This window comes from Bradyrhizobium sp. SRL28 (assembly GCF_018596315.1).
In the GTDB taxonomy this organism is placed as follows: domain Bacteria; phylum Pseudomonadota; class Alphaproteobacteria; order Rhizobiales; family Xanthobacteraceae; genus Bradyrhizobium.
Genome location: NZ_JAHEAG010000003.1, coordinates 616903 through 672376, shown reverse-complemented (window position 1 = coordinate 672376; position 55474 = coordinate 616903). Strand labels below are relative to the sequence as shown.

Here is a 55474-nt window from a genome sequence, read left to right as displayed (position 1 = left end):
TATCCGCATCCGCGCGCGGCGCAATGCGCGTCAGCCGGCTACTGGCGGCCATGCTGCCAGTGCGAGGTCACATCCGCGCCTGATTTGTTGAGATGGACATGCTGATCGACGTGGTCGACCCACGACATCGGAATGAAGTGATGATGCTGGCCATCAGGCGAACTCTGTTTGGTCAGCTTGATCTTGTCGGTTCCTTCCAGATGGTCGACTTTTCCGACCGTCTTCTTGTCCGACGAGATGACGTCCATATGTTCCCGGATCTGTGAAGCAGAAGCCATGTTTCATATCCCTGATTTGGTTGAGGACATAAAACGCGCCGCCGCCGAAATGGTTGCCCGGTCGTTGATCTCGAACCGGTCCCGTTCCGCCAGCGGTTACTTCTCTTCCGCCGCCGTTGAGGTCGCCGGGCCTTCACCCATGATCAGCAGAACGGCGTCTTCATCCTTGGCGCCGTCCCAATGCACCTGCTTGGCGAAATGGGTGACAAAGCTGCCGGCTGGCATCGGCGTCGTGTTGGCGGGATCGAATTTCGGTCCCGAGCCGACCCACCACGTGCCCTGCAGCACGACGATGTAGCGATCGTTGGGGTGGAAGTGCGGACGGCTGAAGTGATTGCCCTTGGTCCATTTGTTGTAGACCATGTAGAAGCCGGGTTTGGTGGGGTCGCCGACCACGACAGCGCTTTGCGCGCCGGCTGCATTGACTGGGCCCCAGGGAATCTGGTCCGGCAATTTGTAGATAACGGCGGCCGGATTGAGTTCCGCAGCGGAGCTGATGCTCAACATGCCGGCGAAAACCAGCGGCGTCATGAGGTATCGCCAGGACAGGGGTATCGCCTTCATGGTCGCCTCCCTTGCAGTCTCGTGAGCTGAGATGCGCTCATCTCTGTTGCCGCGATGCTAGCCGGTCTCGTTCCAGCGGAGCAAGGCCCGCGGGTGCATGCGTGATCGGCGGCAGCGGCAAACGAAATGTCGCACAACGCAGCTGCAGCATGAAAAACGGATTTACGCCGCGCCTCGCGGTGCTACGTTGCGGCCCAACTAAAAGCAGCCATGGGAGGGCTACGTTCATGAAGCGTTTGTCGATACTTGCGGCCGGCCTGTTGATCGGCGCCGCCGCCATTCAATTTTCCAGCGTAGCGTCCGGCCAAAGCGGTGGCTGGGTGACGCTCGTCGACGGCACCAAGATGGGCGACTGGACCGAGGTCGGTAAAGCCAATTGGGCGATGAAGGACGGCACGCTGGTGGCAGACAAGATCACCGAGGGCAAGGATCCCTCCTATCTCGTCAGCAAGGAGTCCTACAAGGATTTCGAGATGAAGGTTGAGTTCTGGGCCGACGATGACGCCAACAGCGGGATTTTCATTCGCTGCGACCAGTCGGCGAAGATCGACGCAAAGATCTGCTACGAGGTCAATATCTTCGACAAGCGGCCCGATCCGACCTACGGCACCGGCGCCATCGTCGATGTGGCGAAGGTCGACCCGATGCCGAAGGCGGGCGGCAAATGGAACACTTACGAGATCACGGCCAAGGGCTCGCAGCTCGTCGTCGTTCTGAACGGCCAGAAGACCGTCGATGTCCAGGATTCAAAACACGCCAGCGGCCCGTTCGCGCTGCAATACGGTGCTGGCGTGATCAAGTGGCGCAAGGTGCAGATCAAGCCGCTGTAGGTTGCAATCTCAGTCGCGAACCGGCGCACCCGTCTTCAGCGGGTGCGCGTTCTTGTGCCACGCCCAGGCGGTACGGATGATCGTGGTCAGATCCGAATGGGTGGGACGGAAGTTCAATGTCGCGCGTGCGGCGGAGGGATCGGCGACCAGATAGGTCGGATCGCCTGATCGCCGCGGCTTGACGACATGCGGGACCTGGCGGCCGGTCTCGGCCGCGATCGCCGCGAGGATTTCGCGCACCGAAAAGCCGTTGCCGGTGCCGAGATTGAAGGCGCCGCCTGAATGTCCCTCGAGCAGCAGCTTGAGCGCCAGCACGTGGGCCGCCGCCAGGTCGGTCACATGGATGTAGTCGCGGATCGCCGTGCCGTCGGGCGTGTCGTAATCGTCGCCGAACACCGCAAAATCCGGCACATGCCCCTGCAGCGCCATCATGGCGCGGGGGATAAGGTGTGTCTCGACCTCGCGCAGCTCGCCGATGCCGCCGCCGGGATCGGCGCCAGCGGCGTTGAAGTAGCGCAGCGCGAATGAGCCGAAGCCATAGGCCGCGCGATAATCCGCCAGCACGCGCTCGACCATCCATTTCGAGGCGCCATAGGGATTGATCGGCGCGCAGGCGTAGTCCTCACGCAGCGCCTTGCTGTCGGCGTTGCCATAGACCGCGCCGGTCGACGAAAACACCAGGCGGTTGCAGCCGGCCTCACGCATCGTCTCCAGAAGCGACAGCGTGCCGGCGAGATTGTTGACGTAGTATTTCTGCGGATCGGCAACGGACTCGCCGACCAGGCTGGAGGCGGCGAAGTGCATGACGGCCACGATGTCATGCTCGGCGAAGGTCCGCGCCAGCGTGGCCTTGTCGGCGATGTCGCCCACCACCAGCGGGCCCGCGGCGAAGCTGCGGTGGCCGGTCGAAAGGTTGTCGTAGGTGATGGGCTGGTAACCCGCAGCGTCCAATGCCCTGCAGCAGTGCGAGCCGATATAGCCGGCACCGCCGGTGACGAGAATGGCTGGACGTCTGCTCATCGATTGTGTTTCCCGCCGATATCAGTCGATCGGCCCCTGTTCAGCAGCAGGTAAAGCGCGCGCGGATTGGTGGTCAAATAGCGCCAGAACAGGCGGCGCGGCTCCAGCCAGATTCGCCAGACCCATTCGAGACCCGCCTGCTGCATCCACAGCGGCGCGCGGACGCGGCTGCCCGACAGGAAATTGAACAGCCCGCCTGACGTCTTGATGACGCCGACATTGGAGAGGTCGGGCGTGAATTCCTCGACGAAGGCCTGCTCATAGGGAACACCGAGCGCGACCCAGAGATAGTCCGGCGCCAGCGCGTTGATCTCGGCGACCTTTGCGCGCATCGCCTCGCCCCGCAGAAAGCCGTGGCAACGGCCGACGATCTTGAGGTCAGGATATTGCTCGCGAACGCTGGCGACCGCGGCGGCGTTCTCCGCCTCGTCCGCGCCCAGCAGGTAGAAGGTGAGGCCGGCTGCCTGCGCCTTGCGGGCAACGACGTGAAACAGGTCAGTCGTCGCGACGCGTTCGGGCAGCGGTGTCTTTGATCTGAATCGCGACACCGTCACCAGCGGCTGGCCGTCGGCATTGATCAGGTCAGCGGCGCGAAACAGCCGGTCGGTCATCGGTTCGGTCGAGCAGCGCGCCAGCACCTCGCCATTGGCCGAGGTCAGATAGAGCGGACGATCGACGCGGCGCTGCGGGAACACCATGTCGATCATGAAGTTCGCGGTCTGCTCGAGATCCAGCACGGCGAGCCGCAGCCCGCCGACTGTGATGCGGGCTACGCCGGCGGTGGCCGCTCTCCCGACGGAATTTACGCGACGCTCACGCATATTGCTTGTCCCGCTGCGGGCTTGCGGCCGTCGGGTTGACTTCGCTGAGGACGACACCGACCAGCTTGCGCTCGGTCCCGCCGAGGGCAGCGATGATGTCTTCCATGCTGTCGTTGATGTCGAGGTGCACCGGGAGGATCGCAACGAGCCCATCGGTCAGGTCGAGCAGCTTGCGTTCGATCGGGCTCCAGGGCATGGCCGGCCCGTCGAGAATCACGAGGTCATAGCCGCCGGCGGAACGGGCCTGCGCAATCGCCTTGCGGATGGCGTCGCCGGCTTTCGCGTCGGTGGCATTGATAGCCGGCAGGATCGAAATTCCGTTGGCGGTCGGAATCGCGCGGGCGGCCTTGACGCCGATGCCGAGCCAGCCGAAACGGCTGGGCTCGCTGTTGGCCAAATGGCTCACCTTGTCCGACAGCGCGCGTTCCCTGCGGTCGGCGTCGATCAACAGCACCTTGGCGCCGTCGCGCGCCGCGGCGAGCGCGATGTTCAGCGCGGCGATGCTGCGGTCCTGATCCGGGCTGGCGCCGATCACGGCCATCACGGGCGGGGTTTCTTCGCCGGCGCGTCTGGCCAGCGCCGCGCGCATCTCGCGCAAGGCAGTGAGGACGGTCATCAGCGGAAAGCCCGCGCGCAGCGTCGGCCAGCCGAGCCGCGTGACGTCGGCGGTGCTATCAGTTGCAAGGATGCCGCCGAGCGTGCGTATCACGTCGGTTTCCTGTAGCCGGACGATCGGAGGCTTTTCGATCAGGTTGACCGCGGGTTGCAGCTGCGGTTGGGTGACGGGCGGCTGCGTCGCGGCCGCAGGTGCAGTCGGTTCCTTCGAGGCCTCCGATGGCCCGCTGTTCTGAGGCTGAGCGGGGTTCGTGCGCGGCGTCAACTGGTTGAGCGCGACGAACCAGCCGGCGGCAGCGAGCCCGCCAAGAACGAAGCCGATCATCGCGAGCAGGCTCATGGCCGGCGGGAAGGTGCGCCGCTGCGGCACGGTGGCCTCGCCGATGATGCGCGCGTTCGAGGTGTTCAGGGTTTCCTGCTCCTCGGTTTCGCGCGATCGCTTCAGGAACGACTGATAGACGTCGCGGCTTGCCTCCACCTCGCGTTCGAGTTCGCGCAGGCGCACCGAAGCCTGACTCATCTGGACGCTCTGGCGCTTCTGGGTTTCCAGCGCCTTGCCCAGCGAAGCCTCATAGTCGCGGGCGCGGATCAGATCATTCCTTGCGGCCAGCGCAAAGCGCTCGACCTCTTCATTGATGGCGCGGCGCAAATCCTGCACTTGCAGTTCGACCTGGCGCAGCGCCGGATGCCGCGGCCCCAGTTCGGCCTGCAGCTCCGCCTGGCGCTTGCGCGCTTCGGCATATTGGGCGCGCAGATTGGCGATGGTTTGCGACTGCAGCGCCTCGGGAATGGCGCCTATATCGGACGATGCCTTGCGGCTGGCCTGGATCTGGTCAAGTTTGGCCTGCGCATCGAGCGTCAGCGCGCGGGCGGCGGCGAGCCGCTGGTTGCTGGAGGAGAGCTGCTGGTCGCTGATCAGCGTGTCCTGGGTGCCGACGAAATTGTTCTGCGCCTTGTAGACCGCGAGCGTATTCTCGGCGTTGCGAAGCCGTTCCTGCAATTCCTTCAACCGGCCGGAAAGGTCGGTGGTCGCGCGCCGGGCGGCGGCGGCCTGCGACTGCTTGGATTCGGCGAGATAGGCTTTCGCGATCGCGTTGGCGAGCATCGCCGCCTTGGCCGGCTCATACGACCAGACGTCGATATCGACGATGAAGGTACGATCGGTCTTCTTGACGTTGATGTGGCGATTGAGCGCTTCCAGCGCGCCCATCTCGATCTGCTTCTGCTGTTCGGCGGTGGGGCGCAGCTCGACCCCGAACAGGCCGAGCAGCGATCCAACAATGCCCTTGGAATCGCCGCCGCCGAACTCCGGGTCCTTTTCCAGATGGGTGTCGCGGATCGCCTGCAGCAGCACATTGTTCGAGGTGATGACGCGTGCCTGGCTCTCCACGACCATCGCGAGGCCGGAAGTATCCTGGGCGCGCGGCGTCAGTTCGCGATCGACCAGCTGCAGTTCGCGGGGATCGACGTAGAGCTGGGCGGAGGCGGTGTATTTCGGCGTCAGGCCTTTGCCGATCGCAACCGCGACGCAGGCGCAGATCAGCGCCGCCGAGGCGATCGCGACCTTCCGTTGCCACAGGAGCTGGGCCAGATCGAGCACGCTGAAGCCCGCCGGCGCGGCTGTCGCCGTTCCGGCCTCGGGCTTTGCCCGGTCTATCGGCTGGTCATAGATAAGCATGAACCCCAGCTTCCATTCGAACCGCCGCACGCATCGGCTGAGGGGCTATTCTTCGGGTTGGGCCATGGGCGCCGAGAAAAAGCGCTGAACAAACGCAACAGGGAAAATTAACCATACTCACCAAAGGACTATTCCCCGAATTGGCAAACAAAGCGTTTAAGCGCGGGCGCATTGCATCGCCTCCGCCATGGTGAGAACCGGAATTTTCCGCCGCGATGCCGCTGCGAGCGCATGCGCGAGCAAAGCGGGCGAACAGCCATTGGGGCTCGGTCGATCGGTGACGTCGTGGCCGCAGAAAATTAACCATCCGTTATTGGTTTGCGCCTCGTCGATCGCCAGCCGGTGGCCGACCTTTGCCCTTGCCTCTGACAACATCGCGTTCATGGTCTCAACGCTTTCGCAGGATCACGTGATAGTCGCCGTGCCGCACGTCGGTCTTGCCGGGGAGGAACGCGTTCATCACGCGCGCGGCGGCATCGACCAGAGCGGCGAACAGAGGCTTGCGCAGCCGCATCTCCGGATAGCGCGGGCTCTCATACTGCTTGCGGTAGATCATTTGCAGGCCGTGCTGCTCGGCGAACGCCTCCAGGTTGGAAAGCGTGACCAGCGGATGGAACAGCGTCGGGAACGGCGCGTGGCCGGGCAGGCCGGCTTTCTTGTCGCCGCGGACATGGCGGTAGAACCAGACATGGAACCAGTGCGGCGAGTATTTGGTGACGACGCCGGACAGCGATCGCGGATTGGGCGCGCCGATCAGGACCATGCCGTTCGGCTTCAGCGCTTCGTAGAAGTTCAGCAGGGCTGCTTCGACATCCGGCACGTGTTCGATCACGTTGTAGCAGATCACCAGATCGAAGCTGTTGGGCTTGAAGCGATAGGTCTGGATGTCGCCGAGGATAGCCCTGTGCGCGTAGTCGTTGTTGCGGATCTGGTCCTCGTCGATGTCGACCACGGTGACGTGGGCGCGATGCAGCACCTTGAGCGGCAGGAAGCTGGTCGAGCCACCGCCGGCTTCGTAGATCGAGAGCTCCCCCGCAGGCAGCGTCGCTTCGAGGATGCCGTGAACGGTCAAGAGGCTCCGCCGTGCCTCGCCGTGCGCCAGCTCGAGCAGCGCCTGCGGATGCTGAATGGCTTCCGAACGGTCGATCGCCGACTGCGTGGGGTCGATCGTGACTGCCTCGTCCATCGATTTCATCCATTCTGACGTTAGGGTTGCCTTGTTCATTTTAGTTTTCCCAATCGACGCACTGAAAAGCTTTCATCAATGCGTGGTCCGTCTTGTGAACCGACGAATCGAACGGCACGCGGTTGGTGCGCTGGTATTTCCAGTTGCTGCCGATCTCGCGAAAATGCCGGAACGAAAAGTTCCTGGTGCAGAAATACGACGCCCACCAGGAGAAGATCGAATGGACATGCCATTGCGCATGCGTGGGGCATCGACCGGGAACCACCGTCCATTTCGGCAGGCACGCGTTGGCGTCGCGTCGCATCACCAGCCTAGAGAACTGGTAGTTCGGCGGCATGAGAATCGAGAAATCGGTGTGCCGATGGGGAGCCTTGCTCACGCTGTCGCGGATGCCGTCATCGATGCCGATGATCCATCGCCCGCGATATCGGACAAGCCCGGTCCATGATTGTTCGGCGGCTTCGAACACCGACTGTCCCGTCTTCGACAGCACCAGCTCGTCGATGTCGGAGTTCATGACGCTCCGGGCATTCTGCAGGAAGCGCCATCTTGCGTGCTCCCAGGCGCCCAACTGGCAGAAATCGGAATCCCAATGGTCCCAGCTGTTCGCGCCCTGCGGACCGTATTTGAAAGGCCACTCCATCACGACCGAGCATTGGATGCCGGGGACCGACTGGAGTGCCGCGCTCAAGGTCGCGCTGTCGTAGGCGCTGGAGCCGTTGTCATAGATGAGAACGGCATCGGCGCCGTGAATGTCGCGGTTGAATCTCACCCAGTCGAGAATCCATTCGATCGGGTTGTCCTTCGACATCGTGAAGATGACGCGGCGATCCCTGAACATTTCCGACCCGTTCGGCGACACCGAGAACGTGAAGCTTCCCAGTTCGCCCAGTGCCTGGATGGGGCCGGCTTGCTCGGGAATGTCCAGCCACAATTGGGCGTGGCGGTCGAGGTGCCTTGTCCGCGCCTTGCAGGTTCCCGCGCCGCTGATGAAGTTCGTCGCCGCGACCTCGCGCGCGAGGTTGAAGAATGGCGGCGCAAACAGGGCAATCCCTGATTGGCTCACCTGCACCGCGTCGTAGAACAGCGTATTGCTGTCGAAGTCGCGATCGAAATTCTCGCGCCGGAATGCGAGCGGGCGCGTCGCCTCGCGCCGCCTGTCGGTGAAGTCCGACAGCGACACCGGGTTGGTTCGGCAAATGACATGTCGATGGTCGGCTGCAACGACCGGACTTTTACTTGCTAGCCGCATCATGGTTCTCGTGTCGACATGCTGGGTAGCCCCGTGGACGGGGCGGTGATGGACGCGGCCGGGAGATTGCGCCGCGCGGCATAGGCGATCGCGGCCTTCCGCAAGCCGGCGATGTCGAAGGCGAAGGCTGCGGCGACGTAGACGAGGCAGCCGGTTGCGGCCAGCACGCCAAACGAGACGATGCTGATCGGAAGCAGAGGTTTCAGGAACGTCAGCACCAGCGCCATGATCGCCGTCGCCGCGACGATGCGCAGGACCTGGAATGCGTTGAAGGGAAGTGGAAATGCCTTCCGCGTGAGATACCAGCCGAAGCCTGCGCCGAAGGCTTCCACGACGACGAGGCTCGCCGCCGCGCCGACCAGGCCAAATCTGGCAAGCAGGACCGGCATGACCAGCAAGTTCGCGATCAGCATCGCGATGCTCTGCGTCGTCATCATGAACGGCGTCTTGGCGAGATGAAAGCTCGCGTGAATGTAGGATTGGGAAATTGACTGAAACAGCCAGGCAAAGGCCAGGATCGGTATGATCTGCGCCGCGGTCTCCCTGAACTCGCTGCCAAGGATCACGCCGGCGATATAGCTGCTCGTCAACGCTACGCCGACGACGGCGGGCAAGACGGCGGCCAGCAGAATTTCGAGGCTGAATTCCAGATGCGGTCGCGCCTTGGAGGCGCCACCGATGGCGTAGGCGCGCACCGCCAGCGGGATCGTTGCGGACGCGATGCTCACCGCCGGGATCAGGATGATCTGCCGGACGAGATCCGCGGACGCGCCGTACTGGCCGGCCGCGTGGTCGCCCAAGAAATGAAACACCAGCATCCGGTCGAGAGCTGCGTGGATCGCAAAGAAGATGCCCGACAGCGTGATCGGAATACCGAAGCCCGCAAACGTCCGCAGATCGGAAATCCTCGGTCCGGCGACAGGGGATTGCAGGATCGTGCTCGCAAACAGCGTCGTCGTGACGAAATAGGTGACGGTCACCATCGCGAGCTGGCACAGTCCGCCGCCGCCCAAAAGCGCCGCGGCCAGACACAGCGTGAACGCCAGGCAGGCGCGAATGATCGACGCCGTCATGAACGCGAACGATTGCAGCCGCGCCTTCAGCAGTTCCTGTCCCAGTTCGAACAGGCCGAGCCCCAGCGCAAAGAAGATTGCCGCGAGATTTCGCTCCAGCGATACCGACGTCGTCAGCGTGGCAACAAGGAGTGCGACGGGCGCGGCGAGGGCGGAGATGAGATAGGCGACGAAGATGGTCTTCCTGACGTCGACCGCGCCGCCTTCCGACTGGAAACGCAGGGCAGAGACGCGAACCCAGGTGAACAGCAGCGCCGAGACGATACCCGCGGTGCTCAGACCGACGACGTAGACGCCATATTCTTCGGGCGAGAGCAGGCGCGTGAACACGACAGCGCTCAGCAGGCCGATAGCGGCCGATACGACGCTCGCAACCGAATAATGGAACGTTTGGCTGAGCATTAAACTTTCGGCAATGGGTTCAGGGTTAACGACACGTTGCAATTCATCTCGACAAATCTGCCGGGAGGCTCGCCGTTATCAGGCGCAATCCTCCCGCAGTGCCCATGGAGCAAGATCGGTGCCGGACCGACGCAATGCGTGCTGCGGTGCGTCGGCGTGGTTAACTTGCCGGTTTTCTGTGCTTTCTTGCGGGGAAGGCACCGGCGCGCGCGGGATCGGACGTTTGCGGTACATCCCGATCTGTCGACCGTGTCCGCATTTGTGACACGCGGATGCCGCTGCAATTCCGCGGTAACCATGGCGGAAGCGCCGTTCGGCTGTGTGCTCGCGGTGGACTCGATATTGCAAAGCCGATCAGCGCAATCGTCGACGCCGTCGGCGATCGGATTTCCGATGACCATTTGGTTAGATTTTCGACGAAAACTCTTTCTGCAAGAAAGCTGGCTCTGAGCCTCCTCTTCGTTTTGGTACAGCAGACCTGTCCGGCCTGTATCCTTTTGCGACGGGAATGACGGAGATCGCTCGCAGGCTGCATACGAGGACAGGCAATGTTTCGAAATGATCCAAGGCCGCGCAAAGCATTCAGCGCGAAGCGCTTGGTGCTGTTTCTGGCGGCTTTCGTGGTGACCGTGCTGCTGCTGGCGCATGTCGACAGCAACGCCGCCTCGCGCGCCGTTTCCACCCAAGCGAAGTTCGCAGGCGCCTTTGTCAATTGGGGTCCGATAGGTCGCGAGCATACGCTGCAGACGTGGGAAAAATGGCTGAAGCAGAAGCCGTCCACGGTGCTGGGCGTCGACTTCTATGGCCAGACGACCTGGGAAGATTTCTCCAGATTGAGCTGGGTTCCTGGCGTCTGGAAGAAGCTCAACCCCGCGCGCAACGTGGTGTGGTCGATCCCGCTGACAATGAAGGGGACGCCTCTCGCCGACGTTGCCGATGGGCTCCACGATGCCGAATTCGAAGCGGCGGCGCGGGCGATTTCGGAGACGCATCCGCAGGCGATCATCCGGCTCGGCTGGGAGATGAATCTGGCTGAGATGGCGTGGTTCGCCAAGGGACATGAAGCCGAATACATCAAGGCATTCCGGCGCGTCGTGGAAATATTCAGGCGCCACTCTACAGGCTTCAAGTTCGACTGGTGCCCGGGGTGGGGGCCGCAGGAAATGCCGGCAGACCTCAGCTATCCCGGCGACGACGTCGTCGACTACATCGGCCTCGACGTCTACGACTTCAAGCATGAGGGCACGCCTGAGGAACGCTGGAACACGTTCTACGTCAAGGCGCCATTCGGTCTGGAATGGCATCGCGACTTTGCGCGTCTGCACGGCAAGCGGATGAGTTACCCCGAATGGGGCGTCGGCAATGCCGGCGACAATCCGTTCTTCATTCAGCAGATGCACGACTGGTTCATGAAGAACGAAGGCAGCATTGCCTACGCCGCCTATTTCGACGTGGATGGCGCCTGGCCCACCCAGATCGACAACGGCCAGTTTCCGAATTCGCAGCGCTTGTTCCGAAAGCTGTTCAGCCGCTGATCTTCAGCGCGGATTAACCCCGTCCATTAACCGTCGTCTGAGTTGGCTGCTTCACGCCTCGCCACCGGACCGAATATTGCACCACTGCGCGCGTAGCGTTCGCCAAGGCCGGATTAATCCGGAGTGAACGACCTTATCGAGACGGAAATGTCCCGGGATTACGCCGGCAATCCCGTTTCGGGACGATGAGACATATTCGTGAACGACCAGAGTTTCATGGCAGAGATTTCGACCAGCGATCTCCGGATGGACGGGCCTGATCCGTCGGTCACGGCTCTGCGCGCGCTGGTGGCAATTTCGCCGGCACTCGATCCTACGATCGAAATCGTCGTTTGCATCCCCTGTTTCCGGCGGCCTCAGTACCTGCGCCGGACACTGGAGTCGCTTGCCGCTCAGCGCACCAGCCGCCGCTTCGCCATCGTCATGGTGGAGAACGATGCGTCGAAGAGCGAGAGCGTCCCGGTTGCCACCGAGTACCTCGCGTCGGGGAAATTCGCAGGACTATGCGTGATCGAGCCGCGGCAAGGCAATTGCCATGCGATCAACGCCGCCTTCGAGACGGCGCTGCAGGTGTTTCCGATGGCAGGCAGCTTGTTGATGATCGACGATGATGAAATCGCATCGCTGGACTGGCTGGAGCAGATGATAGGGACTGCCGACGCGACCGGCGCCGACATCGTCGGTGGACCGGTATTCCCCGAATTCGATGACGCACGAAAACGCGGCTTGCGGCGCCACCCCGCGTTTGCACCGGCCTACGACGCCTCAGGCCCCGTGCCGGTGATCTATGGCTGCGGCAATTGCCTGATCCGGCGCTCGGTGTTCACCCGGTTGGGCATGCCGGCATTCGACCTTCGTTTCAATTTTCTGGGCGGCGGCGACACCGATTTCTTCTACCGCTGCATGAGGCTCAGCTTGCGCTTTCATTGGGTGGCCGAAGCCGTAATCTCAGAGACCGTGCCGCAAAGCCGCACCAGCCTGAAATGGCTGGTGATGCGCGGCCTGCGGATCGGCGCGATCAATTATCACGTCCAGCGCAAGGCGACGCCGACGACCTGGTTGCAGGCAAAGCTGACTGCCAAATTGCTGGCGGCCTTGCCGCTTTCTTTTGTCTATGCCGTGTGCGCGCTCTTGAGCGAGCGTAAAGGGACCATTGCCATGCATCCCGTCGCTGTGGCGATCGGCAGCGCGCTGGCGGCGTTCGGCCTCGAGCCGGAACCCTACAAGGCGTCGAAGATCGTCTCATGAGCCAGATCGTCGACGCATCCGAAATCCGTGAGCTGGCCGCCGGGATCGAGCGCCAGCAGGTGATGGATATCGTTCGCGGCGCGACGTTCGTTGGCACGCTGCTGCTGGGCTGGATATCGCTGCATCCGTTTGAAAGCCTCGGCGATATGCAGATCGGCGACGTCGGCACTGGAAACGAGCTGGCGACTTATGCCGTTTTCGGGGCCTTGAGCGTGCTGACGGTTGCGCTTGCCATGCGAAATGACGTGCGGGGACTGGCGACCTTGTTGTCGTCGGCGTTTGTCCTGTTCGGCGCCTGGCTGCTGGTTACGGTCGTGCTGTCGTTCGATCCAGGGACGTCGATCAAGCGTCTTTCCTTGACCGTCTGCGTTGTTGCGGTCACCGCAGCCTTGATGCTGCTGCCAAGGTCGCAGCAGGAATTGATGCATTGGTTCACGATCGCGGCGCTCGCATTGCTGGCGATCTGCTATCTCGGCATATTGCTGGCCCCGGACCTTTCGATTCATCTGGCGAGCGATCCGCAGGAGCCCGGCCTTGCCGGCAACTGGCGCGGCGCGTTCGGCCACAAGAACCAGGCCGCGGCCATCATGGTGATGGTGCTGTTTCTCGGCGTCTATGTCATCCGCTCCGGCCTATGGCTATCGGGAGCCGCGATCATCGCGCTGGCCTCGCTGTTCCTGCTGTATTCGGCCGGAAAGAGTTCGCTGACCCTGTGCTTTGCGGTGTTGTTGCTGACGTCGGTAACGTCAGTCATCCGCTCGTTCTGGCTTCGCGCGATCATACTGCTCACGCCGCTGCTATTGCTGAATTTGCTGAGCGTCGGCACGGTGATGTTTGAGGGGCTCGCCGGAATTTCCAAACTGCTGCCGTTCGATTCGACATTCACCGGCCGCACCGACATCTGGGCGTTTGCGCTGCAGTCGCTCCAGGCGCGATTGCTCACCGGCTATGGCTTTGCGTCGTTCTGGGGCAGCAGCGCGATTCAGAACCTGCCGGAAGGCAAGGAGTGGGCCGGCTTCGCCGCACACAGCCACAATGGTTATCTCGACACCGCGCTGGGCATGGGCGTTCCCGGGCTTCTCCTGCTCATCCTGGTGCTCGTGATCGTGCCCTTGAAGAATTTCCAGCGGGCGGACGAGGGCGGCAACAGCGGCCCGCTCGCCATGATGCTGCTGCGGATCTGGCTGTTCGGACTCTATCTGTCGGCGATGGAAAGCTTCTTCCTCGACCGTTCCGATCCCCTGTGGTTCACGTTCCTGCTGGCGATATTCGGCCTGCACTATCTCGCGCGGTTCCGCGCGCAAGCCTGAGGCTCAGAGCTGCGCCCGCACCACTTCGGCGACGTCCTTCCACCAGTCGTCGAAATCAAACGGCAAAGGCACCAACGGCCGCTTGACCACCGCGGCGATCCGGTCGGCAAAGGCATCGTTGTCCGAACCGCGCGCGACCAGCACGATGGCACCGCGGTCGATCAGTTCCTTGAAGCGCGGATGATGGTCGAATTCCTCCGGCAGCACGGGACCCGCGACGATCAGCGGACGGCCGGATTGCACGCAGGTGAGAATGCTGGAGCGCCGCGCGGTGAGCCCTTCGTCGAGCGGATAGCAGAATACGTCGATCTCGCTGAACAAGCCGAAGACTTCGTGATCGGAAGCGACGAAACCGGAAACGATCACGTCCCCGGCGAGGTCGAGTTCTCTGGCGCGGGCATGAAATTCCTCCTCGACCCTGTCGACGCCGCGAATGAAGGAGCCGATATAGACGATCAGCGGCTTGAGCCCGCGTTGCTTCAGAATCGCGCCGATCTCGAGCAGCGCGTTGGGCTGCTTGCCCGGATAGATCGATCCGAAATGACCGATCAGCAATCGCCCGTCACCTTTCGCGGTGATGAGACGATGCCGCAATTTCGAATCGTCAATTGCCGCCGGGGCCTCGATATTCGGTGGCAGCGGCGCCAGCACGCTCTTTTTGGCGGTCCAGCCGAGCAGGGGATCGTTCGCCAGCTCGCGCCGCACCAGCGGCGAGAACATGATGATGGTGTCGGCCAGCAGCAGCGCCGGCATATAGGTGATGCGGCGCAACCAATGCAGCCCGTTCCATTCGTGCTGGATCAGGACGACCTTGCGCCGGCGCAGCCGGGCGATCGCCATCGCCGCGAGCGGCGCGAACATTACGCGCTTCCAGGCCACGATCGGGAAGTTGCAGACCACGCTTTGCGCTGTGCCGACCGCGCGCCAGATCTCGGCGAGCGAACCCTCAGTCTGCGTCAGCGTTAACGTTGCGCTGGTTCCAGGCTCGAGCTTTTCGATCGTCTCCTGCAACAGCCGGGTGAACTGGCCGACGCCGCAATGCATCTGCGGTCCAGCGCCGAGAAACAGCGCCCGATATCGGGTTTCTCCAGTCATCGTGCGGCGGCGGGGTTTCCAGGAACGGTTGGCGTTAGCCATACATCCCAGACATTAGCTTCCGGTAAGCGGCGGCGTCCGCCCGGCACCGTTCTTGCCAATCCGACCATGAAGATCGTCCGGCCGTCTCATAACGGGACATCGGGCGGGTATTGCAATGGCGGCAGGCCGCGATTTCGGGACAGCCGGAATAGGCGGCGGCCAGGCAACGGAAGCAGGAGCGCGGCGATGACGGGCAAAATCTTCAGCAGATGGGATGAGACGCATTCCGAGCTTTGGAGCCATCAGCCGATCCGGCTCGAACACGAGATCCACAAATCGCCAGCGTTCTCGATGGACGATCTCGCGCAGCTGATCGAAAGCTATCCGCGCGAGCACTACAGCCTGGTCAAGACCGGCGCCAAGGGATCCAGCCGCGTGTGGCGCGAGGGCGATATCGGTAACCTCTCCGGCCGGCAAGTCATCGAAGCGATTTCCCGCGGCGGCCTCTGGCTCAACATGCGCAATGTCGGTTCGGTCGATAGCCGTTACCGCAAGCTGATCGACAGGATGTTCGGGGAGATTGCGGCCAAGGTTCCTGATTTCGTGGTGCCGAACCACCAGGCCGGCATTCTGGTCTCCTCGCCGGACGCGCAGGTCTATTATCACGCCGATTTGCCGGGGCAGGGCCTGATTCAGATCGCCGGCCGCAAGCGGGTCTACGTCTACCCAAACACCGCGCCGTTCATCAAGCCGCAACACCTCGAGGACATCGCGCTGTTCGACGTCGAGGTCGATCTGCCCTACGCGCCCTGGTACGACGGGCATGCGCAGGTGTTCGACCTCGAACCCGGCCAGATGCTGAACTGGCCACTGAATGCGCCGCATCGCGTCGAGAATCTCGGCACTGTCAACATTTCCATGACGGTATCTTACGGCAACGACGATATCCGCCGCGCCCAGATCGTTCACCTCGCCAACGGCCTGCTGCGTTATCGCTTCGGCTACACGCCGAAGACCAGCAATCTGCGCGGGCCGTCCTTCTTCGCCAAGAAGGTGCTGCAGAAACTCGTGCGCGACAGCAAGTGGGTCAAGCGCGAGCGCAACGCCCGCCGCGCGATCGATTTCCGTCTCGACGCCACTGAGCCCGGCAGGATCGTCGATCTGCCGAAGGCGGCATAAATCGCAACGCCGATGACGGTGCTGACAACCAGTGCGGGGCAATTGGCGGCGCGGTCAACAGGCCGCGCGGCCGGATTCCGCGTCGAGTTACTTTGCGACTGGCAACAGGCCGTCGCGCACTGGCATGACATCAGCCCGTCGACGCCGTTCCAGCATCCGCAATGGTATGACGCGTGGTACGCCGCCTTCGCCGGTGCCGAGGGCGTGGCGCCTTTGATCGCGATCGTAACAGATGCATCAACCCGTGAGCCGGCGATGCTGCTGCCGCTGATCCGGCGCCGCCAAGACAAGATCGCAACCGTCGAATTCGCCGATCTCAATCTGACCGACTACAACGCGCCGATCCTGGGCAGCGCCGCGCCGCGTGATGCCAAAGCGATGCGCGCGCTGTGGCGCAGCCTGCTGTCGGCGCTGCGCCGCATGCCTGAGGCGGCCGATCTCATCCGCCTTCGCAAGGTGCCCATCGATCTCGACGGCAAGCCCAACCCGCTCGCCCTGCTCGACACCGGCGGTCCGTGCTTGCTCAACGGCAATCTCGTCACCACCGGCGAGGATTACGACGCCTGGCGCTACACGCTGCAAAAAGTCGTGCGCACGGAGCTGCAACGGAGCTGGCGCGTCTTCACGCGCGATCCCGCCGCATCCTTTGCGATCGTCACCGATACCAGTGAAGCGTTGCGGATTCTCGCGACCACCGAGGTTCAGCAAGGCGCGCGGATGCAGAGCCTCGGGCGGAACTACATCCTCAATGATGATGCCTGCGCAGCGTTCTACCGCAACCTGGTGCGCGATGGCGTCGGCAATGGCTATGCGCTGGTCTCGGCGCTCACGGTCGGCGACGAGATCGTGGCGACGCTGCTCGGCATCAGGACCGGCTCGCGCTTTGTGATGATCCGCATCAGCAATGCCGGCGAGAAATGGTCGAACTGTTCGCCGGGCCGGCTGGTCATCGAGCGCACTATGGCCGCCCTGCACAAAGACGGCGTGCGCGAGTTCGATTTCTCTGTGGGCAATTACGCCTACAAACGCCGCTTCGGCGTGGCGCGGTTGCCACTGATCGACATCAGCGCCGCCTTGAGCTGGCGCGGATGCCGCTACGGCCTGCACGACCATATGGTGCGCGCAGTGCGCAACCATCCGCGGCTCGATATTTGGCTGAGACGCGCGCTCGGTAAGCCGTTGTCGCACGAAGAGAATTGACGCGTTGTGGCTGGAGTTCCACAGCGGTGCAAATCTGTCACACATGCTGGGATAGTGGGGACGTTCTCGCTGTGTTCGCGAGAGTTCATGATCGCCTGCGCGCCTGAGGCGTATGCTTCGCCTCGGGTCAGGGCCTACGGGTGAATGCTTTCTTGGGTGTATTTGGGGAGAGCCAACATGCCAGCCTACATCCATCATCACGACGACATCGAGCCGGGCTTCGTCATCTGTCCGAGCTGTGTGGGGCTCGAAATGTACGTGCGCGACGTCGAGCCGCATTGGAGCATGGCGAAGATCGACTTCACCTATGAATGCGCCGACTGCGGCGCCGAAGTTCGCCAGACCATCGTGAAGCCGCAACTGCGGCATTAGCTTGGGGAATCCGTAGGGGGGCAAGGGCGCATCGCGCCGTGCCCACCTTCCTTCGCAAAGTAAACGGGGATGGTGGGCACGCGCTTTGCGCCCACCCTACGCAGCAGCTCTAAACCTGTCGCACCACGCCCGGCTTGCCAGGATCGCACTCCAGCGCGTCGCGATCCCACTTTGCTGATATTGCCGCGGCCTCATAGGTGCTTTGCAGGAAATCGAGCAACGCCTCGTCGGGATTATCAGCCGTGCGCACGGCGTCGTAGGGCAGGATGAATTCGCCCAGCGCTTCGCTGAAGAAGGCCGTATCGGGGCGCACCTTCGCTGCGCGGAAACCTGGTGGCTCGGGATAGGCATAGGAATAGAACGCAGGATAATCGATCGCGCCACCGCCTGGCCAGAAGCCGGCGCTGCTGACTTCGTGTGAATAGGCCTCATGGGCAACCGCATCAGGCAAATTCGGTACGCCGCCGGGATGACGCGGCGCGCGACGGCCCGAAAAGCGCGTCACCGCGAGATCGAAACTGCCCCAGAAGAAATGCACCGGGCTCGCCTTGCCGAGAAATCCCGTGCGGAATTGCTTGAAGACGCGGTCGCAGTTGACAAGGATTTGCAGGAAGCGCCCGACGGCATCGGGATCGTAGGAGGCATGTGTAGTGTCCAGCGAGAACCGCACCGGATCGGGCAGTTCGTTCGGCATCTCGTCGATGGCAACGGCAATGCCGAGTTCGGCAAGCGCCGCTATGGTGGCGGCGTAGAAGCTGGCGACGGAATGACCCGCCAGCGCAAAGTGCCGCTGCGTGCCATCGCTGGTCGAGATGCGCAACCGATGGTCGACGAAATCGAAATCGATCTGGAACGTCCGCGTGCCGTCGGGCACTGGCGATGTCGTCAATCCGCGCGACGTGACGTAGAGCGTCACGTGCCAGGAATGATTAAGCCAGGGCGATTTGGTCAGCCGGATCTTGCCGATGATCTGGGTCCAGAGCTGCAGTGTCGCACAGGTGTCACGCCACGCCGCGGTCGGCAATTCCGGCCACGGGCCTTGCGAATTGTTGCTCATGCCAGAACCCTGCGCGTGCCTGCTGTGAAGGCAGAAGGCGTAGCACGAATTCACGGAGCCTTTAAAAATCGCGGCTCACGATTTCGTGCAGTCGGGGCATCGTCGCTGTCCGCGCGAGGCGCGGTAGAGGCTCCTGCACCACCAGCGCCGCGCCATGGCCTGCAGCGGCCGGCGTGCCAGTTGAGCGATAAAGAGAATTTCGACCATCACTGAATTCATCGTCTCCTGCGGAGACAGATATGGCGGCATTCCCGAATGAGAATGCCGCCCATATCGTATCAGCCATGCAGTTTGTTCGCGGTCTCCGCGATCACGCGTCCTTGATAGCGCGCGCCGGCGAGTTCGTTTTCGCTCGGCTGGCGGCTGCCGTCACCGCCGGTGATCGTGGTCGCGCCGTAGGGCGCGCCGCCGGTGACCTCGTCGAGCTTCATCTGGCCGGCAAAGCCATAGTTCAGGCCGACGATGGTCATGCCGAAGTGCAGCAGGTTGGTGATGATCGAGAACAGCGTGGTTTCCTGTCCGCCGTGCTGGGTCGCCGTTGACGTAAAGGCGCCGCCGACCTTGCCGTGCAAGGCACCCTTGGCCCAGAGGCCACCGGCCTGGTCGAGGAAGTTCGCCATCTGCGACGCCATCCGGCCAAAGCGCGTGCCGGTGCCGACGACGATCGCGTCGTAGTTCGCAAGATCCTCGATCTTGGCGATCGGTGCAGCCTGGTCGAGCTTGTAATACGAAGCTTTCGCGACTTCGTCGGGCACCAGTTCCGGCACGCGCTTGATGTCGACGGTGGCGCCGGCTTTGCGCGCACCTTCTGCGACGGCATTCGCCATCGCCTCGATGTGACCGTAGGCGGAGTAATAGAGCACGAGTACTTTGGCCATGATGGCTTTCCTTTTGGTTTGCAAGACGTGTTGTTTGTTTTCAGGTGTCATTGCCGGGCCTGACCCGGCAATCCATCGCCTTTGAAAGAATCTTCGCGAAGCGAGATGGATGGCCGGGACAAGCCCGGCCATGACGGGGAGGGGTGTCGTCGTTGCGCTACGCCGCGTCGACCAGCACCAGTTCGGAATCTTCCAGCGCGGTAATCGTCAGCTTCGCCTCGTTGCGGATCGCGGCGCCGTCGCGGGCGTTGACGCGCACGCCGTTGACTTCGACGCTGCCGGCCGCCGGCACCAGATAGAGGTGACGTGCCTTGTGCGGTTCGTATTCCGCGCTCTCGCCGGCCTTCAGCGTGGTGGCGAGCACCCGCGCATCGGCCCGGATCGGCAGCGCATCCCTGTCGCCGTCAATGCCGCTGGCGATGGTCACTAGCTTGCCGGAGCGATCCGACTTCGGAAACGGTTTCGCGCCCCAGGTCGGCTGGCCGCCCTTCGTGGTCGGCTCGATCCAGATCTGGAAGATCTTCGTCTTCGAAGGTTCCAGATTGTACTCGGAATGACGAATGCCGCTTCCGGCGCTCATCACCTGCACGTCGCCGGCTTCGGTGCGGCCCTTGTTGCCGAGCGAGTCCTGGTGCGTGATCGCGCCTTCGCGGACATAGGTGATGATTTCCATGTTGGCGTGCGGATGGGCGGGAAAGCCGGAGTTCGGCGCGATCTCGTCATCGTTCCACACCCGCAAGGAGCCATGGCCCATATTATCGGGATCGTAATGGCTGCCGAACGAGAAGTGGTGCTTTGCTTTCAGCCAGCCGTGATCGGCGCTGCCGAGTTTTGCAAAAGGTCTGAGTTCGATCATGGGATATTCCTTCGTTGAAAGTTTTTTGAATTGGGCGACCGGGTGCCATGCACCCGGCCTCGTTTGATTGAATTACGCGCCGAAGCCGCCATCGACGTTGAGCACCGTGCCGGTCACGAACGAGGCTTCGGGGCTTGCGAGGAACAGCACGCCGGCGGCGATTTCTTCCGGCTTGCCGAAGCGCTGCAGCGCGTGCTGCTTGCGCTGGAGGTCGGCAAAATCGCGGTCGTCGTCCGGGTTCATGTCGGTGTCGATCGAACCCGGCTGCAGCACGTTGACGGTGATGCCGCGGGGGCCGAGGTCGCGCGCTGCGCCCTTGGTGTAGCCGACGACAGCAGCCTTGGTGGCGGCGTAGTCGGCGAGGCCGGGGAACGAGGCGCGGGTCGCGATGTCAGAGCCGATCGTGACGATGCGGCCGCCTTCACCCATCAGCTTCGCCGCCGCGCGGATCGCGGTGATGACGCCATCGACATTCACGGCGCTCTGCCGGGCCAAAGCCGCGGTGTCGGCGTTGGGATCATCGACCGCACCGCCAACGGCAACGCCGGCGTTGTTGACGAGGATGTCGAGCCGGCCGAAATCCTTGGCGACGTTCTTCACCAGTTGATCGACGTCGACGGAGGAGGCCTGGTCGGCCTTGTAGGCGCGGGCGTTGACGCCCTTGGCCTTCAGCTCGGCGACGACGGCTTCCGCCTTCGCAGGGGACGCCACATAGCTGATGGCGACGTTGGCGCCTTCTTCTGCGAGGGCGCGGGCAGACGCCGCGCCGATGCCGCGCGAACCGCCGGTGACGAGGGCTACCTTGCCTGAGAGCTTCTTGGTCATTGGGTTTCTCCGTTGCTCGAATTCCGATGGCCATTGGATATGCCGTCGGACGTGGTATAGAAATAGAAACTATTGAAACTCATTGTTTCCAAAAACGAGCCTTGAAGGCGATCCGAATGTCGAAACTCCCGGATTTCGAAGCCCTCGCGATTTTCGCAAAAGTCGTGGAGTTGCGGTCGTTTGCAGCAGCCGCGACCGAACTGGCGCTGTCCAAGGCCACCGTGTCCAAGGCGGTCAGCCGGCTGGAGCAGCGGCTCGGCGCGCGGCTGTTCAACCGCACCTCGCGGCGGCTGGCGCTGACCGATGCCGGGCAAAAACTGGCCGAACGCGCGGCGCAGTTATTGGTCGATGGCGAGGCGGCGGAAAACGAAGCGTTGTCGCAATCGATGGCGCCGCGCGGGCTGGTGCGGCTCGCGGTGCCGATGACGTTCGGCGTGAAGGCCGTGGCGCCGATATTGCCGGAGTTTCTTGCGGCGTACCCGGAAGTCTCGATCGACCTGCATCTGAGCGATGCGACGGTCGATCTGATCGGCGAGGGTTTTGATGCCGGCCTGCGCATCGCGCGGCTGCCTGACTCCTCGCTGATCGCGCGCCGGCTCTGCGCAATGCCGCGCTACACCGTGGCGGCGCCATCCTATCTGAAGCGCCACGGCAGGCCGACGCATCCGATGCACCTCGCCCAGCACAAGTGCTTCGGCTACGCCTATCTCTCCACACCCGGCGTCTGGCACTACACCAACGCGGCCGGCGAGCAGGCGAGCGTCCGGCCCGCGGGCCAGCTCCGCGTCAACAATGGCGAGGCGCTGTTGCCGTCGGTCATCGCCGGCCTCGGCATCGCCGACCTGCCGGACTTCATCGTCGGGGATGCGATTGCATCCGGCGAAGTCGAGGTGATCCTGAAAGGCTGGCACCAGCCGGAAGGCGCCGTGCATCTGGTCACCCCGCCCGGCGGCCCGCGGCCCGCACGCGTCGAAGTGCTGGCGGATTTTCTGGCGAAGCATTTTGCGAAAGCGAAGAAGCGGAAATAGTCCCGTACGGTGGGCAAAGCGAAGCGTGCCCACCGCCGATACGTACGGCCGGAAATTCGCTGAACGCACACAATGAGCACCAACGCCCGCAAGATGGTGGGCACGCTGCGCTTTGCCCACCCTACGATTTGAGGTTAGGCTGCCTCCAACAACCAAAACAAAATCACCGGGGAGAAACTACCAATGAACCGCCGCGAACTCCTGAAGGCCGCCGCCGCATTGCCGCTGGCGCACGCCGCGCTCTCCAACGCCACCTTCGCGCAAAGCCCGTACCCCTCGCGCAACATCACCATGATCGTGCCATTCCCGCCCGGCGGCCAGGCCGATCTCGCGGCGCGGCCCGTTGCGCAGGCGCTGGAGCGGATCCTTGGCAAGCCCGTGATCGTCGACAACCGCGCCGGGGGTGGTGGCGGATCGGTCGGCAATGCGGCGGCGGCGCGCGCCGAGCCTGACGGCCACACGCTGTTGATGACGCTGTCCTCGCTCGCCGTATTGCCCGAAGCCGACCGGCTGTTCGACCGCCCGGTGTCGTATGAGGTTTCTCAGTTCGCGCCGATCGCGCGCGTGCTCGCCGATCCCACGCTATTGGCCGTGCCGGCGTCGGCGCCGTGGAAGACACTGCAGGACCTCGTCGACGACGCCAAAAAGCGTCCCGGGCAAATTCCCTATGGCTCGTCCGGCCCCTACGGCACGCTGCATGTGGCGATGGAAATGTTCGCCGCGAGCGCCGGCATCAAACTGCTGCACGTGCCGTTCCGCGGTGCCGGCCCCGCGTTGACCGCACTCTTGAGCGGCACCGTGCAGGCGGTGGCTTCCGCGCCGGGGACGCTGAAGCAGCAGGTCGATGACGGCAAGATGCGCGTGCTCGCCAACTGGGGCGCGGAGCGCATCAAGAGTTTCCCTGATCTGCCGACCTTCCGCGAGCTCGGCTACAAGGACGTCGAGTTCTACATCTGGGCGGGATTGTTCGCGCAAGCAGCGTTGCCGGCGCCGATCATGACGCAACTGCGCGAAGCGATGGCGCAAGCGGTGAAAGCTCCCGAGGTGGTCAAGACCTTCGAGACCGCCGGCAGCCCGGTCGCTTATCTCGACGCGCCGGAATTTTCAAAATTCGTCGCTGAGGACAGTGCGCGATTGGTCGCCGCGGTGAAGAAGATCGGCAAGGTGGAATAGCGGAACCCGCTTCACATTTTTTTGTTTGCACCAACGTCGCGTGGCCGCATTCATTCTGCAGGCTGAACGCCGCCGCCGCGCGGAGTTCCGCGTTAGTTTTGAAATCGAAAAGAAAGGACTTGATCCATGCAAACGCAGCGGATTGTCCTCAGCCTTGCCGTCGCGATCGGCGCAGCCGGAGTGAACGCTCCCGCGTCGTCGCAAGAGTATCGCGGAACCTGGGAACAGCAGATGGCCTGCACACCCGACGTCTGGCGGCTCTGCGGCGACCAGATCCCCGATGTCAGCCGGATCGTGGCCTGCTTGCGACAGAACACGCCGCAGCTCTCCAGCAATTGCCGAGCGGTATTCGAATCGAGCGCCGAGCAGCAACAGGCCAATCGCGCGCCGGCGCAGCGCGTGCCGCAGCAGACGGCGCCACGTGGCCGAGCGCCGCAACAAATGCAGCCGCAGGCCGTGCCGCCGCGGCCGATGCAGCCTCCGCCCTATTATGAAGAAGACAATTAGGCCACGGCTTCGCGCTCGGCCCGGATTTCGCAGACGTCGACCCATTCGGCTCCGGTCAGCTCCGCCATGCGTGCCGGCGTGATTTTTACCGCGCTGTGCGTCGAGCCTGCGGCCGGCACCACGACGTCGAACGCCTTCAGCGACACGTCGCAATAGACCGGCAGCGGCGTCTTCAATCCGAACGGACAGACGCCGCCGACCTCGTGGCCGGTGATCTCGGCGACTTCCTCGAGGCCGAGCATTTTCGGCTTTCCGCCGAACAGCGCCTTCACCTTCTTGTTGTCCATCCGCGACGTGCCGGCGGCTACGATCAGCACCATACGCTCGCCGATCCGCAAGCTCAGCGTTTTTGCGATCCGCGCCGGCTCGACGCCATAGGCTTCGGCGGCCAGCGCGACGGTGGCCGAACTCATCTGGGATTCGATCACGGAGATATCGGGCGCCTTTTCTGCGAAGAAGGCGCGGACGGACTCAAGACTCATTTCAGGACCTTTGGGCAGACACCAGGGCGGGGAGCTCGGCGAGGCCGTGGATGCGATGATCGGGCACGACGCCGAGTTCATCCATCTGGGTACGCAACGCCCAAAACATCGTCAATGGCGGCAGCGTCTCGCTTTCGAGGCAGGCCAGCGCCATCGCTTCCGGCGTCACCCGCTCGATCCAGGCGACGTTGAGCCCGAATGCCTTGGCGCCGCAGGCGTCCCATGGATTGGCGGAGATGAACAGCACCTCGGCGGGCGGCACGTGCAGCGTCTCCTCGATCAGCATGTAGGCTTCGGGACTTGGCTTGAAAATCTTCCTGGCGTCCACGCTGATGACCGCATCGAGCAGTTGGTCGAGCCCGCTGTTGCGCACCAGCGCGTCGAGCATGCCGGGGCTGCCGTTGGACAGGATCGCGAGCTTGCGATCCTTCATCGCCGAAAGCGTCGCAAGCGCATCCGGATAGAGATCGAGATGCAGATATTTGTCGATGATGCGCGCGAAAGTCTCGTCGTCATATTCGAGCCCGAGGCTATCAAGCGTGTAGGCCAGCGAGTCGCGCGTCACTTCGGAGAAATCCCGGTAGCGCCGCATCAGCGAGCGCAGCCAGGTGTATTCGAGCTGCTTGATGCGCCAGACCTGGGTGATGATTTCACCATAGCCGGGAAACGCATCCTCGGTAACGTCGGCCACCGACTGGACGTCGTAGAGCGTTCCATAGGCGTCGAACACAACGGCTTTGATGGTCACGGTTGTTTCTCTTTTCCGCCGATGGTCGCATACAGGAATTTCTGCACGGCGTCGACCGATCGATCCCGCGCCTCCTCGTTGAATTCGAGGTGATGGCCCAGGAGCTTCTGGGGCGTGCGGAAATGCGGCACGTCGAAATCATGATAGGCGCCGGGATAGACGGTGATCTCGATCGGAAACCCCTGGCCCTTCTCGCGCGAGATACCCCAGTCGTCACGGCCTTCGGCGAGGTTGCGGCACTCGTTGGCCGGCGTCCAGTCGTCGAGCTCACCGATCAGGATCAGCGTCGGCACGGTCATGTTGCCCTTGAGGCCGAGGCAGGGCGGATAGAAGCCGATCGCCGCGCGGAATTTTTCCTTGGCGCTGCGTTCGATCTGGCTGCGCTCGACCGAGAGCAGCGCCAGCAGGGCGCCTTGCGAAAATCCCACCACAGCCACACGATCCGGGTCGACCGATGACTTCCCGACAAGGAAATTCAGCGCGCGATACGCATCATACAGGGTCTGTGGCGGCAGTCCGCCGGTGCAGGCGTTCGTGATGCCACGCGTGCCGAACCGGTCGATGGTCAGCGTGACGTAGCCCCACTCCGCAAGCAGCTTGCCCCAGCGCTCATCGATCCCTCGCCAATCGCCGCCGCAGCCGTGCAGCAAGATGACCGCGGGCGAGGGGCCGGGGCCATCGGGCAATCGCAGGTAACCCTGCAACGCCTGCGGGCCCGCCAGCGCCAGCGGGCTTTCGAATTCGACAAGGCGTGGCGGTCTGTCGGCCGCTGGCGCAAGGTTCACTCCGGCGCCCCAGACCGGGAGCGCGACGAGCAGGGCGACCATTCTGGCGAAGTTCGTCATGGACCACCTCGCGACTGCGCCGCCGATGATACTCCTTTAGATCCCCAAAATCTTCCTTGCGTTGGCCTTCAGCACCTTTGGCCGGATTTCCTCGCGGATGTCGAGCTTGGCGAAATCCGCCAGCCAGCGGTCCGGCGTGATCACCGGCCAGTCCGAGCCGAACAGCATCTTGTCCTGCAGGATCGAGTTGATGTAGCGCACGAGGATCGGCGGAAAATATTTCGGCGACCAGCCGGAGAGGTCGATATAGACGTTCGGCTTGTGCGTCGCGACCGACAGCGCCTCTTCCTGCCACGGGAAAGAAGGATGCGCGAGGATGATCTTCAGGTCGGGGAAGTCAGCCGCCACGTCGTCCATATACATCGGGTTGGAATATTTCAGCCGCATCCCCATGCCGCCGGGCATGCCCGAGCCCACGCCGGTCTGTCCGGTGTGAAACAGCGCAATCGCGCCGCCGTCATTGATCGCTTCATACAGCGGATAGGCCATACGGTCGTTGGCGTAAAAACCCTGCATGGTCGGATGGAATTTGAAGCCGCGGACGCCGTATTCCTCGATCAGCTTGCGCGCTTCCCGCACGCCAAGCTTGCCCTTGTGCGGATCGATCGAGACGAAGGGGATCAGGACGTCGAGATTGTCGGACGCGACTTCCAGCATCTCGTAATTGTTGTAGCGGCGGAAACCGGTCTCGCGCTCGGCGTCGACCGGGAAGATCACGGCCGCGATATTCTTGGAGCGGTAATAGGCCGCGGTCTCCGGCACGGTCGGCGGATGCTTGTGCGGCGATTTGAAATAGTCGGCCATGCGCTCCTGGAAATCGTCATAGCCGTCGTCGCCGTGCATGCCGCAGGGTTCTTCCGCGTGCGTGTGGATGTCGATCGCGACGACTTTCTCGATATCGGGCAGTTTGAGCTTGGGCATCTGGGCTTCCCCGGCGCTTGATTTTTGGGTCTGGAAAATTGATTATACTATATAACAAATTCCGCAAGACGGCAGAAGCAAAAGAGCAAGAACAGGGAGCGTGGCATGGCGCAAGCGGAGGCCTTCGAGACCGATTTCTGGAAAGACGCCAATCTGCGAAAGGTCTGGGACGACATTGTTCCCGGCGAGCCGCGCAAGACCATTCCCTACACGCTGACCAAAGAAGCCATTGAGCTGTACTGCAAATCCGTCGGCGAGGATCATCCGATCTATTTTGACGAAGCCTATGCCAAGACCACCCGCTATGGCGGGCTGATCGCGCCGCCCTCGATCCACATCCTCCTGATGTTTTCCTGCACGCCAGCCGACGACTGGATGCGTTCGCCGGGAACCGTCAATGCCGGACAGTCCTGGAGCTACAACATCCCGGCGCGCCCCAACGACGTCATCACCTTGCAGGCCCGCGCGCTCGACAAGTTCATCAAGCGCGAAAGGCTGTTCGTGGTGCACGACAATGTCTTCTTCAATCAGAAGGGTGACGTAATCTGTTCCGGCCGGGGCTGGACGATTCGGCCGATGTGAGAGAGGAGCGATCAATGACCGCTACGTTCGACAATCTCTCCGCCGGTGACATCATCGACGGCCCGAAATTCGCAGTCTCACGCGAATCCATCCGCCTGTTCTGCGATGCCTCGCTCGACTACAACCCGCTGCATCTCGACGACAACTACATGAAAGGCAATTTCGGCAAGACCAATTTCGGCGGCATCATCATGCACGGCATGAACAATTTCGGCCTGATCTCGCGGATGATCACCGATTGGGCGTGCCCCGCCGGTGCGGTCCATCGACGGCTGGAGACGCGGTGGGTCAAGCCGGTCCGGCCCGGCGATACCATCCAGCCATCGGGAATCATCAAGGCCAAGCAGAGCACTGAAAAATCCCGCTGGGTGTTGATCGACGTGGTGGTGAAGAACCAGGCGGGCGAAAAGGTCGCGACCGGCGAGGCCCTGGTCGAATTTCCGCGCGACCTGTTTTGCCAGTGATTCCGCAGGGTTCTTTCGAACGTCGGTACTGTTGACGGTAAGCGCGCGACAAAATGCCGGGTATCGATCTACCCAGCGTTAGGTCCGGAACGGGACAGATGGAGCCGAAAACGGCCCCATTCGGATTGACATCCGCGCCTGCGATGGCTTAGAAACCGCCCCGTCCCGGGCGGTTGGCCGCTTTCGGGAAAAATCCCATTTTGCCACTTTCGGGTAGCTCAGGTTCGGCCTTCAACACGGCCTTTCAAAGCATCAGGATTGTCCCATGAAGGTCCGTAACTCGTTGAAATCGCTGCGTGGTCGCCACCGCAACAACCGTCTGGTCCGCCGCAAGGGCCGGGTTTACGTGATCAACAAGGTGCAGCGCCGCTTCAAGGCCCGCCAAGGTTAAGTCGCCAAGGCTAAGCCGCCAAGCTAAGCCCTGGGCGCTGAGCCAGCTTTTTTTCCTCGTTTCACATGTCTTTGACGACGTGCCGCTTTGCGGCGCGATTTTGCGCGTCTAGACTTGTCCCATGGCTTTGAGATTCCCAGGCGCCCGTAACTGCCGGATTGTGGTCCTCGCCGCTGTCATGACAGCCGTGCCGGCGGCCGCTTTTGCCCAGAACAACACCCAGGTCGTTCCCCCGCCGAAAGCGCAGAAGAAGTTGCCGGAAGCGCCGAGCAAGCTTCCCAATGTCGGCGCCGACCGCACCCGCGGGCTGGATTTCCTGTTCGGCGCATTGAAGGCCGCCCCCGATGAAGCCAGCGCCAAGCATGTCGAGGCGCGGATCTGGGCGCTGTGGATGAAGACCCCGAGCGACACGGCTGCGCTGCTGATGCTGCGCGCCAAGGCCGCCATGGATGCGCAGAAGGCGGACGTCGCGCTGAAACTGCTGGATGCCGTGGTCAAGCTGCGCCCCGATTATGTCGAGGCATGGAACCGGCGCGCGACGCTGTATTACCTGAAGAACGACTACACCCGTTCGCTGGAGGACATCCGGCAGGTGCTGATCCGCGAGCCCCGGCATTTCGGCGCGCTGGCAGGCCTTGGCATGATCATGCAGGACATCGGCGACGAAAGGCGCGCGCTGGAAGCGTTCCGCAAGGCGCTGGCCGTCAATCCGCATCTCGAAAAGGTGCCGGAACTGGTCAAGACCCTCACCGAGAAGGTCGAAGGCCGCGATATCTGATACGGGCATGGTCCGGCCCGAGGGGCCGCGTCAACGCAAAAGCCGACACCGATAAGATCACGCGCAATCAAAGGGATCGCGGTTAACCTGGATTCCCGACGCTTTTGCTTCAGGCGGGAGCGTCGCGCCGCCAAAGCGCTATTATTGGCTGACTGCGTTACAGGATCGAGCCATGAAATCATTGCTGCTGGCCGGCAACCGCGCGACCGGCAAATGCGAGATCGTCACGAGCAATCCCGTCATCAACGCCCAGGTCGGTGGAAATATCTGGTTCGGAACCGGACCGTATAAATCGAACGACGACGCCAAGCTGGCCCGTTCGACCATCCGCAGCTGCCCGGCGGTGGAAGAACCGCCCGCAGAGACGCCGGATAACGAGGACAAATCCAATTAGAGCCTTTTTCGAGCCGTTTCGCGTCAGGACAACGCGTCGACCCAAAAGGTTCTAATGTACAGCGTTGCTGCCGCGCGCCATGCCGTCGAGGCCTACCGCCGCGTAGAACTGCGCCAGTTCGGCCTCGAGCTGCTCGTTTACCCGCAGCAGGGCCTTGAGTGCGCCGCGGATGTCGCCATTGCAACTCGCTACGATCTGATCGATGGCGGCTTCGCTTGCGTCGGAAATCATGGGTACTTCTCCGATTTTACGCTGGAACAACTTGTAGTGAGCGCCCCTGCTCCTGTGGATGTTGGGTAAAGTGACGCGCCCGACTAGCCCCCTAATCAGGCACGCGCACACATGGCGAAAGTGGCAGCGGCACTGTACAAATCTGTACGTGACATCACTATGACCCCGCTATCCACAGAAGCAGAGCCCTGTGGACAACCTCCGAAACCTGCTCCCATCCGGGCCGTAGCTCGCTGGTGCAGAAAATCAGCCGGAAAACCTCGATGGTAGTGGTGATTTTCGTGGCGGCGCTGGTGGTGCTGGCGCTGGTCACGCAAGCCGGCGTTTTGCTTGCGCAGCGGGCCCATCCGGCCCAGGGCAGCATGGTCGAGGTGGCGGGTGGAACCCTCCACATCCTCGATATCGGCCCGCGCGATGCGGCCGGTCCGCCGATCGTGATGCTGCATGGGGCGAGTTCCAATCTCGAGGTGATGCGGCAGCCGGTCGGGGAGCGGCTTGCCCGAAAGCATCGCGTGATCCTGATCGATCGTCCCGGGCATGGCTGGAGCACCCGCGCCCGCCTGGAGGACTCGACGCCCGAAATTCAGGCCCGCATGATCGAGGAGGCGCTGGCAAAGCTCGGCGTTAACAGCGCGATCTTTGTGGTGCATTCCTGGGCCGGCGCGCTGGGGGCGCGTATCGCGCTGGATTACCCGCAAACCGTGGCTGGTCTCATCATGCTGGCGCCCGTGGCCTATCCGTGGCCCGGCGGCGTCGGGCGTTACAACAGACTGATCGCCACGCCGATGATCGGCCCGCTCTTCGCCTACACCATCACGCTGCCGCTCGGCCTCGTGCTGGCGGAACCGGGTGCGCGCGGCGTGTTCCTGCCGCAGACGATGCCGGACGGCTTTGTCAAAAACACCGCAACTCCGCTGTTGCTGCGGCCGCGCGAATTCATCGCCAATGCAAGGGATCTGGTGACGCTGAAAGCGGCGGTCGCCGAGCAGGCGCCGCGCTACGGCGAGATCAAGGCGCCGGTCACCATCATCACCGGCGAGGCCGACAAGACGGTGTCGACCAATATCCACTCACGGCCGTTCGCGGCTACCGCGCCGAACGTAAAACTTATCGTGCTGCCGGGCGTCGGCCACATGATCCAGCAGGCCGTGCCCGATCTCGTCATTGCGGAAGTGGAGGCGATGATATCAGGGACGGCGCCGGGTGCGGCGGCAGCGGCGGGCCATTGAGGCGTGCGCGAGCCCGGCTTCTGTGGACGCGCGTTCTTGCGCAATCGAGGACGACGGTGACGCCGCACGTGGCCTGACGGCTCCAGATGGGATACGATCGGTGCGCGCGGGATTGCGCTGCTCGTCCCGCTCGAGATGAATGTTTGAGAGACGCGAACTGGGCAGCCGACCTTCGAGGGAGAGCGCCATGTATGCCGCCATTCGTCAGGGCAAGGCCAAGGCCGGCAAGGCCGAAGAGCTGACGCGCCGGATCAAAGAAGGTGCCATTCCGATCATCAGCGATGTCGAAGGCTTCATGGGCTATTATGTGGTCTATGCACCTGATGATACGGTGGTGGCGATCAGCCTCTTCAACAATTACGCGGCGGCCGAAGAATCAAACAAGCGCGCGCTGGCGTGGATCGAGCAGGAACTCGCGCCGCTATTGACCGGGCCGGCCACCGCGATGGCCGGACCCGTGATCGTGCACACGCTGGCCTGATCGGGCGAACGCTGAAGTCCTCTCAAATCAGAGCAGCCGACGTTCTCTTCACCCTACCCGGGAGGGGGAGGGTGAACGACGCGAGAAGCTGACCCAGCTCTCACTTCTGCTTGCCGTCCTTATCGAACGAGGAGACATAGGCCCAGAGATCGCCTGACTCTTTCTCGTTCTTGATGCCGGCGAACACCATCTTGGTGCCGGGAATCTTCGCCTTCGGGTCCTTGATGTATTCGAGGAACACGTCCTTGTTCCAGGTAATGCCGGAATTCTTGTTAGCGTCCGTATAGGAGTAGCCCTCGACGGTGCCGGACTTGCGGCCATCGAGCCCGTTCAACACCGGGCCGACCTTGTTCTTGGCGCCTTCGCCGATCGCGTGGCAGGCCAGACATTTGTTGAACGACGTTTTGCCGGCGGCAGCATCCTGCGCCAGCGCGCCCGTTGCTGTGGCCAAAGAGGTAACGACAACCAGCGCGCTCAAAGTCGATGTTTTCATGTGGTGCTCTTTGTTTCTTCCCGGGTAGAGGCGGATTTCTTGTGGCAGGACCGCTTGGATTGGACAAGCCACGAAACTTTGACAGTTTTGCCGATGGCCGGCTTGTCCCAGAGAGAACTCACCGTTCGGAGGGCCGGCAATCCAACTTTCGGATGGCCTACCCAAACCTTGGTAGACGTGCTTGATTTGTCGTAACAATTCGATGAAGCGCGGTCTGGAGGACACGGATGGCCATCATGATGCCGGCTGCCGATCAGGCAGTTCTGAACCGGCGTGACGCCATTGTAGCCGCGCTCCGCGCGATCGTACCGGGCGAGGGCGTGATCGACAGCGCGGCCGAAATGCTGCCCTACGAGTCCGATGGCCTGATGGCCTACCGGCAGCCGCCGATGGTCGTGGTGCTGCCGGACACCACGGAACAGGTCTCAAAAGTCCTGAAATACTGCTTCGAGCAGGGCATCAAGGTGGTGCCGCGCGGCTCCGGCACATCGCTATCGGGCGGCGCGCTGCCGCTGGCCGACGGCGTGCTGCTGGGGCTCGGCAAGTTCAAACGCATCCGCGAGATCGATTTCGACAACCGCGTGGTGGTGACCGAGCCCGGCGTCACCAACCTCGCCATCAGCCAGGCGGTGGCGCATGCCGGCTTCTATTATGCGCCCGATCCGTCGTCGCAGATCGCCTGCTCGATCGGCGGCAATGTCGCGGAAAATTCCGGCGGCGTGCATTGCCTGAAATACGGCATGACCACCAACAACGTGCTGGGCTGCGAGATCGTGCTGATGTCCGGAGAGATCCTGCGCATCGGCGGCAAGGCGGCGGAGAACTCGGGCTACGACCTGATGGGAATCATCACCGGCTCCGAAGGCCTGCTTGGCGTCATCACCGAAATCACGGTGCGGATCCTGCAGAAGCCGGAGACGGCGCGCGCCCTCATGGTCGGTTTCGCCGAGGTCGAGGCCGCCGGCGAATGCGTGGCACGGATCATCGGCAATGGCATCATTCCAGGCGGCATGGAGATGATGGACAAGCCGGCGATCCACGCGGCGGAAGCGTTCGTTCATGCCGGCTATCCGCTCGATGTCGAGGCGCTTTTGATTATCGAACTCGATGGTCCGAGTGTGGAAGTCGACGAATTGATCAAGCGCGTCGAGGCGATCGCGCAAGGCTGCGGCTCGACGACCTGCCAGATTTCGACGTCTGAGGCAGAGCGCAATCTGTTCTGGGCCGGCCGCAAGGCGGCATTCCCGGCGGTGGGCCGGATTTCGCCCGATTATCTCTGCATGGACGGCACCATTCCGCGCGGCGCGCTGCCGAAGGCGCTCGCACGAATCCGCGACCTCTCGGCCAAATACGATCTGCGCGTCGCCAACGTGTTTCACGCCGGCGACGGCAATCTGCATCCTTTGATCCTCTACGATGCCAACCAGCCCGGCGAGATCGAGCGGGCGGAAGCCTTCGGCGCCGACATCCTGCGCGCCTGCGTCGAGTTCGGCGGCGTGCTGACCGGTGAACACGGCGTCGGCATCGAGAAGCGCGATTTGATGCCGGAGATGTTTTCGGAAGTAGACCTCAATCAGCAGCAGCGGCTGAAATGCGCGTTTGACGCGCAGGGGCTGCTCAACCCCGGGAAGGTGTTTCCGACATTGCACCGCTGCGCCGAACTCGGTCGCATGCATGTGCACGCCGGAAAGCTGGCGTTTCCGGATTTGCCGCGGTTCTAGCGGCGCCATGAGCGAGTTCAGCGTCAGCTATCATATTCGTCTCGCCGAAGGCATCGATGCGCAGAAGCTGCTGCGCCAGGCCAAAGCCGCGGGCATCGTCTTCGGACCGGCGAATGGTTGGCTGACATTCGTTCCGTACGCTGGCTCGGCGGCGTATCGAAGTGCGGGTGAAGCGCGTTTTGCGGATTATCTTTCGAAGCTCACCGGCCTTCCCGTCCTGTATTATTGCTATGCCGAAGACCACGGCTGGAGCTTCGCGCTCGCGGACAGCGTGCGCCCCCTAGTTCAGTTCGCGTGCTGGTGGGACCAGCAACCGGCCGTCGAGCGCGACCAGTTCGATCTGCTTGCCCTTGCCCCCCTTGTCGCAACGGAGGCACTCGAGCCGCTGCTTCGTCCGTTCAACCATGAAGAGGCAACGCTTACGAAACCCGCCGTTCGGTTCGGTGAGTTGCTCGGACTTCCCGCGTATCAGTCGATCTCCCCCGATCTGGCGCAGGATCACACGCAAGACCTTCTCGACAGGGCCGGTCGGAAGCTCGGTGCCAAGTCGGCCAGCGCGGCAGTGCGGTTCCAGCTTCCTCCAAATCGGAAGATCACATTCCCAGAGCCGGCTCCTACCGCGCGCGAGGCCCTGAACCTCATCGCCCCGTTCATGGCGCAGTTCAAGCCGCCATGGGGCCTGCAGATGGTGACGACCTGGGGCTTCGACGTGCCCGAAGGTCGCGGCATTTGGAAGGTGTGGTGGCGCTACGGTGACAGCGGTGACACGGTGACGGCAGTCCTCGCGAACGATGGCCGATTGTTGTTCGACGCAGATTCAGCCCCGTCTTACGCGACCGATCGTATGGCGAAGGTAATTCACTTGCCCGAAAAGTGGCTCGACAGCCCCCACGTCACGGCGATCATGGCAGACCTGCCCATTCCCGACGGATTTGACGGAGGGCGTAAGGGATCCATGGCTCTCAAATCGCTCAACGACTGTCTCCACTGGGAAATCTTGATCGCTGGCAACCGGGGCGAAGTCGGATCGTCCTCGTTCTGGGCCGTTTATGTCGACGCCGTCTCGGGAGAAGTCCTCGCTGAGGTTCACACCCGGAAGGTCAACGATCAGGAGACAGTTCGACAGCGGGTGCGGAAGGGAGATTGGACGGACGTGGATGCGTCCAGCCAATCGACAGCTTGAGGCAGGGCTCCCGATGCTGCAGATTTGCTTTCCGCTTTAAACTTGGATACCGGCTCAGTCGTGGATACGCTTAAGGTTAGAGACGCCAGGGACGTCGAAGAGGTGGTGCGCACGGCGATCGCCAGCGAGCAGCCGTTGGAGATCATCGGCCATGGCACCAAGCGGCAGATCGGCCATCCGATGGCGACCAATGCCGTGCTCGACCTGTCGGCGCTGAACGCCGTTTCCGCCTACGAGCCGAACGAACTGATCATCACGGTGCAAGCAGGCGCACCGCTCGCCGACGTGCAGTCGCTGATCGATTCCAAGAACCAGCACTTCGCCTTCGAGCCGATGGATACGTCCGTGCTGCTCGGCGCGGCCGGCAACGGCACCATCGGCGGCATGATCGGTGCCGGGCTGGCGGGACCGCGCCGGATCAAGGCCGGCGGCGCCCGCGATCACCTGCTGGGTGCGCATGCGGTGTCGGGCTTTGGCGACAGTTTCAAGACCGGGGGCAGGGTGGTGAAGAACGTCACCGGTTACGACCTCTGCAAGCTCCTGGCGGGGTCATGGGGCACGCTGGCGGTCATGACCGAGGTGACGCTGAAGGTGATGCCGAAGCCCGAGAGCGAGCGGACGCTGATGCTTTCAGGGCTGGATGACGTCACCGCCAACCGCGCGATGACCGCGGCGCTCGGTTCGCCCTATGACGTATCAGGCGCGGCGCATCTGCCGGGTTCGGTGTTCGGCTCCGCAACCGGCGCGCTGAAGCGCCTTGGCGCTGCGGGGCGGGCACTTACCCTGCTGCGGCTGGAAGGCATCGCGGCCTCGGTGGCCGACCGCGCCGGTTCGCTCGGCAACGCGCTGGCGGCGTTCGGTGCGGTGGAGATGCTGCAGGACGATGCCTCGTCGTCGATCTGGGCCGAGGTCCGCGATGTCGAGCCGTTCGCCGCCAGCGGCGCGCGGGGGCTATGGCCGGTATGGCGGATCGTCTGCCCGCCGGCCTCGGGCGGCGCGCTCGGCCAGGCGCTGGCGCGCGGGTCCCAGGGCGACGTGATCTACGATTGGGGCGGCGGCCTGATCTGGGCGGCGGTGCCGCCGCAGCCGGACGCGCTGGCCGGTCCGGTGCGCCGGGAGGTCGAGGCGGCCGGCGGCCATGCGACGCTGATCCGCGCGCCCGAAGAGATCAGGCGGAACGTCGAGGTGTTTCACCCGCAGGCCGGCGGCCTCGCCGCGCTGGGCCAGCGCGTGCGCCACAGCTTCGATCCCAAGATCATCCTCAACCGCGGCCGGATGCTGCTGATGACAGCGACATGAAAACCGAATTCTCGCTCACGCAACTGGCCGATCCCGATATCGCCGAAGCCGACAAGATCCTGCGCGCCTGCGTGCATTGTGGCTTCTGCACCGCGACCTGTCCGACCTATGTACTGCTCGGCGACGAGCTCGATAGCCCGCGCGGGCGCATCTATTTGATCAAGGAGATGCTGGAAAAGGACCGCCCGCCGACCGCGGAGGTGGTCAAGCATATCGACCGCTGCCTGTCCTGCCTCGCCTGCATGACTACCTGTCCGTCGGGCGTACACTACATGCACCTGGTCGATCAGGCGCGGGTCCGGATCGAGAGGGACTATTCGCGGCCGCTGACCGAGCGGGCCCTGCGCGCGGTGCTGGCGCTGGTGCTGCCGCGGCCCAAGCTGTTTCGCGCCAGCATGATCATGGCGCGGCTCGCCCGGCCGCTTGCGGCCCTGCTGCCGGCGTCAAATGCCGCCGCGACACCCGGCCTGCTGCGGCGGATCAAGGCGATGCTGGCGCTGGCGCCGAAAGGCCTTCCGGCGCCGGGACCCTCGGGCGGCAGCGTCTTTGCGGCCATCGGCGAGCGGCGCGGGCGGGTCGCGCTGCTGCAGGGTTGCGCCCAGCAGGTGCTGGCGCCGCGCATCAACCAGGCCGCCATCAATCTCCTGACGCGCCACGGCATCGAGGTCGTCCTGGTCAAGGACGAGCAATGCTGCGGCGCGCTCACCCATCACCTCGGGCAGGATAGCGACGCGCTGGCGCGGGCGCGCGCCAACATCAATGTGTGGAAAAAGGAAGCGGAACAAGGCGGCCTCGACGCCATCCTGATTACGGCATCGGGCTGCGGCACGGTCATCAAGGACTATGGTTTCATGCTGCGCGAGGATCGCGATTTCGCTAGCCCCGCAGCACAAATCTCCGCGCTGGCAAAGGATATCACGGAGTTTCTCGGCGGCATTGAACTCGCGCCAACGACGCAAAAAGGCGACGTCACAATCGCCTATCACTCGGCTTGTTCGCTACAACACGGACAGAAAATCACAGGCCTTCCGAAAGAATTGCTTTCCAAGAATGGATTCGTGGTGAAAGATGTGCCTGAAAGCCATTTGTGTTGCGGTTCGGCGGGGACCTACAACATTCTCCAGCCCGACATTGCGAGCAGATTGCGCGATCGGAAGATCGCCAATCTTGCGACAGTCAAACCGGACATGATCGCTGCAGGCAATATTGGATGCATGGTTCAGATTGCCGGCGGTACGTCAGTTCCTGTGGTGCACACGATTGAGCTTCTCGATTGGGCGACAGGAGGTCCAAAGCCTGGATCGATCGGCCAGGGATTGAATTGATCGATCGGCCTACGGGCACGATCCGGAACGTCTGCCCGCGTGTGGATGGCGGGATCGGCATCCGGTTTCCTCGGGACAAGCGCGAAAGCGTTTGCCCGGAGATCGCGCCCGGACAAGGGATGGAGCGGGAGGGCACTTCGAAGAAGTGCCGCCCCGGTCTGGCCCACGGACTATTCGAAGCGCTCGACACCACATGGACGGCGTCAACAGGAGGACCAGATGGCGAAGAAGAGTAAGAAGGCCAAGAAGGCTAAAAAGGCCAAGAAGGCCGTAGTGGCGAAGAAGAAGAAGTCCGCGAAGAAGGCCGCGAAGAAATCGGCGAAGAAGGCTGCGAAAAAGGGCGCAAAGAAATCCGCCAAGAAGGCTGCAAAGAAGTCAAAGGCGGCGGCCGCACCGAAGAAGGCCGCAAAGAAGAGCCCGGCAAAGAAAAAGAGGGCGGCTGCCAAGCCCGCCGCTCCCAAGGCAGAGCCCGCGGTGGCGGCGGCAGAGCCGGAACCCGCGTCCGCACCGGCGCCGAGCTGGGCTACCCCTGAGCCGTCCACACCCTCATGGGGATCCGGCTCGTCCAACGGCGGCGACCACAACTAGACGGTCGCTTGCCGGGAGTAACGTTTCGGAAAGGCCGCAGCGTCCACCGCTGCGGCCTTTTTCGTGAGGGCTGTCCTCAGTTCGTGAGGGCTGCCCGGGCAACCGGAGCCGTGTTTTCACCGGGAAGTTGATTCGCAAAAGGCGTCTTCCGGCATGTCGGTCCGCTGCTGCTTTTTCCGATTCCAGATGCCATCCGGCCGCACCAGACCCCCTGGAATTGTGGTGAGAATGCAACACCTGCGCAGAACATTTATCGAAACGGCTGGAACGCCTAAAAAGGCGGCACATGCTTGCCTTTTTTGCTTCACGATCATGACACTGCAGACCACTGTGTAGCCACGTTAAGACATTTGGCCGCAGTCGGTTGTCGCTTGCCCTTGGGGGGCGCCGGAATTGGACTGTCTAGAAGGGTGGATGGGGATCGTCATGAAGAAACTGGTTTTGTTGGCAACGGCGCTGGCAATGGTATCGGGTTCGGCTCTCGCTGCGGATCTGCGGGTGAAGGCCGTCAAGGCCCCGCCGCCGCCGGCATTCGATCCCTGGGATTTCGCCTTCGGCGGCGGCATCACCAACGACTACATCTTCCGTGGCATCACCCAGTCCAACCACAAGCCGTCGGTCAACGTCTACTTCGAGCCGCGCTACAACGTTACCAAGGACTTCCAGCTCTACGTCGGCGTGGGCGGTGCGAGCATCTCGTTCCCCAACCGCGCAGCGGCTGAAGTCGACGCTTACGGCGGTGCGCGCCTGACGCTCGGCGCTTTCGCCTTCGACGTCGGCGCCTGGGGCTACCTCTATCCCGGCGGGACCTGCCAATACGGTGGTGGTGCTACCACCGATTTCGCCGGCGTTCCGCTCAGCGCCGAATGCCAGGCAAACACGCTGGTCAATCTTAACGTTCTCAAGAAGGACGTCAGCTTCTTCGAGGTCTACGGCAAGGTGAACTACACCTTCAACGACAACTTCTCGATGGGCGGCAACGTTTATTATACGCCGAGCTTCCTCAACAGCGGCGCCGAAGGCACCTACGCCTCGATCGTCGGCAAGGCGATTGCGCCGAGCACCTGGTTCGGCGCCAGCGGCATCGGCATGTACGTGTCGGGTGAATTCGGCCGCCAGTGGCTGGGCACGTCAGACTCGTTCTACGGCACCGCGCTGTTCCCGAACGGCATCAACTACGCCGACTACAACACCTGGAACGTCGGCATCGGCTTCACCTACAAGGTGTTCACGCTGGACTTCCGTTACTCCGACACCAACCTGTCGAAGGGCGATTGCAACGCCTTCACCAGCGACTTCGCCGCCCGCGGCAACATCACGGCATCGTCGGGCACCTTCGTGACCCCGATCAATCCGTCGGGCGTAGGTTCGAACTGGTGCGGCGCGGCTGGCATCGTCAGGCTCTCGGCTGACCTGACCGCGCTGACCAACCTGAAGTAAGATATTCCTCTGTCGGAAGACGAGGGGCGGCAGAGCGATCTGCCGCCCCTTTTCTTTTGCGGAGGCTTGAGCGCTGGCTTTAGGCCGAGCGAAATCGGATAGCCGTAGCCCGGATGGAGCCAACGGGTCGCGCGAATGCGCGCCCGCGACGAGCGCAATTGCGCTCGCACAGTGATGACAGGCTCCGCGCAATCCGGGATAAGCGCATCCACTTGTGACATGGTTCCGGATTGCGCGGAGTCTGTCGGGCGCGCATGCGCGCGACCCGTTGGCTCCATCCGGGCTACATGGCTACGACGTCTTGGCCGGCTCGCCGGCCTCGAGCACAAACTGGTCGCCGTCACGCGTCAGCGTGACGTTGCGCTGATGGAAAGCATCGAGCGTCGAGCGGTGTCCAATCGAGATGATCGTGGTATCAGGCAATTTCTCCTCGATCAGGCGATACAGCGCCTTCTCCGAGGGTTCGTCGAGCGAGGCGGTGGCCTCATCGAGGAACAGGTATTGCGGCGCATGCAACAGCGCGCGCGCGATGCCGAGGCGCTGCTGTTCGCCGAGCGACAGCGTTTGATTCCAGTGCCCATGTTTGCCGGGCTGCACGGCAAGCTTGGGCAATCCCACCGCCTGCAGCGTGTCGGCGATCTGCTGCGCGGTAAACGCGCCCTCTTTGGCGGGGTATTCGACCGCCCCTTGTAGCGATCCGACCGGGAAATACGGGCGCTGCGGCAACATCATCAACGTTGCACCGGCCGGAATGGCGACGGAGCCGGCGCCGAATGGCCAGATGCCGGCAATCGCGCGGAACAGCGTCGATTTGCCGGAGCCCGAGGGGCCCGTCATCAGCGTGCGCTCGCCTTTGCAGAAGCTAAACCGGTCCGCGTTCACCAGCGGCGTTCCGTTGGGTAGTCGCAGCACCAGATCCTTGAGGTTGATTGCGCCGTCGCCTTGCGTTGCTGTGACGTGAATTCGATCGCGGCGCTTGGTGAGTTCTGTTGCCGCTGCAATCCCGGCCTCGAATCCGTCGAGACGGTTCACCACCGCCTGCCACTCCGCCAGTTGACGATAGATCGTGATGAAGAACGAAAGCGCGCCTTGCACGCTCGCAAATGCCGACGCGGTCTGCATCATGCCGCCGAGCTGAATCTTCTTCGCGAAGTAGGCCGGCGCCACCAGGATATACGGAAAGATCACCGAAGCCTGCGAATAGCTCGCGGTGAACGCTGTCAGCTTCTTGGTCCGGTTCATGATGGCAAGCCAGTTCTCCACCACGCGACCGAAGCGAACCAGAAGGCGTTCGCGCTCCGCGGCGTCTCCGCGCAACAGCGCGATCTGTTCGGAGTTTTCCCGGACGCGCACCAGGTTGAAACGAAAATCCGCCTCGTACTGCTGCTGGCGGAAATCGATGCCGACCAGCGGCCAGCCGATCAGATGAGTCAGGACGGTGCCAAGAATCGAATAGATCAGCGCGCCCCAGACGAGGTAGCCGGGAATGGCGATATCCTGACCGAACAGGTGCAGCGGTGCGGCGTTCGAAAGGCCCCACAGGATGACGACAAAGGACGCCAGCGTAACGATCGAGTTCAGCAATCCAACGCCGATGTTGAGCGTTCGATCGACGAACAGCTTGACGTCGTCGGTCATGCGCTGGTCGGGGTTATCGGCTGCGTCTCCCTGAAGCTGCATCCGGTAATGGTTGGCTTGATGCATCCATTCACTGAGATAGTGCGCCGTCATCCAGCGCCGCCAGCGGATCTGCAGCCATTGATTGAGATAGAGCTGGTAGACCGCGATCACGATGAAGACCGTGGCCAGCACGCTGAAATACATGATTTCGTAGACGAAGGCGTCCCAGTTGTAATCCTGAAGCGCATTGTAGAAGCGGAGGTTCCATTGGTTCTGCAGGACGGTGAGGTAGACGATGGCGAGCTCGGCGGCGATCACCGCCGCCAGCAGCGCGCGGCCGGCCCATTTGTCTTCCGAACGAAAATAGGGAGTGGCGATGCGCCACACGGTGGCGAGCGTCGAGCGGATGTTTTTCACAGATTTACCGTCTCCGGAGGAAGGCCCTCAAGACCTTGATGGAATGGAAGAATTAGAGGGTGGGCGACCAAATTTACTTGATTTCTAGCCTGCGGCAGCTTGTCGCAGCATGCGCCGAGAGACTAGCATGGCCGAAACGGCGAGGGGCGGCGGCCATCGAACTTCGCGAGGTTGTGAGCGGACTTTTGGCGAAGCCAGAAGCGCCCAATCCCGCCTTTGAGAGGTGGCCCCGCATCCGCCAGGTGAGCCGGCCGTCCATGCCGGCGGGCGTGCCAATAACAATGTCGGGGAGAACCGCAATGTGGGATCAACACTATAATCCGCTTGGCAACGCCGCGCTGTCGACAATCGCCGCCGCCCTGCCTGTGGTCACGCTGCTGGTGCTGATCGCCAGCGGCAAGGTCAAGGCGCATCTCGCGGCCATCATCGCGCTGATCGTTGCCAACGTGATCACCATTGGCATCTTCACCATGCCTGCCGACATGTCGATCCGCGCCTCGCTGCTCGGCGTCGTGATCGGCTTCTTTCCGATCGGCTGGATCGTGCTCAACGTCATCTTTCTCTACCGCATCACGGTCGAGACCGGGCGGTTCGAGCTGCTGCAGCGCGCGATCGGCGGTGTCACCACCGACCGCCGGCTGCAGCTTCTTCTGATTGCGTTCGCCTTCGGCGCGTTCTTCGAAGGCGCATCGGGCTTCGGCACGCCGGTCGCGATCACCGGCGCGATCCTGATCGGGCTCGGCTTCTCGCCGCTGGCCGCCTCGGGCCTCTCGCTGATCGCCAACACCGCGCCGGTCGCCTATGGCGCGCTCGGCACGCCGATCCAGGGGCTGGCCTCCGTGACCGGCCTCGACCCCTATGTCCTCGGTGCGATGGTCGGCCGGCAATTGCCGTTCTTCTCGCTGATCGTGCCGTTCTGGCTGATCTGGGCGTTTGCGGGCTGGCGCGGCATGATCGCGATCTGGCCGGCCATTCTCGTCACCGGCGTCTCGTTTGCTGTTCCGCAATTTGTGATCTCGAACTTCATCAACCCCTGGATCGTCGATATCGGCGCCTCGTTGATTTCGATGGGCTGCCTGATCCTGTTCCTCAAGGTTTGGCAACCCCGGGAGCTCTGGCTGTCCCCGGCGCTGCGCGGAAAAGATGAATCGGCGGCGACCATGAAGCCCGCCAAGCCTCTGAATACGGCGAAGCTCAGCCAGGCGCAGCTCTGGAGCGCGCTGCTGCCGTGGATCATCGTCTGCGTCGTAATGCTGATCTGGGGCACCGGCGCGTTCAAGGGTTGGGCGAACGCGAACTTCGCCTGGAAATACCAGGTGCCCGAGCTGCACAATATGATCAACAAGATTCCGCCGGTGGCCGCGAAGCCGACGCCGGAGGCGGCGCTGTTCGACTTCACCTACCTGTCCTTCACCGGGACGGGCATGCTGATCGCCGCGATCATTTCCGGCTTCCTGATGGGCTTCTCGCCGCTGAAGATGGTTGCGGAATATGGCCGCACCATCAGGCTGTGCGCGATCTCGCTGATCACGATCTCGGCGATGCTCGCCATCGGCACGCTGACGCGGCTCTCCGGCGTCGACGCCACGCTCGGCCTCGCCTTTGCCGCCACCGGCGTGCTCTATCCCTTCTTCGGCACGCTGCTCGGCTGGCTCGGCGTGGCGCTGACGGGATCGGACACCGCTTCCAACGTGCTGTTCGGCAATCTGCAGAGGATCACCGCCGAACAGCTCGGCCTGTCGCCCATTCTGATGGCCGCCGCCAACTCCTCCGGCGGCGTCATGGGCAAGATGATCGACGCGCAATCGATCGTCGTCGCCTCGACGGCGACCAACTGGTACGGCCACGAAGGCTCGATCCTGCGTTACGTCTTCCTGCATTCGATCGTGCTGGCCTGCCTCGTCGGCGTGCTGGTGACGCTGCAGGCCTACGTCCATCCGTTCACGCTGATGGTGCTTGAATAGCCGCCGTCGGGGCGATCCGCCGACCATCCCCGCGGCCGACGCCGCGGGGATTTGTTACCGGTATGGGATTCGTACTGAGGCCCCGTTTCGCGTGTGGTCTCGCAAGACCGACGGGCGTAATCAAACGCGGCCAAGCTCATGCCGGAACCGACCACCCCGGTGTTTTTGGATCAGGTCTCGCCTCCGGCGAAGATATCCTTCTTGATGACCGCATGGACGCCCCAATTTCCATCGACCACCTGGGTGATGCCGAAGTCGACGCCAACCGTAATCAAAGAGATCGCCTCATCTTCGGTCAGCTTCTTGGTCGTCATCAGGAATTTACGCATCTTGCGGAACGCATCGCGCAAAGCCAGGTCAACCGACGATTTCGAGTAAATGTCTGACTGCGCCTTGTCTCCCAACTCGGTGAGATAATTGGCGAAGCTGAAGCCGTGCACTAGCCACTCATCCCTGGTTTCCAGCATCGGATAGTCGAGGGCTTCGAGAGCCGTGCCGACGAGGTCGGCTTTCTTGTGCAGAATGATCTGGAAGGTGCCGTTCAGCGAGCTTTCGATGGCCGTGCCGCAAAGCTCGGAGTCTCCCTGCGAGGCGTGCGGGTCGCCAACAGACAGCAGGCCTCCTTCGACTGCGACCGGATAATACATCGTGGCGCCCTTGCCGATCCGCCAATTGTCGATGTTGCCTCCGGTATAGCTCGGCGGAATTGAATCGACGATATCGGCTTCCTTCGGCGCCAGGCCGATGACGCCGAAATGCGGACGTATCGGAATGCGCACATTCTTCAGGATGCCGTGGTTCTCCTTGATCGTGGAGTGATCGACCGGAACGCCGGGATAGTCGATGGTTTTGTGCACGACGCCCGAAGGATCGGTCTGTGGAGTCCATTGGAAATTGTACACGGCTTTCGCCCAGTTGCGTTCGCCTGACGCGTCGACCTCGTAGATCGTGATCACTTCGCGCGGTTTAGGCTCGGTCAACAAGTCCTTGTAGTGAAAGCCCCACCATGCCGCCGCGTTGCTGCCGAAGGCTTTTCCACGATATTGCGGATTGGCGCATGGCCGGGGCGTGACGTCGATAATACGCAACTCGATCACGTCGCCGTCCTGGGCGCCGCGGACGTAGACCGGGCCTGTGCAGATGTGCACGCCAAGGCCCTCGCCGGCGCCACGCCCGAATAGCGAGGCATCCATCGGTCCGGCGCCGCGCCGGTTCACGCCCTTCTTTTCCTTGGTCCACAGGAACACGCTTTCGGCGCCGGGATCGCCCTTCACCATGCGCTCGGCGTCGTCATTGGCATGGTGAGTCAACGCCTCAATGGTAATGAAGTCGCCGGAATCGATCTCGACCTGCGGTTTCAGTTTCTTGCTGAAATAGCCCCAATGCACAGTTTCGGCAGTTGCCGGCAGATGATGATAGGATCGCTTGGCGGGTTGGTTCTTTTCGGCAGCAGCCGCCATCTGCGGCGTCACCAGAGAAATACCGCCCGCGGTCATCGCTGCGGCGCCTCCGGCTGCGGCGAAGCTGGACCTCAGGAACGATCGGCGTTCGCGATCAAGCGTTTCCTTGAACTTGCGATGGTGCAATTCGAATTCCGGACAGTTCTTGTCATCACCCGCGCACATCGGATCTCTCCCTGATTTGAACGCGCATCCAGGCGCACGCCTGATCCCACCTCAGTTCATCGCAACAGTCAAAGCGTTGCTGCATCAGGAAGTGAATGAAAAATAGCTCCTTTGCTTATTGCTTGAGCCTTGCGTGCTCAACTCTTGCTGGACGCACCAAGCAGTCGGAATCTTGTGATTGCCGCCGGCGCTTCCCACGGAGGTTTCAGAGTTTCCGGCTGTCATAAGCCCAATGCAGCAGCGCCTGCCGTTGACGCTTCCGGCAGAAAAGATCGCCCGGCTCGCAATTCATCTGCAGTTGGCGCACGTGCCTTCGGATCGCCGCCCAGCGTTTGATCTGTCGTGTATCTTCGTCCGGAAGCCGCCGTCCGCGATAATAGCGGCAGTACCATTGAAACCAGCCGCGCGGGTCTTCGGGGTGTATCCAGCCCTTCTTGCGCCACACCGAGAGCGGCTGGCTGGCAGCAACTCCAAAGAAATTCAGCTTGGCGTCTGCGCGTTTCGGGGAGAGTTTTGCCTTTGCGAACCAACTGGCCGGAAACTCGTTCTTGCAATCGGTCATGTATTTTCCGCCGAAGACGCCAAGGCGCAGCATTTCCGCCGGCGTGAGTTCGGGGTGGAAGTCCGGGTCAAAGTTGCGGCCAACGGGTGCAGCGAGAACGTATCGATAACCCCGCTGCATCCGGTCATTCACGACGACGGTTCGCTGCTTCACCGCGACAGGACCCTTCCTGGCAAACGACTGTTGGGACGGCTCAACAAAACCCAGGACCAATATGTCAAAGATTTTACAGACGTGCCCGGTTTTGACCAGCCAAGGCCACGTTGCGCGCTTTCAGAGTCCGTTATCCGGAATGTCTCGGCGATCCCGATCTCTGCGTACACGCCCTAGCCAACCACGTCGTTGTCCAATAGAACGGCGCGCGGCGCGGTAGGTCTGGTATTTTTCGGGAGATAGCATGATTTCATTCGCACGCACGGCCCGGGCAGGCGCCACTTCGCTCTTGCTGATCGCCACCGCCCTGCATTTCAGCCCGGCACTGGCCGATGACGGCTTTCCGTTCGGGACGGAAATGCAGCTCGACGTGAACCGCCAGCCCGGATCCAAGCGGATCCCCAATCTGGAGATCGGCGATGCCGGCGAGGTGGTCCTCGAACTCTGGTGCAAGGGCGGCAAGGGCCAGTTTTCGGTGGCGGGCAACACCGTGATCTTCGTCGCCGGCGCGATGCAAAACCGGCCCTGTCCGCCGGACCGGGCTCAGGCCGATGACGAGTTGATCGCGGCGCTCACGGAAGCGGCCACCTGGAAACGGCAGGGCGATCTCGTGTCGTTCATCGGCGCGAAGACGCTGCGGTTTCGCATCAACACGAACTAGAGCATGATCCGGAAAAGTGGGTACCGGTTTTCCGAAAAGATCATGCTCAAATCGAAGAGATAGAGCGGGATGACGTTTCGAAGAAAAGTCATTCCGCTCTAGGCCTCGTGTGCCAAATGGCCGAAGATGAGTAAGCCTGAGATCAGCATAGGGCCCGAGGATCCGAGGCAGGCGGACGTGCGGCTTATCTTCGCCGAATCGGGTGCATACCTGCAGGCGCTGTATCCATCCGAAAGCAATCACGTCGTGGACGTGGATGCGCTTGCAGCACCCGACGCGGTCTTTCTCGCCGCGCGCCGTAACGGAGAACTTCTCGGATCGATCGCATTTCGGATCATCGCGCCTGGACATGCCGAAATAAAGCGCATGTTCGTACGTAGGGAAGCCCGGGGAACTGGTTTAGGTCGACGTTTGCTTGTTGCACTGGAAGATGCCGCGCGCCAGAAGCACGTCAGCCGTATCAGTCTGGAGACAGGCATCAGGCAACCAGAGGCGATCGGGCTCTATCGCGCATCTGGCTATCAGGAATGTCTGCCGTTCGGCACCTACACGTCTGACCCGCTTAGCCTGTTCATGACCAAACGCCTGCAGCCTTGATCTGCAGATAACGGTCGACCATGAGCTCTGTTACTGCGTCGCAATCAATCCGCTGGCGGTGGCAATGACCCAGCGGTTGCCCCAGCGCACGATGGACTCCACGCGTCCTAGACCGGGAATTGTGTCGCCGCGTGCGGCCATCCGAATTCCGTCAGGACCTTCGAGAACAGCGGTGCCGTCCCTGACATCAACAACCGTCCAACCGGGAATCGTCGCCGGCTTGGTTTCCGGCGCCGCCACCAGGGGCTGCCGCATCGCGATCACGGCGGCGGAAGGGCCCGCATTGGCCTGGGAGGCCGGGCCCGCAGACGGGCGTGCACCGCCCGGCAACAGGGCGGACGGCTTGGGAATGCTGCCGACAATGGCGGGCGCATCTGACGCCGATGCCGTCTTTCGAGCGCCTTCAATCCTGCCGCTTGATCGTGCTTCGGAAATTCGCGGCGAGGGCGTTTCTTTCTGCGCAACTTCTACCAGACCAAGCTCGCTTGCGAACTGCGGCCAGTTCAGGCCGCCGGCCCATCCCAGTCCAAAGCTTGCCACCACCGCTGCAGCGACCAGCACAGCGGCGCGTGCCTGATCGCCAAATGGCTCCCGCACCACCAATACTTCGTCGCGATCGGATTTAAGGAAATTCCACAGGCTCGCGCGTTGCTCCCGCCACTGCCCGGCAACCACATTCCCCGACCAGATGCTCTCAGAGGTACTCGGCTCGCGGTCTTGCATGGCGTGACCCAGATTTCGGAGAGCCGATGATGTTCCTCTAAGCTGAATCGAATCTTAACAATCAGGGCCCGGGAGCAAGATCATTGCGCGCTTTACCGCGGCGGAGGCATGGATACGCGCGCAGCTTGCCGGTCGCCCTATCGTGCCGGCCTGCGGATCATTTCCACACACTCTTGTCGGCGTCCCAGCGCTGGCCCTTGAATTCCTTGGCCAGCGCTTCGACCGAACCATTGTCGTCCTTCGGCTCGCCGCCTTCCTCGTCGCCGGTGGACTCTTCCGACAGGTTCAGCTTCGCGCCCGCGCCTTCATCCGCGGTCGTGATCACCGGGCTCGAGATCCACAGCATCAGCCTGTCCGACGCACCGGGCTTGTCCGGCGAGACCAGGGCGGTGACCTCGACGCTTTCGGTGAGCGCGAGCGCCGGATAGACCGGGCTCGGCCGCTTGAAGGTCAATGTCAGTTTTCCGGTATTGGCGTCCCAGTCGGAGCCCGCCGCCTTGGCTGCGAGCGTCCTGGAGAGAACGGCTGATATCGCCGATGCGATCTTCTCCTTGTTGATCTTGTCGCCGTCGCGCCATTCGGCGGCCGCGAAACGGATGGCGCGGTCCATCTCGACAGAGCCGCTGGTCCATCCCGCTGCGACCACGCCCGGCATCGATTTGGCCTTCGCAATCAGTGCAGCAGTGCGCTCCGGATCGGCCGTGAGGTTGATGGTCTGCTCGCCGGCGCGCAGCGCATCGCAGGAAATCGAAAGGCTCGACAGCCCGACCTCGACGGCCTCGCCCTTGAGGCTTTTGAGGAAATCGAGCGCGGCGTCGAGCTTGACCCGCACGCCGAACGCTTCCGGCGAGACCTCGGTAAAATCCTTCGGCGCCGGGGTGATGCCGTCGTCACTGGTCTGGTTGTCGAGGAATTCCTTCTCGCTGAGATCGGAATTGTCCGTCGAGGTCACCTCGGTCACGGCCTGGCCAATCGTGATCTGGCCACGGAATTCGAACGTGTCCGCGACAGGCTTGCGCGACAGCTTGACGGTGACCGGCAGCTTGTCACCGACGCTTTGCGTCGTGCCGGTCAGGCTCTGGCCGCTGACGGTGAGGTTGGCGATGAAGCGGTCCTTGCGATCGGAGCCCTTCGCGGCAGGATAGCAGACGTCGAGCACGGCCGCGGTGACGGTCTTGCCCTGCCGGGTTTCCTTCAGGATGACGTCGGCATTGCCGTCCATCAGGCCGTCGATCGCGGTGAAATAGCGCGTCTCGGTCGCGCCCGGCGCCGTCTTGGAGGGGAGTTTCATCTGGGCGAAAGCGAGGCTCGGGGAGACCGTGATCAGACCGAGCAGGAGAAGGAAGCGCGCGCGCATATGAAATTCCCTGAAACGATGGAGTCGGTGACGTCCTAGTTAGCAAACCTCGGCGTCTTCGGCCAAAAAGAAGGCCGTGAGGAGGCGTCATCCTGCCCGTTTTGCCGTGGACCGGTAAGGTACTCACCGGCACCTCGCGCGCGCCATCGGCAGACGCATTCTCTCCAAAGGGCGGCTAGACGCTGCCCTGCTAACTGATAAGCTAAGTACCCCACACTCTGCCGTAAGCAGGGTGTGCAGCACACCGGCACGACGGATCGCGGGTATCCAAAGCTCCCAAGCTGTCGTGCTGCCATGCCTGAAATCATCAAGCGCTCTAAGCCGCTAGCATTCGGTGCTGGCGCTCTCATTGGAACGCTAGGCGGCTTGATCGGCCTCGGCGGTGCCGAGTTTCGACTACCCGTCCTGATCAGCCTCTTTCGCTTTCATGGCCTTGAGGCCGTTATCCTGAACAAGGCGATAAGCCTTGTCGTGGTCGCCACTGCGCTGCCGTTCCGCGCCAGTACCGTGCCGTTTGCTGCAGTTGCCGCAAGCTGGCCGGTCATTGTCAACCTGCTTGCCGGCAGCCTCGCTGGCGCGTGGGTTGGTGCGGGATGGGCAACGAGGCTTCAGTCGGAAACGCTCTACCGCGTTATTGCGGCACTGCTGGTGCTGATCGCCGGCATCCTGCTGTTCGCTCATGATACCGTGGCGGGATCGCCGGCGCTTACGGGCGCGTCGCTTATGGCGTCCGGGATCATTGCCGGCTTTGTCATCGGCGTGATCGCATCGCTGCTGGGCGTAGCCGGTGGTGAGTTTCTAATCCCGACCCTGGTTCTGCTGTTCGGCGCGGATATCAAACTGGCGGGCAGCCTGTCGCTGGCGGTTAGCTTGCCAACCATGCTGGTGGGATTCACCCGCTACAGCATGGATGACAGCTTCTCGGTGATCGGCCGGAACAAGCTGTTCCTGCTGGTTATGGCCGCCGGGTCGATTGTCGGGACATTCATCGGCGGCCTGTTGCTGGGCTTCGTGCCGAACTCAATATTGTTGCCAGTGCTGGCCGCGCTGCTGCTCATATCGGCAATCAAAGTCTGGCGTCACGAATAACCGCGTCCGGCCTGCGACTCGCAGTCTCGGAGCCAAAAAAGAAGGCCGCCCGGAGGCGGCCTTCGATCTGCTTGCGTGAGGATGGGCTGGGCCTAGAAGCCCATTCCGCCCATTCCACCCATGCCGCCGCCACCGCCCGGCATCGCCGGCGCCGGCTCCCTCGGCAATTCGGCGACCATGGCTTCGGTGGTCACCAGGAGGCCTGCGACCGACGAAGCGTCCTGCAGCGCGGTACGAACCACCTTGGCGGGGTCGATGATGCCCTTGTCGACCATGTCGACATATTCCTCGGTCTGGGCGTCGAAGCCGAAGGTCTCGGACTTGTTTTCGAGGATCTTGCCGACCACGATCGAGCCTTCGACACCGGCGTTTTCCGAGATCTGGCGAACCGGAGCTTCCAGCGCCTTCAGCACGATGTTGATACCGGCCTGGACGTCGGAATTGTCGTGGTTGATGCGGCCGACGGCCTTCTTGGCGCGCAAGAGCGCCACGCCGCCGCCCGGCACGATGCCTTCCTGGACGGCCGCGCGGGTCGCGTTGAGGGCGTCCTCGACGCGGTCCTTCTTTTCCTTGACCTCGATCTCGGTCGCGCCGCCGACGCGGATCACCGCGACGCCGCCGGCGAGCTTGGCCAGACGCTCCTGCAGCTTCTCGCGGTCGTAGTCCGAGGTGGTTTCCTCGATCTGCGCCTTGATCTGCGTGACGCGGGCTTCGATGTCCTTCTTCTTGCCGGCGCCCTTGACGATCGTGGTGTTTTCCTTGTCGATCACCACCTTGCCGGCGCGGCCGAGCATGTTGATGGTGACGCTTTCGAGCTTCATGCCGAGTTCATCCGAGATCAGCTGACCGCCGGTCAGGATCGCGATGTCTTCCAGCATGGCCTTGCGGCGATCGCCGAAGCCCGGCGCCTTGACGGCGGCGACCTTCAGGCCGCCGCGCAGGCGGTTGACCACCAAGGTCGCCAGGGCCTCGCCCTCGACGTCCTCGGCGATGATCAAAAGCGGGCGGCCGGACTGCACCACGGCTTCCAGCACCGGCAGCATCGACTGCAGGCCGGAGAGCTTCTTCTCGTGCAGCAGCACGTAGACGTCTTCGAGCTCGGCCGTCATCTTTTCGGCGTTGGTGATGAAGTAGGGCGACAGGTAGCCGCGGTCGAACTTCATGCCCTCGACGATGTCGACCTCGGTATCGAGCGACTTGTTCTCCTCAACCGTGATCACGCCTTCATTGCCGACCTTCTGCATCGCCTGCGCGATCATCTTGCCGATGGCGGTGTCGCCGTTGGCCGAGATGGTGCCGACCTGGGCGACCTCGGAGGAGGAGGCGACCGGCTTGGCGCGCTTCTCGATGTCCTTGACGACCGCGTGGACCGCGATGTCGATGCCGCGCTTGAGGTCCATCGGGTTCATGCCGGCGGCAACCGACTTGGCGCCTTCGCGCACGATCGCCTGCGCCAGCACGGTTGCGGTGGTGGTGCCGTCGCCGGCGGTGTCATTGGTCTTGGAGGCGACCTCGCGCAGCATCTGCGCGCCCATGTTCTCGAACTTGTCCTCGAGTTCGATTTCCTTGGCGACGGTGACGCCGTCCTTGGTGATGCGGGGAGCGCCGAAGCTCTTCTCGATCACGACGTTGCGGCCCTTCGGACCGAGCGTCACCTTCACCGCGTTGGCGAGAACGTCGACGCCGCGCAGCATGCGGTCGCGGGCGTCGCCGGAAAATTTAACGTCTTTGGCAGCCATGTGAATTGCTCCTGGAAATGATGGGTACGGCCATTTGCCGCGTTGTTAGCTCGTCATTGCCGGGCTTGACCCGGCAATCCATCGCCTGAGTAAGACTCTTCCGAAGAAGGATGCCCGGGTCATCTAGCGCGAAGACGCGCTTCGCGCTTTTGCCCGGGCATGACGACTGGTTTGCGCGGTGGCTTACGTCAGCACGCCCATGATGTCGGACTCCTTCATGATGAGGAGTTCCTCGCCGTCGAGCTTGACCTCGGTGCCCGACCATTTGCCGAACAGCACGCGGTCGCCGACCTTGAGGTCGATCGGAATCAGCTTGCCGGCCTCGTCGCGGCCGCCCGGGCCGACAGCGGTGACTTCGCCCTGCGACGGCTTTTCCTTGGCGCTGTCCGGAATGATGATGCCGCCCTTGGTCTTCTCTTCGGCATCGATGCGCTTGACCACGACGCGGTCGTGCAGCGGGCGGAATTTGGATTTGGCCATGACGTCTCCTCTTGAAGTTCCGTTGGAAGGCGTGGTTTCAGGTCTGTGCCATCGAGAATGGCTGGGAATGCCGGCTATTCGACGCCGGCCCGGGGCGGGACAGCACGACCCTTAGCAATCTTCGTATTTGAGTGCTAAACGTGGGGCCGGGAAATATGGCTTGGCGCTGATCCTGTCAAGCAAACAAGGGGGTTAAAGCCTTCTTGAGGCCAATATAGGATGCTGCCACGGAAACCAAATCGGCGCAGCGGCGTAATTTTAACCGACGTCATTGCTCCGGCAGGCTTTTTACGGTTGGCTGCTTGACGGGAGCGGCCTAAGGATTTGCTCGGGGGAATACGATGATCAGCTCACGTAATGCGCGTACGGTTGCCAATCTGGCGATCGCGTCGGCGCTGACGGCCTTGCTGGCGGGGTGCAGCAGCATGAGTCTGCCGTCGCTGTCGTCCAGTCCGGCGCCCGACGCCGAGCCCGGCGTTGCGCCCGAAATGCCCGCGACCATCCGCTCCGACGAGATCGTCGGCCGCTGGGGCCTCGCCTCGTTCCAGAATCCCAATGACCGCGCCCGCACCGAAGCGGCGGCGCGCGGGCAATGCAAGCAGCCCTATGTGATCAGCGCCGGCACTTCCGGCGGCGTCGTCATGCATCTGGCTGACCAGGCCACCCCGCAGGAACTGCGCCTCAAGGGCAGCCCAAGCGGCAAGAACTATATCGGTCCGGCCGGTCCGGCCGGCGGCGAACAGGACCGCGAGATCGTCTCGTTCGATGGCCGCGTGCTGGTGACGCGCTTCATCGAAAAGGATGCCGCGGTCCGTTACGGCAATATGGTCTACGTCCGCTGCGCGCCGCGGGCGTGAGGCAAACCATATTCCTTGCCGTCATGCCCCGCCACCGGGTCTCGCCTTCGGCGAGCCCGATGACAGGCTCCGTCGGGGCATCCAGTACGCCGCGGCTTCTCCGCTGAATTACTGACGTCTCTGGAATACTGGATCGTCCGCTCCAGTGCGCAATTGCGCACAAGGCGGACGATGACAGTGGAGGATGAGGCGGAGTAAACAAAAAACGCCGGCGTCGAGCCGGCGTTTTGTTTAGTCAGCGTTAACCAGTCCGATCAATCGAACAGGGCGTCGATGTCGTTCTGCGAGGCGTGACCGTCGTCGCCGTCCAGCTTCGGGCCGTTCAGCAGCTTGGCGTCTCCTTCGCGCGTATCGACGATCGGCGGCGCGTGCGCCTTGATGGCATCGACGCCACCCCAGATTTCCATCATCTCGATGATGTGCTTTTCGATGAATTTCATCGTCTGCATCACCTTGCTGATGCGCTGGCCCGTCAAGTCCTGGAAATTGCAGGCCTCGAAGATCGCGACGACGCGTTCCTGGATTTCCTCGCTGAGCAGCTTCTGCTGGTCGGGCGAGATGTTCTTGGACAATGCGGTGGCGGCCTGGTCGATCGCCTCGACGGCCTCGAGAATCTGCTGGGTGGCCTGTTCTGTGCCGCCAACGACGGCGCCGAGCTCGCCATTGACCTTGGCCATTTCCTGGCCGTCAAAGCTGTTGCCGTGCAGGGTAGCGATTTCGCGCTTGGTGCGGTTGATGGCGTCGTGAATGAGATCGAGCTCGACTTTCAGCTTCGCGCACTGCTCGATCTGGGCGCGGTAGGTTTCCAGCAACGCGTGGGCGTCGGCGGTCTCGCGCGTGATATCCGTGGCGACAGTCGAACCGTCGCGGGCGTGACCGAAGCCGGCCATCTGTGTGCGGATCGCGCGCAGCTCGGCCATGATCTCACGATGCATCGGGCCGATTTCTCCGCCTTCGACGGCAGGCATGACAATAGGCGCGTCGCCCAGAAGGGCTTGTTCGATACGAAAACGTTTGCGATTTACCGACATGAGTTTTTCCCACCCCTTCACTTCGCGTGTGTTTTAGACCGATGCCATTTAACGTGAGGTTCACGCCGGAACATCGCGTGTCGGCGGATTGCCTGCGGCCGCACACCAACGATTAACCATGAGGGCAGCGCGTTCATGCAAAATAAACGCTACCGGGTAAATCCGCGCGCGATTGCCGAAATGGTGAATCGAAACGGCTGATCTGTTTACCAAACCGATTAGGTTTTGATTTGTATTGATCGCATGCCGCGGCGTTCGTCGCGCCGCCGCCAACCCGCAGTGACGAACAGTACAGAGTACGTCGATGTCCGGAAAAATCTCCCTTGCGCTCCTCGCGAGCGCGTCCTGCCTTTGCTTCGCCAGTGAGGCTCTTGCGATCGACGCCTCGTCCACTGCCGAACCCACTGTGATCTACGCCCGAGAGCCGGCGCCGGTGCGCATGGCTTCTGCCGAACGCTCCAGGATGGGGGGCGGCTTCATCGAATTCCTGTTCGGCGATGCGCCGCAGGGCGGGCGCTATCAGCAACAACCGGCCTATCAGACGCAGCCCGATTACGGATATGGCGGGCGGCGTGCGTTGCTGCCGCCGATGGATCCGCAGTCGATGCGCCGGGAGGAGGAGGAAGCGTTCGACCCCTCGCAGCACCGGCTCGATCCGAAATACGAAAAGCAGGTGGTCGAGTATCACGGCAGGGAAAGCCCGGGCACCATCGTGATCGACACCCCGAACAAGTTCCTGTTCCTGGTGCAGGGCGACGGCAAGGCGCTGCGTTACGGCGTCGGCGTCGGCCGCCCCGGCTTTACCTGGTCGGGCGTCAAGACGGTCTCGGCAAAGAAGGAATGGCCGGCCTGGACGCCGCCGCCGGAAATGCTGGCGCGCCGTCCCGATTTGCCGCGGCACATGGAAGGCGGTCCGCAAAATCCGCTCGGCGCGCGCGCGATGTATCTGGGTTCGTCGCTCTATCGCATCCACGGCTCCAACGAGCCCTGGACCATCGGCACCAACGTGTCGTCCGGCTGCATCCGGATGCGCAATGAAG

Annotated in this window: 58 protein-coding genes (1 of these 58 cut by a window edge); 29 read left to right on the top strand and 29 right to left on the bottom strand. The window is 62.6% G+C overall.

Annotated elements, in window-relative coordinates; genetic code table 11:
* Positions 1–38: 38 nt before the first annotated feature.
* Both KIP88_RS11215 and KIP88_RS11210 read right to left on the bottom strand, forming a co-directional pair.
* Positions 39–278 (bottom strand): DUF2171 domain-containing protein, encoded by a 240-nt coding sequence (locus tag KIP88_RS11215; RefSeq protein WP_214487926.1) that lies wholly within the window; start codon positions 276–278, stop codon positions 39–41.
* A gap of 96 nt (positions 279–374) precedes the next feature.
* On the bottom strand, positions 375–842 hold the full coding sequence (locus tag KIP88_RS11210; protein ID WP_249790672.1) for a cupin domain-containing protein: 468 nt from the start codon (positions 840–842) through the stop codon (positions 375–377).
* 227 nt (positions 843–1069) lie between these two features.
* Between KIP88_RS11210 and KIP88_RS11205 the strand changes: the two genes are divergently transcribed.
* Positions 1070–1672: a DUF1080 domain-containing protein gene (locus KIP88_RS11205; protein WP_214487925.1), complete on the top strand. Its 603-nt coding sequence runs from the start codon at positions 1070–1072 to the stop codon at positions 1670–1672.
* Between the two features lie 9 nt (positions 1673–1681).
* Here KIP88_RS11205 and galE read toward each other — a convergent pair whose 3' ends face one another.
* The 7 genes from galE to KIP88_RS11170 all read right to left on the bottom strand — a co-directional run bounded on the left by galE (position 1682) and on the right by KIP88_RS11170 (position 9719).
* Entirely contained in the window at positions 1682–2692 is a 1011-nt protein-coding gene (gene galE / locus KIP88_RS11200) for a UDP-glucose 4-epimerase GalE (protein ID WP_214487924.1), read from the bottom strand.
* Positions 2689–3513 carry a WecB/TagA/CpsF family glycosyltransferase gene (locus KIP88_RS11195; protein ID WP_214487923.1) on the bottom strand — a complete coding sequence of 275 codons (825 nt, stop codon included), beginning with the start codon at positions 3511–3513 and terminating at the stop codon, positions 2689–2691. Before KIP88_RS11195 ends, galE begins: the two co-directional genes overlap by 4 nt.
* Positions 3506–5806, bottom strand: a complete 2301-nt coding sequence (locus tag KIP88_RS11190) for an exopolysaccharide transport family protein (protein WP_214487922.1) — start codon at positions 5804–5806, stop codon at positions 3506–3508. Before KIP88_RS11190 ends, KIP88_RS11195 begins: the two co-directional genes overlap by 8 nt.
* Before the next feature lie 156 nt (positions 5807–5962).
* Positions 5963–6190, bottom strand: coding sequence for a hypothetical protein (locus tag KIP88_RS11185; protein ID WP_214487921.1), 228 nt, complete (start codon positions 6188–6190; stop codon positions 5963–5965).
* Positions 6191–6194: 4 nt separating this feature from the next.
* Positions 6195–7031 carry a bifunctional 2-polyprenyl-6-hydroxyphenol methylase/3-demethylubiquinol 3-O-methyltransferase UbiG gene (locus tag KIP88_RS11180; protein ID WP_249790671.1) on the bottom strand — a complete coding sequence of 279 codons (837 nt, stop codon included), beginning with the start codon at positions 7029–7031 and terminating at the stop codon, positions 6195–6197.
* 1 nt (position 7032) lies between these two features.
* Positions 7033–8244 carry a hypothetical protein gene (locus KIP88_RS11175; protein ID WP_214487920.1) on the bottom strand — a complete coding sequence of 404 codons (1212 nt, stop codon included), beginning with the start codon at positions 8242–8244 and terminating at the stop codon, positions 7033–7035.
* A complete protein-coding gene (locus KIP88_RS11170; protein ID WP_214487919.1) occupies positions 8244–9719 on the bottom strand; it encodes a lipopolysaccharide biosynthesis protein in 1476 nt (491 codons plus the stop codon). The genes KIP88_RS11175 and KIP88_RS11170 overlap by 1 nt, the downstream gene beginning before the upstream one ends.
* A gap of 548 nt (positions 9720–10267) precedes the next feature.
* Between KIP88_RS11170 and KIP88_RS11165 the strand changes: the two genes are divergently transcribed.
* From KIP88_RS11165 to KIP88_RS11155, 3 genes are all read left to right on the top strand, one after another.
* Positions 10268–11254: a glycoside hydrolase family 26 protein gene (locus KIP88_RS11165; RefSeq protein WP_214487918.1), complete on the top strand. Its 987-nt coding sequence runs from the start codon at positions 10268–10270 to the stop codon at positions 11252–11254.
* Between the two features lie 246 nt (positions 11255–11500).
* Positions 11501–12502, top strand: a complete 1002-nt coding sequence (locus KIP88_RS11160; RefSeq protein WP_249790720.1) for a glycosyltransferase family 2 protein — start codon at positions 11501–11503, stop codon at positions 12500–12502.
* Positions 12499–13812, top strand: coding sequence for an O-antigen ligase (locus tag KIP88_RS11155; RefSeq protein ID WP_214487917.1), 1314 nt, complete (start codon positions 12499–12501; stop codon positions 13810–13812). Before KIP88_RS11160 ends, KIP88_RS11155 begins: the two co-directional genes overlap by 4 nt.
* A 3-nt stretch (positions 13813–13815) precedes the next feature.
* Here the strand turns inward: KIP88_RS11155 and KIP88_RS11150 are convergent, their stop codons facing one another.
* On the bottom strand, positions 13816–14907 hold the full coding sequence (locus KIP88_RS11150) for a hypothetical protein (protein ID WP_214487916.1): 1092 nt from the start codon (positions 14905–14907) through the stop codon (positions 13816–13818).
* 228 nt (positions 14908–15135) lie between these two features.
* On the opposite strand from KIP88_RS11150, the gene KIP88_RS11145 reads away from it, so the two are divergent.
* The 3 genes from KIP88_RS11145 to KIP88_RS11135 all read left to right on the top strand — a co-directional run bounded on the left by KIP88_RS11145 (position 15136) and on the right by KIP88_RS11135 (position 17640).
* Entirely contained in the window at positions 15136–16068 is a 933-nt protein-coding gene (locus KIP88_RS11145) for a cupin-like domain-containing protein (RefSeq protein WP_214487915.1), read from the top strand.
* 12 nt (positions 16069–16080) lie between these two features.
* A complete protein-coding gene (locus tag KIP88_RS11140; protein WP_214487914.1) occupies positions 16081–17268 on the top strand; it encodes a GNAT family N-acetyltransferase in 1188 nt (395 codons plus the stop codon).
* Positions 17269–17445: 177 nt separating this feature from the next.
* Entirely contained in the window at positions 17446–17640 is a 195-nt protein-coding gene (locus KIP88_RS11135; protein WP_212417900.1) for a hypothetical protein, read from the top strand.
* 109 nt (positions 17641–17749) lie between these two features.
* On the opposite strand, the gene KIP88_RS11130 is transcribed toward KIP88_RS11135, so the two are convergent.
* From KIP88_RS11130 to KIP88_RS11110, 5 genes are all read right to left on the bottom strand, one after another.
* Positions 17750–18697 (bottom strand): DUF5996 family protein, encoded by a 948-nt coding sequence (locus KIP88_RS11130; RefSeq protein ID WP_214487913.1) that lies wholly within the window; start codon positions 18695–18697, stop codon positions 17750–17752.
* A 61-nt stretch (positions 18698–18758) separates the two neighbouring features.
* Entirely contained in the window at positions 18759–18983 is a 225-nt protein-coding gene (locus KIP88_RS11125) for a hypothetical protein (RefSeq protein WP_214487912.1), read from the bottom strand.
* Positions 18976–19575: an NAD(P)H:quinone oxidoreductase gene (wrbA, locus tag KIP88_RS11120; protein WP_214487911.1), complete on the bottom strand. Its 600-nt coding sequence runs from the start codon at positions 19573–19575 to the stop codon at positions 18976–18978. Before wrbA ends, KIP88_RS11125 begins: the two co-directional genes overlap by 8 nt.
* Before the next feature lie 157 nt (positions 19576–19732).
* Positions 19733–20431, bottom strand: a complete 699-nt coding sequence (locus KIP88_RS11115) for a pirin family protein (protein ID WP_214487910.1) — start codon at positions 20429–20431, stop codon at positions 19733–19735.
* 72 nt (positions 20432–20503) lie between these two features.
* The gene (locus tag KIP88_RS11110) at positions 20504–21256 is read right to left on the bottom strand and encodes an SDR family NAD(P)-dependent oxidoreductase (protein ID WP_214487909.1); all 753 of its coding nucleotides are present in this window, start codon (positions 21254–21256) and stop codon (positions 20504–20506) included.
* A gap of 116 nt (positions 21257–21372) precedes the next feature.
* On the opposite strand from KIP88_RS11110, the gene KIP88_RS11105 reads away from it, so the two are divergent.
* The 3 genes from KIP88_RS11105 (at position 21373) to KIP88_RS11095 (ending at position 23964) form a co-directional block, all read left to right on the top strand.
* Complete coding sequence (locus tag KIP88_RS11105) at positions 21373–22284, top strand: LysR family transcriptional regulator (RefSeq protein ID WP_214487908.1); 912 nt, start codon at positions 21373–21375, stop codon at positions 22282–22284.
* A 183-nt stretch (positions 22285–22467) separates the two neighbouring features.
* Positions 22468–23457 (top strand): tripartite tricarboxylate transporter substrate binding protein, encoded by a 990-nt coding sequence (locus KIP88_RS11100; RefSeq protein WP_214487907.1) that lies wholly within the window; start codon positions 22468–22470, stop codon positions 23455–23457.
* Positions 23458–23583: 126 nt separating this feature from the next.
* Positions 23584–23964: a hypothetical protein gene (locus KIP88_RS11095; RefSeq protein WP_214487906.1), complete on the top strand. Its 381-nt coding sequence runs from the start codon at positions 23584–23586 to the stop codon at positions 23962–23964.
* Here the strand turns inward: KIP88_RS11095 and KIP88_RS11090 are convergent.
* The 4 genes from KIP88_RS11090 to KIP88_RS11075 are packed head-to-tail and all read right to left on the bottom strand — an operon-like array spanning position 23961 to position 26960.
* Complete coding sequence (locus KIP88_RS11090) at positions 23961–24446, bottom strand: YbaK/EbsC family protein (protein WP_214487905.1); 486 nt, start codon at positions 24444–24446, stop codon at positions 23961–23963. The two genes, KIP88_RS11095 and KIP88_RS11090, sit on opposite strands and share 4 nt — an antisense overlap.
* 1 nt (position 24447) lies before the next feature.
* On the bottom strand, positions 24448–25194 hold the full coding sequence (locus KIP88_RS11085) for a haloacid dehalogenase type II (RefSeq protein ID WP_214487903.1): 747 nt from the start codon (positions 25192–25194) through the stop codon (positions 24448–24450).
* Complete coding sequence (locus tag KIP88_RS11080) at positions 25191–26039, bottom strand: dienelactone hydrolase family protein (protein WP_214487902.1); 849 nt, start codon at positions 26037–26039, stop codon at positions 25191–25193. The genes KIP88_RS11085 and KIP88_RS11080 overlap by 4 nt, the downstream gene beginning before the upstream one ends.
* A gap of 36 nt (positions 26040–26075) precedes the next feature.
* Positions 26076–26960 (bottom strand): amidohydrolase family protein, encoded by an 885-nt coding sequence (locus KIP88_RS11075; RefSeq protein ID WP_214487901.1) that lies wholly within the window; start codon positions 26958–26960, stop codon positions 26076–26078.
* 105 nt (positions 26961–27065) lie between these two features.
* On the opposite strand from KIP88_RS11075, the gene KIP88_RS11070 reads away from it, so the two are divergent.
* From KIP88_RS11070 to KIP88_RS11050, 5 genes are all read left to right on the top strand, one after another.
* Positions 27066–27542: a MaoC family dehydratase N-terminal domain-containing protein gene (locus KIP88_RS11070; RefSeq protein WP_214487900.1), complete on the top strand. Its 477-nt coding sequence runs from the start codon at positions 27066–27068 to the stop codon at positions 27540–27542.
* Between the two features lie 14 nt (positions 27543–27556).
* Entirely contained in the window at positions 27557–28006 is a 450-nt protein-coding gene (locus KIP88_RS11065; protein ID WP_214487899.1) for a MaoC family dehydratase, read from the top strand.
* Between the two features lie 265 nt (positions 28007–28271).
* Positions 28272–28397 (top strand): type B 50S ribosomal protein L36, encoded by a 126-nt coding sequence (gene ykgO / locus KIP88_RS11060; protein ID WP_002718645.1) that lies wholly within the window; start codon positions 28272–28274, stop codon positions 28395–28397.
* A 178-nt stretch (positions 28398–28575) separates the two neighbouring features.
* A complete protein-coding gene (locus tag KIP88_RS11055; protein WP_374226444.1) occupies positions 28576–29175 on the top strand; it encodes a tetratricopeptide repeat protein in 600 nt (199 codons plus the stop codon).
* Positions 29176–29323: 148 nt separating this feature from the next.
* Positions 29324–29569 (top strand): hypothetical protein, encoded by a 246-nt coding sequence (locus KIP88_RS11050; RefSeq protein ID WP_374226454.1) that lies wholly within the window; start codon positions 29324–29326, stop codon positions 29567–29569.
* Positions 29570–29620: 51 nt separating this feature from the next.
* On the opposite strand, the gene KIP88_RS11045 is transcribed toward KIP88_RS11050, so the two are convergent.
* Positions 29621–29800, bottom strand: a complete 180-nt coding sequence (locus tag KIP88_RS11045) for a hypothetical protein (protein ID WP_212417885.1) — start codon at positions 29798–29800, stop codon at positions 29621–29623.
* 263 nt (positions 29801–30063) lie between these two features.
* Between KIP88_RS11045 and KIP88_RS11040 the strand changes: the two genes are divergently transcribed.
* Entirely contained in the window at positions 30064–31029 is a 966-nt protein-coding gene (locus tag KIP88_RS11040) for an alpha/beta fold hydrolase (RefSeq protein ID WP_214487897.1), read from the top strand.
* Between the two features lie 187 nt (positions 31030–31216).
* On the top strand, positions 31217–31510 hold the full coding sequence (locus tag KIP88_RS11035; protein WP_057838078.1) for an antibiotic biosynthesis monooxygenase: 294 nt from the start codon (positions 31217–31219) through the stop codon (positions 31508–31510).
* A 100-nt stretch (positions 31511–31610) separates the two neighbouring features.
* Here KIP88_RS11035 and cycA read toward each other — a convergent pair whose 3' ends face one another.
* A complete protein-coding gene (cycA, locus tag KIP88_RS11030) occupies positions 31611–32003 on the bottom strand; it encodes a cytochrome c-550 CycA (protein ID WP_214487896.1) in 393 nt (130 codons plus the stop codon).
* A 227-nt stretch (positions 32004–32230) separates the two neighbouring features.
* Here cycA and KIP88_RS11025 point away from each other — a divergent pair, with 227 nt between their 5' ends.
* The 6 genes from KIP88_RS11025 to KIP88_RS11000 all read left to right on the top strand — a co-directional run bounded on the left by KIP88_RS11025 (position 32231) and on the right by KIP88_RS11000 (position 39559).
* Positions 32231–33724 (top strand): FAD-linked oxidase C-terminal domain-containing protein, encoded by a 1494-nt coding sequence (locus KIP88_RS11025; protein WP_214487895.1) that lies wholly within the window; start codon positions 32231–32233, stop codon positions 33722–33724.
* A gap of 7 nt (positions 33725–33731) precedes the next feature.
* A complete protein-coding gene (locus KIP88_RS11020) occupies positions 33732–34907 on the top strand; it encodes a hypothetical protein (protein ID WP_214487894.1) in 1176 nt (391 codons plus the stop codon).
* Between the two features lie 60 nt (positions 34908–34967).
* Positions 34968–36206, top strand: a complete 1239-nt coding sequence (locus KIP88_RS11015) for an FAD-binding protein (RefSeq protein WP_214487893.1) — start codon at positions 34968–34970, stop codon at positions 36204–36206.
* Entirely contained in the window at positions 36203–37531 is a 1329-nt protein-coding gene (glcF, locus tag KIP88_RS11010) for a glycolate oxidase subunit GlcF (protein ID WP_214487892.1), read from the top strand. The genes KIP88_RS11015 and glcF overlap by 4 nt, the downstream gene beginning before the upstream one ends.
* Positions 37532–37750: 219 nt before the next feature.
* Entirely contained in the window at positions 37751–38119 is a 369-nt protein-coding gene (locus KIP88_RS11005) for a histone (protein ID WP_214487891.1), read from the top strand.
* 426 nt (positions 38120–38545) lie between these two features.
* Positions 38546–39559: a TorF family putative porin gene (locus KIP88_RS11000; RefSeq protein WP_214487890.1), complete on the top strand. Its 1014-nt coding sequence runs from the start codon at positions 38546–38548 to the stop codon at positions 39557–39559.
* A gap of 291 nt (positions 39560–39850) precedes the next feature.
* Here the strand turns inward: KIP88_RS11000 and KIP88_RS10995 are convergent, their stop codons facing one another.
* The gene (locus KIP88_RS10995; RefSeq protein WP_214487889.1) at positions 39851–41596 is read right to left on the bottom strand and encodes an ABC transporter ATP-binding protein/permease; all 1746 of its coding nucleotides are present in this window, start codon (positions 41594–41596) and stop codon (positions 39851–39853) included.
* A gap of 299 nt (positions 41597–41895) precedes the next feature.
* Here KIP88_RS10995 and KIP88_RS10990 point away from each other — a divergent pair, with 299 nt between their 5' ends.
* Complete coding sequence (locus KIP88_RS10990; RefSeq protein ID WP_214487888.1) at positions 41896–43560, top strand: L-lactate permease; 1665 nt, start codon at positions 41896–41898, stop codon at positions 43558–43560.
* A 170-nt stretch (positions 43561–43730) separates the two neighbouring features.
* Here KIP88_RS10990 and KIP88_RS10985 read toward each other — a convergent pair whose 3' ends face one another.
* A complete protein-coding gene (locus KIP88_RS10985; RefSeq protein WP_214487887.1) occupies positions 43731–45185 on the bottom strand; it encodes an acetamidase/formamidase family protein in 1455 nt (484 codons plus the stop codon).
* A gap of 205 nt (positions 45186–45390) precedes the next feature.
* Positions 45391–45900: a hypothetical protein gene (locus tag KIP88_RS10980; RefSeq protein ID WP_214487886.1), complete on the bottom strand. Its 510-nt coding sequence runs from the start codon at positions 45898–45900 to the stop codon at positions 45391–45393.
* Positions 45901–46144: 244 nt separating this feature from the next.
* Between KIP88_RS10980 and KIP88_RS10975 the strand changes: the two genes are divergently transcribed.
* Together KIP88_RS10975 and KIP88_RS10970 are read left to right on the top strand one after the other, a co-directional pair.
* A complete protein-coding gene (locus KIP88_RS10975; protein WP_214487885.1) occupies positions 46145–46561 on the top strand; it encodes an META domain-containing protein in 417 nt (138 codons plus the stop codon).
* Positions 46562–46687: 126 nt separating this feature from the next.
* Positions 46688–47158: a GNAT family N-acetyltransferase gene (locus tag KIP88_RS10970; protein ID WP_214487884.1), complete on the top strand. Its 471-nt coding sequence runs from the start codon at positions 46688–46690 to the stop codon at positions 47156–47158.
* Positions 47159–47188: 30 nt separating this feature from the next.
* On the opposite strand, the gene KIP88_RS10965 is transcribed toward KIP88_RS10970, so the two are convergent.
* Both KIP88_RS10965 and KIP88_RS10960 read right to left on the bottom strand, forming a co-directional pair.
* A complete protein-coding gene (locus tag KIP88_RS10965; RefSeq protein ID WP_214487883.1) occupies positions 47189–47881 on the bottom strand; it encodes a hypothetical protein in 693 nt (230 codons plus the stop codon).
* Between the two features lie 157 nt (positions 47882–48038).
* A complete protein-coding gene (locus KIP88_RS10960) occupies positions 48039–49238 on the bottom strand; it encodes a hypothetical protein (protein ID WP_214487882.1) in 1200 nt (399 codons plus the stop codon).
* A gap of 294 nt (positions 49239–49532) precedes the next feature.
* On the opposite strand from KIP88_RS10960, the gene KIP88_RS10955 reads away from it, so the two are divergent.
* Positions 49533–50327 (top strand): sulfite exporter TauE/SafE family protein, encoded by a 795-nt coding sequence (locus KIP88_RS10955; protein WP_214487881.1) that lies wholly within the window; start codon positions 49533–49535, stop codon positions 50325–50327.
* A 92-nt stretch (positions 50328–50419) separates the two neighbouring features.
* On the opposite strand, the gene groL is transcribed toward KIP88_RS10955, so the two are convergent.
* Together groL and groES are read right to left on the bottom strand one after the other, a co-directional pair.
* The gene (gene groL / locus KIP88_RS10950) at positions 50420–52066 is read right to left on the bottom strand and encodes a chaperonin GroEL (protein WP_214487880.1); all 1647 of its coding nucleotides are present in this window, start codon (positions 52064–52066) and stop codon (positions 50420–50422) included.
* 183 nt (positions 52067–52249) lie between these two features.
* Complete coding sequence (gene groES / locus KIP88_RS10945) at positions 52250–52546, bottom strand: co-chaperone GroES (RefSeq protein WP_214487879.1); 297 nt, start codon at positions 52544–52546, stop codon at positions 52250–52252.
* A 341-nt stretch (positions 52547–52887) separates the two neighbouring features.
* On the opposite strand from groES, the gene KIP88_RS10940 reads away from it, so the two are divergent.
* Positions 52888–53403, top strand: a complete 516-nt coding sequence (locus KIP88_RS10940) for a hypothetical protein (protein ID WP_214487878.1) — start codon at positions 52888–52890, stop codon at positions 53401–53403.
* A gap of 254 nt (positions 53404–53657) precedes the next feature.
* On the opposite strand, the gene KIP88_RS10935 is transcribed toward KIP88_RS10940, so the two are convergent.
* Entirely contained in the window at positions 53658–54434 is a 777-nt protein-coding gene (locus tag KIP88_RS10935) for a protein phosphatase CheZ (RefSeq protein ID WP_214487877.1), read from the bottom strand.
* 304 nt (positions 54435–54738) lie between these two features.
* Between KIP88_RS10935 and KIP88_RS10930 the strand changes: the two genes are divergently transcribed.
* On the top strand, positions 54739–55474 hold the 5' portion of the coding sequence (locus KIP88_RS10930; RefSeq protein ID WP_214487876.1) for a L,D-transpeptidase. It continues 56 nt past the right edge of the window; the window shows 736 of its 792 coding nt (coding positions 1–736); the start codon lies at positions 54739–54741; the stop codon falls past the right edge of the window.

Coding starts and splice junctions, on each gene's coding strand:
- KIP88_RS11215 (WP_214487926.1), bottom strand. CDS start 278: ATGGCTTCTGCTTCACAGATCCGGGAACATATGGACGTCATCTCGTCG.
- KIP88_RS11210 (WP_249790672.1), bottom strand. CDS start 842: ATGAAGGCGATACCCCTGTCCTGGCGATACCTCATGACGCCGCTGGTT.
- KIP88_RS11205 (WP_214487925.1), top strand. CDS start 1,070: ATGAAGCGTTTGTCGATACTTGCGGCCGGCCTGTTGATCGGCGCCGCC.
- galE (WP_214487924.1), bottom strand. CDS start 2,692: ATGAGCAGACGTCCAGCCATTCTCGTCACCGGCGGTGCCGGCTATATC.
- KIP88_RS11195 (WP_214487923.1), bottom strand. CDS start 3,513: ATGCGTGAGCGTCGCGTAAATTCCGTCGGGAGAGCGGCCACCGCCGGC.
- KIP88_RS11190 (WP_214487922.1), bottom strand. CDS start 5,806: ATGCTTATCTATGACCAGCCGATAGACCGGGCAAAGCCCGAGGCCGGA.
- KIP88_RS11185 (WP_214487921.1), bottom strand. CDS start 6,190: ATGAACGCGATGTTGTCAGAGGCAAGGGCAAAGGTCGGCCACCGGCTG.
- KIP88_RS11180 (WP_249790671.1), bottom strand. CDS start 7,031: ATGAACAAGGCAACCCTAACGTCAGAATGGATGAAATCGATGGACGAG.
- KIP88_RS11175 (WP_214487920.1), bottom strand. CDS start 8,244: ATGCGGCTAGCAAGTAAAAGTCCGGTCGTTGCAGCCGACCATCGACAT.
- KIP88_RS11170 (WP_214487919.1), bottom strand. CDS start 9,719: ATGCTCAGCCAAACGTTCCATTATTCGGTTGCGAGCGTCGTATCGGCC.
- KIP88_RS11165 (WP_214487918.1), top strand. CDS start 10,268: ATGTTTCGAAATGATCCAAGGCCGCGCAAAGCATTCAGCGCGAAGCGC.
- KIP88_RS11160 (WP_249790720.1), top strand. CDS start 11,501: ATGGACGGGCCTGATCCGTCGGTCACGGCTCTGCGCGCGCTGGTGGCA.
- KIP88_RS11155 (WP_214487917.1), top strand. CDS start 12,499: ATGAGCCAGATCGTCGACGCATCCGAAATCCGTGAGCTGGCCGCCGGG.
- KIP88_RS11150 (WP_214487916.1), bottom strand. CDS start 14,907: ATGACTGGAGAAACCCGATATCGGGCGCTGTTTCTCGGCGCTGGACCG.
- KIP88_RS11145 (WP_214487915.1), top strand. CDS start 15,136: ATGACGGGCAAAATCTTCAGCAGATGGGATGAGACGCATTCCGAGCTT.
- KIP88_RS11140 (WP_214487914.1), top strand. CDS start 16,081: ATGACGGTGCTGACAACCAGTGCGGGGCAATTGGCGGCGCGGTCAACA.
- KIP88_RS11135 (WP_212417900.1), top strand. CDS start 17,446: ATGCCAGCCTACATCCATCATCACGACGACATCGAGCCGGGCTTCGTC.
- KIP88_RS11130 (WP_214487913.1), bottom strand. CDS start 18,697: ATGAGCAACAATTCGCAAGGCCCGTGGCCGGAATTGCCGACCGCGGCG.
- KIP88_RS11125 (WP_214487912.1), bottom strand. CDS start 18,983: ATGGCTGATACGATATGGGCGGCATTCTCATTCGGGAATGCCGCCATA.
- wrbA (WP_214487911.1), bottom strand. CDS start 19,575: ATGGCCAAAGTACTCGTGCTCTATTACTCCGCCTACGGTCACATCGAG.
- KIP88_RS11115 (WP_214487910.1), bottom strand. CDS start 20,431: ATGATCGAACTCAGACCTTTTGCAAAACTCGGCAGCGCCGATCACGGC.
- KIP88_RS11110 (WP_214487909.1), bottom strand. CDS start 21,256: ATGACCAAGAAGCTCTCAGGCAAGGTAGCCCTCGTCACCGGCGGTTCG.
- KIP88_RS11105 (WP_214487908.1), top strand. CDS start 21,373: ATGTCGAAACTCCCGGATTTCGAAGCCCTCGCGATTTTCGCAAAAGTC.
- KIP88_RS11100 (WP_214487907.1), top strand. CDS start 22,468: ATGAACCGCCGCGAACTCCTGAAGGCCGCCGCCGCATTGCCGCTGGCG.
- KIP88_RS11095 (WP_214487906.1), top strand. CDS start 23,584: ATGCAAACGCAGCGGATTGTCCTCAGCCTTGCCGTCGCGATCGGCGCA.
- KIP88_RS11090 (WP_214487905.1), bottom strand. CDS start 24,446: ATGAGTCTTGAGTCCGTCCGCGCCTTCTTCGCAGAAAAGGCGCCCGAT.
- KIP88_RS11080 (WP_214487902.1), bottom strand. CDS start 26,039: ATGACGAACTTCGCCAGAATGGTCGCCCTGCTCGTCGCGCTCCCGGTC.
- KIP88_RS11075 (WP_214487901.1), bottom strand. CDS start 26,960: ATGCCCAAGCTCAAACTGCCCGATATCGAGAAAGTCGTCGCGATCGAC.
- KIP88_RS11070 (WP_214487900.1), top strand. CDS start 27,066: ATGGCGCAAGCGGAGGCCTTCGAGACCGATTTCTGGAAAGACGCCAAT.
- KIP88_RS11065 (WP_214487899.1), top strand. CDS start 27,557: ATGACCGCTACGTTCGACAATCTCTCCGCCGGTGACATCATCGACGGC.
- ykgO (WP_002718645.1), top strand. CDS start 28,272: ATGAAGGTCCGTAACTCGTTGAAATCGCTGCGTGGTCGCCACCGCAAC.
- KIP88_RS11055 (WP_374226444.1), top strand. CDS start 28,576: ATGACAGCCGTGCCGGCGGCCGCTTTTGCCCAGAACAACACCCAGGTC.
- KIP88_RS11045 (WP_212417885.1), bottom strand. CDS start 29,800: ATGATTTCCGACGCAAGCGAAGCCGCCATCGATCAGATCGTAGCGAGT.
- KIP88_RS11040 (WP_214487897.1), top strand. CDS start 30,064: ATGGTAGTGGTGATTTTCGTGGCGGCGCTGGTGGTGCTGGCGCTGGTC.
- KIP88_RS11035 (WP_057838078.1), top strand. CDS start 31,217: ATGTATGCCGCCATTCGTCAGGGCAAGGCCAAGGCCGGCAAGGCCGAA.
- cycA (WP_214487896.1), bottom strand. CDS start 32,003: ATGAAAACATCGACTTTGAGCGCGCTGGTTGTCGTTACCTCTTTGGCC.
- KIP88_RS11025 (WP_214487895.1), top strand. CDS start 32,231: ATGGCCATCATGATGCCGGCTGCCGATCAGGCAGTTCTGAACCGGCGT.
- KIP88_RS11020 (WP_214487894.1), top strand. CDS start 33,732: ATGAGCGAGTTCAGCGTCAGCTATCATATTCGTCTCGCCGAAGGCATC.
- glcF (WP_214487892.1), top strand. CDS start 36,203: ATGAAAACCGAATTCTCGCTCACGCAACTGGCCGATCCCGATATCGCC.
- KIP88_RS11005 (WP_214487891.1), top strand. CDS start 37,751: ATGGCGAAGAAGAGTAAGAAGGCCAAGAAGGCTAAAAAGGCCAAGAAG.
- KIP88_RS11000 (WP_214487890.1), top strand. CDS start 38,546: ATGAAGAAACTGGTTTTGTTGGCAACGGCGCTGGCAATGGTATCGGGT.
- KIP88_RS10990 (WP_214487888.1), top strand. CDS start 41,896: ATGTGGGATCAACACTATAATCCGCTTGGCAACGCCGCGCTGTCGACA.
- KIP88_RS10985 (WP_214487887.1), bottom strand. CDS start 45,185: ATGTGCGCGGGTGATGACAAGAACTGTCCGGAATTCGAATTGCACCAT.
- KIP88_RS10975 (WP_214487885.1), top strand. CDS start 46,145: ATGATTTCATTCGCACGCACGGCCCGGGCAGGCGCCACTTCGCTCTTG.
- KIP88_RS10970 (WP_214487884.1), top strand. CDS start 46,688: ATGAGTAAGCCTGAGATCAGCATAGGGCCCGAGGATCCGAGGCAGGCG.
- KIP88_RS10965 (WP_214487883.1), bottom strand. CDS start 47,881: ATGCAAGACCGCGAGCCGAGTACCTCTGAGAGCATCTGGTCGGGGAAT.
- KIP88_RS10960 (WP_214487882.1), bottom strand. CDS start 49,238: ATGCGCGCGCGCTTCCTTCTCCTGCTCGGTCTGATCACGGTCTCCCCG.
- KIP88_RS10955 (WP_214487881.1), top strand. CDS start 49,533: ATGCCTGAAATCATCAAGCGCTCTAAGCCGCTAGCATTCGGTGCTGGC.
- groL (WP_214487880.1), bottom strand. CDS start 52,066: ATGGCTGCCAAAGACGTTAAATTTTCCGGCGACGCCCGCGACCGCATG.
- groES (WP_214487879.1), bottom strand. CDS start 52,546: ATGGCCAAATCCAAATTCCGCCCGCTGCACGACCGCGTCGTGGTCAAG.
- KIP88_RS10940 (WP_214487878.1), top strand. CDS start 52,888: ATGATCAGCTCACGTAATGCGCGTACGGTTGCCAATCTGGCGATCGCG.
- KIP88_RS10935 (WP_214487877.1), bottom strand. CDS start 54,434: ATGTCGGTAAATCGCAAACGTTTTCGTATCGAACAAGCCCTTCTGGGC.